This window comes from Streptomyces sp. WAC 06738, assembly GCF_003945505.1.
GTDB lineage: Bacteria > Actinomycetota > Actinomycetes > Streptomycetales > Streptomycetaceae > Streptomyces.
The window spans coordinates 3536080-3593122 of sequence record NZ_CP029618.1 but is presented as its reverse complement, the minus strand read 5'-3'; the positions used below and the strand labels follow the sequence as shown (position 1 = coordinate 3593122).

The following is a 57043-nucleotide window of genomic DNA, read 5'->3' as shown; positions in this document are numbered from 1 at the left end:
TCGATGGACCTCGTCGCGACCCGCGCGCGGTGCAGCAAGGCGACCCTGTACCGGCAGTGGCACAGCAAGGCGGAGATGGTCGTCGCCGCGATGATCGCCAACCGGCCCGTGGACCCCGGCGCCGTCGACACCGGCTCGCTGCGCGGTGATCTGATCAGCCTCGTCGAAGAGTTGTCCACCACCGCGGAGAAGGACACGGCGCTGATCGCGGCGATACACCACGCCGCGCTCACCGACGGGGACCTGGCCGCGACGCTGCACGCCTCCCTCGCGGACTACGAGTTGACGCACCTGAGCGGCCTGCTCGACCGCGCGGTGGCGCGCGGCGAACTGCCCGGGCAGCCGGGCGCGGCCGAGTTCCTGCCGCAGTTGCTCTTCGGCGCGGTCGTCATACGCCCGCTGATCGACGGGGCGTTCGCCGATTCCGCGTATCTCGCGCGCTTCGTCGACCTCGTGGTGCTGCCGGCGCTGCGTCACTCCTGAGCCGTACGCCCTTCACCACCCCTCGCCGGTCACTCCGGTCCCTCCGGCCGCCGTACGCCCGCCTCGCGGGCCCGACGCCGCCGGGCAGGGCTCCGTACCGCGACGGCCACATACCCCTACGCCGTACCCGTACGAGCCCAGTCCGGTCCTCCGAGTACCCGATCCCCCCCACACGGAGCCTGCCATGTCCCCTACCGACGCCGTAGCCGGCAGCGGTCCCGCCGGCGAAACCGGCCCGCCCGCCGTCGCCGTCATGCCCCAAGACGACCGCGCCCACCGCCATCGGTGGCTGATCCTCGGCGTCCTCGGCCTGGCCCAGTTGATGGTCGTCCTCGACGTGACCATCGTGAACATCGCCCTGCCGTCCGCCCAGTCCGACCTCGGCTTCACCAACGGCGACCGGCAGTGGGTCGTCACCGCGTACTCGCTGGCCTTCGGCAGCCTCCTGCTCCTCGGCGGCCGCATCGCCGACCTTGTCGGCCGCAAGGTCACCTTCCTCGTCGGTCTCGTCGGCTTCGCCGCCGCGTCCGCCGTGGCGGGCGCCGCCGTCAGCTTCGACATGCTCATCCTCGCCCGCGCCTTCCAGGGCGCCTCCGGCGCGCTCCTCGCCCCGTCCGCGCTGTCGCTGCTGACGACGACGTTCACCGACCCGGGCGAGCGGGCGAAGGCGTTCAGCGTCTACGGCGCGGTGTCCGGCGCGGGCGGCGCCATCGGCCTGCTGCTCGGCGGGGTGCTCACCGAGTACCTGGACTGGCGCTGGACGCTGTACGTGAACGTGGCCCTCGCCGTCGTCGCCTTCGGCTTCGCCTCCGCGCTGCTGACCCGTACGGCACGGGACCGGAGCGTCACGCTCGACGTGCCCGGCACGGCCCTGGTCACCGCCGGCCTCTTCTGCGTCGTCTACGGCTTCTCCAACGCCGAGCACCAGGACTGGGGCGCGCCGGCCACCTGGGGGCTGCTGATCGCCGGCGGCGTGCTGCTCACGGCGTTCGCCTGGTGGTCGACCCGGAGCCAGCACCCCCTGCTGCCCACGCGCATCGTCACCGACCGGAACCGCGGCGCGTCCTACCTCGGCATGCTGATCTCCGCGGGCGGGATGTTCGGCGTCTTCCTCTTCCTCACGTACTTCCTGCAGACGGGCCTCGACTACACGCCGATCGACTCCGGCGTCGCCTTTCTGCCGATGGTCGGCGGCCTGGTGATCGCCGCGACGCTCGCCACCAACGTCCTCGTACCGCGCATCGGGCCGCGGCTGGTGGTGCCCTCGGGCATGGCGATCGCGGCGGCCGGCCTGGTGTGGATGACGAGCCTGGACCTGAACAGTTCGTACGCGGCGGACATCCTGCCGATGACCGTGATCGTGGGCTTCGGCCTCGGGCTGATCGTGGCGACGGCGATGAGCCTGGGCACGCTGGGCGTCTCCGTCCACGACGCGGGCGTGGCCTCCGCGACGGTCAACGCCATGCAGCAGGTCGGCGGCTCCATCGGCATCGCCCTGCTCAACACCGTCTCCGCCAGCGCCGCCACGAACTACCTCTCGGGGCGCGATCCCAGGGACCCGGCCGTGAAGGCGCAGGCGGCGCTGGAGAGTTACCACACCGCGTTCTGGTGGTCGGCGGGTTTCTTCGCCGCCGGCGCCCTGGTGACCCTGTTCCTGTACCGGCGGGGCGCACCGAAGGAGCTGAAGGGCGGGGCACCCACGATCCACATGTGAAGCCCCGCCCGCGCCCTCACACGACGAGCAGCGACTTGCCCACCGTCGCCCGCCGGGCGAGCGAGTCGTGCGCGTCCCGGGCGCGCGCCAGCGGGTAGGTCGCGCCGATCACCGGCCTGATGCGGCCCGCGGCGGCGAGGTCCAGGGCCTCGACGAGGGCGGCCTGCGAGACGGCGGCGGGCGGCGGGCCGCCCTCCAGGAGGTTGGTCACCCGTACGTCCCGCTCCGCGGCCGTGCGCGGGTCGATCTCGGCGAAGGTCCCGCCCGACGTCCCGTACGTCACGAACCTGCCGCCCCGCGCCACCGCACGGAACGCCGCCCGGCCCAGCTCGCCCCCGGCGCCGTCGAAGGCCAGGTCGACGCCGTCCCCGCCGGCGGCGTCGCGGACCCGGTCCTGCCAGCCGTCCTCGGAGTAGTCGACGGTGTGCTCCGCGCCCAGCTCGCGGGCGAGCGCGAGCTTGCGCTCGCCGCGCGCCGCCGCGATGACGCGCGCCCCCGCGTCGCGCGCCAGTTGCAGCACCAGCGATCCCGCCCCGCCGGCCGCCGCCGCCACGAGCACCGTCTCGCCCTCGCGGACCTTCCCCGCGCGGGCGAGGAGCACCGCGGTGGTGCCGTCGTGCAGCAGGGCCCCCGCTTCTGCCAGGCCGAGCCCGTCGGGGACGGGAGCGATCTCCGCCACCTCGGCGACGACCTGCTCCGCGTACCCGGCGGACGCCGGGGCGGCCACGCGCCGCCCGGCCCACGCCGCGTCGACCCCTTCCCCGACGGCCAGCACGGTCCCCGCGCCGCCCTGGCCCGGCACGTACGGCGGCCGCACCGGGAAGATGTCGCCGCCCCAGCCGGCCCGCAGCAGGGTGTCCAGGTAGATGACGTCGGCCACCTCCAGCCCCACGACGACCTGCCCGGCCCCGGCCACCGGCTCGGGCACCTCCGCCGGCACCAGCACCTCGGGCCCGCCGAACTCCCGCACCTCGATCGCACGCACCGCGACCACGCTCCCGTCCTGATCGACTCGACGGGGCCAAACGTAGAAGTTCAACGATGGTTCAGGTCAAGCGACACCCGCCGCGGGGACCAGCACACCCCGCTGTCGGGCGGCGGCCGGCCTCTCCCGGCCGTACGGGATGCCCGCCGGCGGGGGAGAGGGCCGGGAAGGCCGGATCGATGTGCGCTAGTCGTTCAGCCGTTCGCTCTCGGGGGACCGGGGCTGGGGCATGGTGGTCCTGACCGAGTCCAGGATGGCCAGTCCCTGGCCGACCAGCCCCGCCGTGAGTTCGCCGAGCCCGTCGGCCCCGTTGAGCACGTTGATGTTCGCGCCCTGGAGGCCGGCCGCGGCCCGTTCGACGATCTTCGGGAGCTGGTCGATCAACTGCTGGTCCAGCGCCACCCTGTCGTACGAGGACGCCGCCTCGGCCTGGATCTTCATCCGCTCCGCCTCGGCGAGGGCCAGCACCCGCACCCGCTCGGCCTCCGCCTCGGCCGGCTTGACCACCTCCGCCTGCAACTCCTGCTGGCGGAGCCGGGCCGCGCGCTCGGCCAGCTCGGTCTGGGCGGCGAGCACGTCCTGCTGCGCGTGCGCCTGCGCCAGCGGCCCGGCCTGCGCCGCCTCCGCCTCGACCCGGCTGACCTCGGCCTTGTACTGCGCCCGCACCATGGCGGTCTCCCTGGCGTACTCGGCCTGCTTCCGGGCGGACTCCTGTTCCGCCTCGGACGCCTTCTGCGCCGCCTGCGCCTCGGCGATCTTCGCCTCGCGCTGGATGGCCGCCTGATGGGGCGCCGACATCGCCTTGATGTAGCCGGTGTCGCCGTCGTCGATCGACTGGATCTGGAACGAGTCGACGATCAGACCGATCCGGCCCATCTCGCTCTTGGAGGTCTCCACCACCTCCGAGGCGAGCTTCTGCCGCTCGGTGACGATCTCCTCGACCGTCATCGAGCCGATGATGGCGCGCAGGTGGCCGGCGAAGATCCGGCCGGTCAGCACCGACATCTCCTTCTGCTCGGAGAGGAAGCGCTGCCCGGCGTTGACGATGCTCTCGATGTCGTTGCCGACCTTGAAGGCGATCACGGACCGTACGGTGAGCGGGATCCCCTGCCTGGTCACGCAGTACTCGGCGACCTCGGACTCGTGCATCGCCAGCGACAGGAAGCGGGTCTTGCGGAAGATCGGTAACACGAACCCGCCGTGCCCGACGACGACGCGGAACGGTGCGCCGTCCCGCCGGCGCCTGCCGCCCGACACGAGCATGGCCTGGTCGGGGGCCGGAACGCGATAGCCGAACATGCTTACCTCCTCACTCCACGGGCCCGATGCCGCCGGTCAGCTCGTCCAGCGGATCGGCCCACGCGATCACGGTGACCTGGCGACCGCCGCAGTACTCGGTGACGAGCACCTCCGCCCCTTGCGGCAACGGCTCGGCGGACCAGGCGAGAAAGGTCTCGGTGCCACCCCTCACCCGCACCAGCACCTCGCCGGGGCCCGCGGACCCGCGGGTGGGGATGACGAGAACGCCCAGACAGCCGATCACGGCGTCGTCAGGCACCATCGATGGATTCCCCTCCATCACCCTGCTCGCGACGTTCATGCGTACCCTACTCACGACGACGGCCGCTCAATCTTGGTTTCGCCTCCCCGGGAGGGGCCCCCGCGGTTTCACGCTTCGGTGTCAGCCGGGGCCCGTAGGCTGGCCCCATGGCGAAGAGTGGCAAGGCGGCATCGGCGGCGGGGGGCCGCGCGGTGGTGCGCAAGGCGAAACCGGCCCCGACGCGGACGGGGCTGGTGCGGCAGGCCCGGCGGATCTACCGCGAGCTGGCCGAGGTGTATCCGTACGCGCACCCGGAGCTGGACTTCGAGAACCCGTATCAGTTGCTCATCGCCACGGTGCTCTCCGCGCAGACCACCGACCTGCGGGTGAACCAGACGACGCCGGCGCTCTTCGCGAAGTACCCGACGCCGGAGGACTTGGCCGCGGCCAACCCCGAGGAGGTCGAGGAGCTCATCCGGCCCACCGGGTTCTTCCGCGCCAAGACCAAGTCGATCATGGGGCTGTCGCAGGCCCTGCGGGACGACTTCGGCGGCGAGGTCCCGGGGAACCTGAAGGACCTGGTGAAGCTGCCCGGCGTGGGCCGCAAGACGGCGTTCGTCGTGCTCGGCAACGCTTTCGGGGTCCCCGGCATCACGGTCGACACGCACTTCGCGCGGCTCGTGCGGCGCTGGAAGTGGACCGAGCAGACCGACCCCGAGAAGATCGAGCAGGAGGTCGGGTCCCTCTTTCCGAAGAAGGACTGGACGATGCTCTCGCACTACGTGATATTCCACGGCCGGCGCATCTGCCACGCCCGCAAGCCCGCCTGCGGCGCCTGCCCCATCGCCCCGCTCTGCCCGGCGTACGGTGAGGGGGAGACGGACCCGGAGAAGGCGCAGAAGCTGCTGAAGTACGAGAAGGGCGGCATGCCCGGGCAGCGCCTCAAGCCCCCGCCGGACTACCCCGGGAAGCCCGCGCCCCCGCTGGGAGCCGCATGACGCCCTCTCTCGGGACGCCCGGCGGGCCGGGCGGCGGTGCGGCGCGCGGCACGGCGGACGAGGCGGCGCCCGGTGCTTCGGCGCGGGCGGCGGCGGGTGAGGCGCGCGGTGAAGCGGACGGGGGCGCGCACGGCGCCGCGAGCGCCGCGGACGGGCCCGCCGACGGCGCGGATTCCGCTCGTACGCCCGTGGGTCGAACGCCCGTGTCCCAGGCGCCCGGGTCCGCCACGCCGGGGTCGGGTACGCCCGGAGCCCGTACGCACGCGTCCCGTACGCCCGGATCCTCTGCGTCAGCGACGCGCCAGTCGCGTGCGTCCGGCTCTGCCGCGCCCGCGGGCCGGCCGCCCGTGGCCGTCAGCGACGCCGGGCTGCCCGGCTGGCTGGCGCCGGTCGCCGAAGCGGCCCGTACCGTACGGCCGGAAGAGCTGAGCCGCTTCCTCCCACCCGACGGCGACGGCGGCCGGCCCGCCGCCGTGCTCGTCCTCTTCGGCGACGGCGACGACGGCCCCGAGCTGCTGCTCACCGAGCGCGCCAGCTCTCTCCGCTCGCACGCCGGCCAGCCCTCCTTCCCCGGCGGCTCCCTCGACCCGGAGGACGGCGACCCCGAGGGCGAAGGGCCGCTGCGCGCCGCGCTGCGCGAGGCGCAGGAGGAGACGGGGCTCGACCCCGCGGGCGTGCAGGTGTTCTCCGTGCTGCCGCGGCTCTACATCCCCGTCAGCGGCTTCGTCGTCTCGCCCGTGCTCGGCTGGTGGCGCGAGCGCAGCCCCGTCGGCGTCGTCGATCCGGCCGAGACCGCGCGGGTGTTCAGCGTCCCCGTGGCGGATCTCACCGACCCGGCGAACCGCGCCATGGCCGTCCATCCGCGCGGCCACCTCGGGCCCGCGTTCCTCGTCTGCTCCGCGCTGGTCTGGGGTTTCACCGCGGGCGTCATCGACCGCATCCTGCACCTGGCCGGGTGGGAGCGCCCGTGGGATCGCGACCGCCGGGTGCCGCTGGACTGGCACGCATGAGACGGTGACCGGGTGAACGTGCTGGACATCCTGCTGGTGGCGGCCGCCGTGTGGTTCGCCGTGGTCGGCTACCGCCAGGGCTTCGTGGTCGGTGTCCTGTCCGTGTGCGGCTTCGTGGGCGGCGGGCTGCTCGCCATCTATCTGCTGCCCGTCATCTGGGACTTGGTGACCGACGGCGCCGCCCTCGGCCCGACGGCCGCGTTCGGCGCCATCGTCCTCGTCCTCATAGCGGCCTCGGTGGGCCAGGGCCTCACCACCCACCTCGGCAACCAACTGCGGCAGTACATCACCTGGTCGCCCGCCCGCTCCCTGGACGCCACCGGCGGTGCGCTGGTCAACGTCGTGGCGCTGCTGCTCGTCGCGTGGCTCCTCGGCACGGCGCTGGCGTCGACGACGCTGCCGACCGTCGCCCGCGAGGTGCGCGCGTCGAAGGTGCTCAACGGCGTGGCCGAGGTGATGCCGAAGAGCGCCGACACCTGGTTCGGCGAGTTCAGTTCCGTGCTGTCGGAGAACCGCTTCCCGCAGGTCTTCGCGCCGTTCCAGAGCGAGCAGATCACCAACGTGCCGGCGCCCGACCCCGCGCTGGTCGGCAGCCCGGTGGTCGAGCAGGCCCGGAAGAGCATCGTCAAGGTCGTCGGCACGGCGCAGTCGTGCGGCAAGGTGCTGGAGGGCACCGGGTTCGTCTTCGCGCCGCAGCGCGTGATGACCAACGCCCACGTCGTCGGCGGCGTCGACGAGCCCACCGTGCAGATCGGCGGCGAGGGCAGGCTCTACGACGGCGAGGTCGTGCTCTACGACTGGGAGCGGGACATCGCCGTGCTGGAGGTCCCCGGGCTGGACGCCCCCGCGCTGCCGTTCGACCAGAACGACGCGAGCCGCGGCGACGACGCCATCGTCGCCGGCTTCCCGGAGAACGGCGGCTTCGACGTACGGGCGGCGCGCGTGCGCGACCGCATAACGGCCAACGGCCCGGACATCTACCGCCGCGGCACCGTCAACCGCGACGTGCTCTCCCTCTTCACCCTGGTCCGCCAGGGCAACTCGGGCGGCCCGCTGCTCACTCCCGAAGGCGCCGTCGTCGGCGTCATCTTCGCCAGGTCCATGGACGACAAGGACACCGGCTACGCGCTGACGGTCGACGAGGTCCGCGACGACATCGAGCGCGGGCGCACGGCGTCGCAGCCCGTGGACAGCGACAGTTGCGCCATGTGAGCCGCGGAGGAGCCGGGGGGGCACGGCCCCCGGAATCCACGTCGGGACGGGTCGCGGGCGGGCCGCTCAGTGCACGCGCCGCAACCGGGCGCTCATCCAGCGGGCCCGGCGGCGGAGAATGTGCGGGATCCCCAGACGGAGGTCCACTTCGCGATGCGCCGAGGCGCCCCGGAGCGGTCTGGCGTCCGGGGTGGTGGCGCGGTGGGTTCCTACGTCGTTGTAGTCATGCGTCCAACCCATACCCCGGATCCTCCCCCCGCAAGGCGGCCGGTAATCGCCCTTTCCCGGGCCCATCGGCCTATGCAGGGTGCAATTGACGTGTCCAGTTCCAGCGGCGGCGGCGCCGGGTACCGGCCGCGGTGGTGGCGGAGGATGCCGTACGGGCCGTGGACCGGACGGTGAGCTGCGCGGCGTCAGCGGTCGGGCTCGGAATCCCGTAGCCAGTTGACGAGTTCGGTCGTGAACGCGACCGGGTCCTCCTCGTGCGGGAAGTGCCCGAGACCGTCGAAAAGGCGCCACCGGTACGGCGCTTCCACGTACGCGACGGATCCCGCCGCGCTGCGCGTGCGCATCACCGGATCGAGGGATCCGTGCAGGTGCAGCACCGGCACCCGCACCGGCAGCTTCATGCGGCGGTAGAACTGTATGCCGTCGGGCCGCCCCAGCGACCGTACGAGCCAGCGGTACGGCTCCACCGAGCAGTGCGCCGTCGAGGGCACGGTCATGGCGCGCCGGTAGACCTCCAGCGCCTTGTCGTCCGGCTGCCGCGGCCCCGACCAGCCGCGGATCAGCCGGCCGACCAACGCGGCGTCGTCGGCGACGAGTTGCCGCTCGGGCAGCCAGGGGCGCTGGGCGCTCCAGACGAAGGAGCCCGCGGCGCTCTGCCGCGGGTCGGTGAGCATCGCGGAGCGCCAGCGGCGCGGGTGCGGCATCGAGGCGACGGTCAGCCGGCGGATCAGCTTGGGCCGCATCACCGCCGCGGTCCAGGCGAGATAGCCGCCGAGGTCGTGGCCGACGAGCGCGGCGTCGGGCTCGCCGAGCGAGCGGATCACGCCGGTGACGTCGAGGGCGAGGTTCGCCGGGTCGTAGCCGCGGGGCGTACGGTCGCTGCCGCCGACGCCGCGCAGGTCCATCGCCACCGCGCGGTAGCCGGCCTCGGCGAGCGCGGGCAGTTGGTGCCGCCAGGTCCACCAGAACTGCGGAAATCCGTGCAGCAGCAGCACCAGCGGCCCTTCGCCCATCTCCACGATGTGGAAGCGGGCGCCGTTCGCCGCGACGTCCCTGTGGGTCCAGGGCCCCTCGAGGTGGACTGCCGGGTCGACTGGCGACGGTGCCGTCATGACTCCGAGCGTGCCACGCCCGCGGCCGGCTTGCGTCGGTCCGCCGGATGACCTCGGCCGCGCAGGGAGTCGGAGATGACGGTGGCGGTCTCCTTGGTGGAGTTCATCGCGCGCTCGGGCTTGCGCATCTGGCGCATCTTGGCGATGCCCCAGAGGGCGGCGAGCGCGCCGAGGACCAGGTGGACGCCGAAGACGATGAGGAACGACCAGGCGAGGTGGAGACCCAGGGCGTGGAGCCCGTACGCGGCGGCGAAGCTGAGCACCGGGATGCCGAAGAGGACGAGGACCGCGGCGACGCCGAGGGCGGCGCCGCCCGCGCCCGCGCGCTTGATGTCCTCCCGGGTCTCGGCCTTGAGCAGGGCGATCTCGTCGTGGAGCAGCGCGCTCAGATTCGTGGTGGCGGTCGAGACGAGCTGCCCCAGGCTCTGCTGCGTGTCGAGGTGCGCGTCGGAGCCGGGCTCCGGGCCCGCGCCGTCCTGCGCCGTTCCGCCCTTCGCCGTCGTGACCTTCGCCGTGGTGCTCGCCTCCGCGGCCGTCCGGCTACCCGCCGCACCGTTGCCGGCTGCGCTCATCGTCCGTCCCTTCGCCGCCTGAAGTCACATCATGCCCGACGGTCACCCTGCTCGCCGGGCGGGTGCCGCATTTCGGCACGCCTCCGGTGTTCCGCGGCCTTTGCCTCGTGGATCGCGGCCATCCGGAGGTGGTACTCCGGATCGTCCTGCTGGTATATGTCCGCAATGCCGTCCATGTCCTCGTCGCGCTCGTCCTCCTCGGCGATCGCCTTGTAGCGATTGTCGCGGATCTTGAGCATCACGCACGCGAGCACGGCGGCTATGAACGAGCCGGTGAGCACCGCGGCCTTGGCCTCCTCGGCGAGGCCGGGGTCGTCGGTGAAGGCCAGCTCGCTGATGAGGAGCGAGACGGTGAAGCCGATGCCGGCCAGTGTCGCCACGGCGAACACGTCGGGCCATCTCAGCGCCGGGTTCAGCTCCGCCCGGGTGAAGCGGGCGGCGAGCCAGGAGCCGAGGGAGATGCCGAGGACCTTGCCGAGAACGAGGCCGAGCACGACGCCGAGGGGCTCGGGGTCGGTGAACACGCCGCCCAGCGAGTCGGCGTTCACGGCCACGCCCGCGGCGAAGAAGGCGAAGACGGGCACGGCGAGCCCGGCGGAGAGCGGCCGCATCTGGTGCTCGATGCGCTCTCCGGGCGAGACCTCTTCGCCCGGTCGGGTGGTGACGCGCAGCATCAGGCCCATGGCGACGCCCGCGATGGTGGCGTGCACGCCGCTGGCGTGCATGAGGGCCCAGATGACCAGGGCCAGCGGTAGGTACACGTACCAGCCGCGGACGTCCCGGCGCTGGAGGAACCAGAAGAGGACGAGGCCGGCGAGGGCGGAGCCGAGGGCGACGAGGTTGATGCCGGAGGTGTAGAAGATCGCGATGATCAGGATCGCGAAGAGGTCGTCCACGACGGCCAGCGTCAGCAGGAAGGCCCGGAGCGCGGAGGGGAGGTTGCTGCCGATGACCGCGAGCACGGCGAGGGCGAACGCGATGTCGGTGGCGGTGGGGATGGCCCAGCCGCCGAGGTCCCCGCGGCCGGCGTTGACGGCGACGTAGAAGAGGGCGGGGGTGGCCATGCCGCAGAGCGCGGCGACGATCGGCAGCGCGGCGGCCCGCGGGTCCTTCAGCTCGCCGTCGACCAGCTCGCGCTTCAGCTCGACGCCGACGACGAAGAAGAAGATCGTCAGCAGCCCGTCCTTGGCCCAGTGGGCGAGGTCGAGGCGGAGGTCGAGCGCGGAGGGGCCGAAGGTGAAGCCCTTGATGTCCTCGTAGGTGCCGCTCAGCGCGCTGTTCGCGAAGACGAGGGCGATGACGGCCGCGGCCAGCAGGATCAGTCCGCCGACGGTCTCCGTACGCAGGGCCTCGGTGAGGAACTTGCTCTCTTTGAGGGACGGTCTGCGCAGGAACTGGGACTGCTGCGGGCGCTGGGGCGCGGTCACGACGGGGCCTCCCGGGCGGTGGACGGCAGATACACGAGTGCTCTGTGCCGACCAGACTTCCCGGCGCGCCTCAGGGTTTTATCGCTCTCTTCACGTGTCTCCGCCACCCTACAGGGCGGCACCGGCCGATCAACCGGGGTCAGATGACGGGTCAAAAGGGATGTATGGCGCGGCGGGGCCGCCGGCGGCGGGGTGTCCCCCGCCGCCGGCACCGCTCACCGGGGCCCGGTCTCAGTCCTCCGAGGCCGCGCTCGGCAGCTTCGCCTGGATGAGGTCCATGACCGTGCTGTCCGTCAGCGTGGTGACGTCGCCCATCTCGCGGTTCTCCGCGACGTCCCGCAGCAGCCGGCGCATGATCTTGCCGGAGCGGGTCTTGGGCAGCTCCGCGACCGGCAGGATCCGCTTGGGCTTGGCGATCGGGCCCAGGGCCTTCGCCACGTGCGCCCGCAGCTCCTCCACCAGCCCTTCGGCCTCTTCCGCGCCGCCGCGCAGGATCACGAAGGCGACGATGGCCTGCGTGGTCTGCGGGTCGGTGGAGCCGACGACTGCGGCCTCGGCGACCTTGGGGTGCGAGACGAGGGCGGACTCCACCTCGGTGGTGGAGATGTTGTGCCCGGAGACGAGCATGACGTCGTCGACGCGGCCCAGCAGCCAGATGTCGCCGTCGTCGTCCTTCTTCGCACCGTCACCGGCGAAGTACCGGCCCTCGAAGCGGGACCAGTACGTGTCCTTGTAGCGCTGGTCGTCGCCCCAGATGGTGCGGAGCATCGACGGCCACGGCTCCGTGAGCACCAGATAGCCGCCGGAGCCGTCCGGCACCTCGCGCGCCTCGTCGTCCACGACGGTGGCCGCGATGCCGGGGAGCGGCACCTGCGCCGAGCCGGGCTTGGTGCTCGTCACCCCGGGCAGCGGGCTGATCATGATGCCGCCCGTCTCGGTCTGCCACCAGGTGTCCACGACCGGCGTGCGGCCGGCGCCGATGTGGTCCCGGTACCAGATCCACGCCTCGGGGTTGATCGGCTCGCCGACCGAGCCGAGCAGCCGCAGGCTGCTCAGGTCGAACTTCGCCGGGATGGCGTCGCCCCACTTCATGCAGGCGCGGATCGCGGTGGGCGCGGTGTAGAAGATCGAGACCTTGTACTTCTGGATGACCTCCCACCAGCGGCCCTGGTGCGGGGTGTCGGGCGTGCCCTCGTAGAGCACCTGGGTGGCGCCGTTGGAGAGCGGCCCGTACACGATGTACGAGTGGCCGGTGACCCAGCCGACGTCGGCCGTGCACCAGAACACGTCCGTCTCGGGCTTGAGGTCGAAGACGGCGTGGTGGGTGTAGGACACCTGGGTGAGATAGCCGCCGGTGGTGTGCAGGATGCCCTTGGGCTTACCCGTCGTGCCCGAGGTGTAGAGGATGAAGAGCGGGTGCTCCGCGGGGAACGCCTCGGGCGTGTGCGTCTCCTCCTGCCGGTCCACGACGTCGTGCCACCACACGTCGCGGCCCTCGGTCCAGGCCACGTCCTGGCCCGTACGGCGGACCACGAGGACGTTGCGCACCCGGTCCGTGCGTCCCACCGCGTCGTCCACCGCGGGCTTGAGGGCGGACGGCTTGCCGCGCCGGTACCCGCCGTCGGCGGTGATGACCACGCGCGCGTCCGCGTCGGCGATCCGGGTGGCGAGCGCGTCGGCGGAGAAGCCCCCGAAGACCACCGAGTGGGGCGCGCCGATGCGGGCACAGGCCAGCATGGCGACGACGGTCTCCGGAATCATCGGCATGTAGATGGCGACCCGGTCGCCGGTCTGCACCCCCAGCTCCGTCAGCGCGTTGGCCGCCTTGGCGACGTCCCGCTGCAGCTCGGCGTAGGTGATCGAGCGGGAGTCACCCGGCTCGCCCTCGAAGTGGATCGCGACGCGGTCGCCGAGGCCGGCCTCGACGTGCCGGTCCACGCAGTTGTACGCCACATTGAGCGAGCCGTCCTCGAACCACTTCGCGAACGGCGGGTTCGACCAGTCGAGCGTCTTCGTGGGCTCGGTGGCCCAGCTGAGCCTCCGGGCCTGCTCCGCCCAGAAGCCCAGCCGGTCCGCACGTGCCTGCTCGTACGCCTCCGCCGTGACGTTCGCGTGCGCGGCCAGCTCGGCTGGCGGCTCGAACCGGCGCTCCTCCTTGAGCAGGTTGGCCAGGCTTTCGTTGCTCACGACATCTCCCTTTCCAGGATGTCCGCCTCAGTCCCGGGCCTAGCTCATCAGTCGTGGGGAGGGCGTGACAAGGGCCTGGGGATAAATTGGTTTAGACCTGTGGGTACCCGCAGGCGCCGTGTGCTACCGGACATCGGCCGCGGCACGCTCCGCCGGCCGGGCGGGTCCGGGGCGTACGGCCGTGAAGTCGCCCTGCTCTCCCAGGACATAAGCCTGGGCCTCGCCGACGTGGAAATACATGCCGTGCAGGCTCAACGAACCGTCAGCCAGCCGGCGGCGTACACACGGGTGCCGGCGCAGATGGTCCAACTGCTGCGCCACGTTGGCCAGGCTCACCCGCTCGGTGTCGTCCGCGAACGGCCGGGAGACGATCCGGGGCCCGTCGGCCCTGGCCCGCGCCAAGCTGGGCAGCCCGTGCCGCAGCCAGCGCCGCAGCGGCGTGGGCGGTACGCCGGCGGCGGGGTCCGCGGCGCCGCCGTGGGCGGCCTCCTCGTCGAGCAGCGCCTGCACCGCGCCGCAGCCGGAGTGCCCGCACACGGTGATCGACTCGACCCGCAGCACCTCGACCGCGAACTCGATCGCCGCCGCGACGGAGTCGTCTTGCAGGGCGGCGTCTGCGGCGTCCCGGCGGGTGCCGGGCGTGGCCGTCCCGCCGTCCGCGTCGCTCGCGGAGCCCGCGCCGTTTCCGGGCTCGTCCGGCAGCGGCACCAGGTTCCCCACGTTCCGTACCGTGAACAGATCGCCCGGCCCGCTCGACGTGATCATGCTGGTGACCACCCGGGAGTCCGCGCACGTGAGAAAGAGCTGGGTGGGCCGCTGCCCCTCGCGCGCGAGCCGCGCCAGCTCCTCGCGCACCCGCGGCGCGGTGTTGCGCTGGAAGTTGCTGATCCCGCTGAGCAGCCGGTGCGCCGGGGCGGGCTGCTCCGGTGACGTGACGCAGCAGTGGTTGCGCCACGGCGTCCAGGGATGGCAGTGGTGCGCCGTGGCCGGCTCGGCGATGCGCCGGCCGGTGGCGGAGACCAGCTCCGCGGCGCCGCCGTGGGCGATGTGCGCCTGCCGCCACTCCTGCAGCGTCTCGTACGCGGCGTGGTCCATGAACGAGCCGGTGAGCTCCACCTCCACGGTCGCGCCCGGCGGTACCTGCGCGAGCCCCCGGCTCAGCCGCGGGACGGCGAGGAAGGTGAGCTGCCCGCGCACCCGCACGAGGTACGCCTCCTCCCGGCTGCCCTCGCCTGCCGCCCCCGGCGCTCCGTCCCCGCCGCGCCGCTCCAGCGTCACCCGCGTACGGGACAGCCGGTGCAGCGACATCGCCACCGCCACCGCGATCCCCACCGCGACGCCCTCCAGCACGCCCAGCATCACGACGCCGGCCACGGTCGCCGCGTAGACGAGCACCTCCCGGTGCCGCCGTACCGACCGCACATGACTGATCTTCACCATCTGGATGCCGACGACCATCACCAGCGCACCCAGCGCCGCCAGCGGGATCAGCTCCAGCATCCCCACCAGCAGCAGCGACGCCAGCACCACCCACACACCGTGGAGCACCGCCGAGCGGCGACCGACCGCCCCCGCCGCCACGTTCGCGGAACTGCGCACCGCGACCCCCGTGATGGGCAGCCCGCCGAGCAGCCCCGCGAAGAGGTTGCCGGCCCCCTGGGCGCGCAGTTCCCGGTCGAGGTCGGCGCGTGCCACGGGGTGCCGGTCGCCCCGTGCCACCGCCAGCTTGTCGACGGCCACCGCGGACAGCAGCGACTCCACGCTGGCCACGACCGTGATCGTCAGCACCGCGGCCACCAGCCCCAGCACCGGCCCGTCGGGCACGCCCGCGAGCGCGTGGCTGCTCCACGACGGCAGGTCGACCCGCGGCAGCCGCAGCCCGGTGAGCGAGGCGAAGCCGGTCGCGAGCACGATGGCGGCCAGCGCACCGGGTACGTACCGCAGGGGACCCGTGCCCCGCCCGCGCAGCCAGGGCCAGCCCAGCAGCACGACGATGACGACGGCGCTCACCGACACGGCGGCCGGGTCCAGGTCGGCGAGCTGGCCGGGCAGCGCCAGGGTGTTGTCGACGGGCGAGCTCTGCGGGCTGCCGCCGAGGACGATGTGCAACTGGGCCAGCGCGATGGTCGCGCCGATGCCCGCGAGCATGCCGTGCACGATCGCCGGGCTGACCGCCAGCGCCGCACGGGCCACCCTGAGCGAGCCGAGCGCGAGCTGCGCGAGCCCCGCGAAGGCGGTGATGGCGCAGGTGGCGCGCCAGCCGTACTGCTGGATGAGGTCGGCCGTGACCACCGTCAGCCCGGCGGCGGGCCCGCTGACCTGGAGTGGCGCCCCGCCGATCAGGCCGACGACGATGCCGCCCACGGCGGCGGACAGCAGCCCCGCCTGCAGCGGGGCGCCGGTCGCGAGCGCGATGCCCAGCGAGAGCGGAAGCGCGATCAGGAAGACGGTCACGGAGGCGGAGAGGTCCGCGACGAAGGGCCGCCGGGGGGCGGTGTCTTCGGGGGGACCGGCGGGTCCGGGCACCGCGGCGTGCCCGGCGGTCTTCGCGGGTGCGGGGTCTGCCGTGTGTTCCGGGTCGGCGGCCGGGTCGTGTTCCGGTTCGTGTTCCGGATCCTTCGCGCGCTCGGCGGAAGGGCTTCCCAGGGGCGTCGGGCGTCCTGCGGGCATGTGGCGTCTCCTCGAGGTGGAGGGGGCGTCGTGCAGCACGGGCACACGGGTTACGTCACTCAGTGTGACGGTTCGGTGACCCTCAAGGGCGAGTAAATGAATCGTAATGCCACGTAAAGAGTCCGCGAAGCGTTTTGCGCCGGTCGGACCACTTCTCCCATCCATCGAGTGAATACAGAGAGATAATCTGAATTCCCGGTTATCCCTCTTTCCGAGCGTGCGCCGAGGAATCGCGCGTGCATTCGGCCATTCGAGTCAGCGCGTCCCTGGCGACGCCGGGAAGAGGTGGGAGCTTTGTTCGGAACATGGCGGGCGACCGTGGGAATCTGCTGTGTCCTGGCACTGGGCGGAGTGGCGGTCGCGAGCTGTTCTCCCGGGGCCGGACCGGACGGCGATCCGCAGCGCCCGGGGAGCGGCGGCGCGACGGACGATGCACGCGGCAAGGGCCGGCCGATGAAGCTCATCGGCGACGGCTCCACGGCCTACACCGGCAGCCAGCCCAACCAGCCCGAGATCAGCCGGATGTCGGCCGGCGCCAAGCCGCCGCAGTTCGTCGTCTTCTCCTGGGACGGCGCCGGCGAGGACGGCCAGCGGCTCTTCTCCCACTTCCGCAAGGTGGCGCGGGAGAACGACGCGGCCATGACGTACTTCCTCAGCGGCGTCTACGTCCTGCCCCGGGACAAGCGCATGGAGTACCAGCCCCCCGGCCACGCCCGCGGTGCCTCCGACATCGGCTACCTGGACGAGGAGGAGGTCGCCGCCACCCTGGAGCAGGTACGCGGCGCCTGGCTGGAGGGCAGCGAGATCGGCACCCACTTCAACGGCCACTTCTGCGGCCGTACGGGCGTCGCGAGCTGGTCGAAGGAGGACTGGAAGAGCGAGATCGCGCAGGCCAAGCAGTTCGTGCAGCGCTGGAAGACGAACACCGGCCGGAAGAAGGCGGATCCCCTTCCCTTCGACTACGACAAGGAGCTGGTCGGCGGTCGCGCCCCCTGCCTGGAGGGCCAGAAGAACCTCATGAAGGCGTCGAAGGAGATGGGTTTCCGCTATGACACCAGCGGTGTCGGCAGCCAGGTGTGGCCCAGGAAGAAGGAGGGCATCTGGGACCTGTCGTTGCAGGAGGTCCCCTTCCCCGGCCGCGCCTTCGAAGTCGTGAGCATGGACTACAACTTCATGGCCAACCAGTCGGGCACCGCCTATGCGCCCGCCGCCCAGCACGCCGCCTTCGAACGGCAGATGCGCGAGGGGCTACTGGCCGGTTTCGAGCGGGCGTACACGACCAACCGCGCGCCTCTCGTCATCGGAAACCACTTCGAGAGCTGGAACGGCGGCGCGTACATGCGTGCCGTAGAGGACACCATCAAGACCGTCTGCCCCAAGAAGGACGTGCACTGCGTCTCCTTCCGGCAGTTGGTGGACTGGCTGGACGCGCAGGACCCGGCGGCGCTCGCCAGGCTGCGCACGCTGGACGTGGGCGAGCAGCCGGCGAAGGGCTGGGAGAAGTTCCTGGCGAAGGACGCGAAGGACACCAAGAACGCCAAGAAGGGGAGCGCGCAGCGTGCCGAGCCGGCGGGGTCCCGGGAGAAGGACCACGCCGGCGCCGCGGACGCCAAGGAGGGTCAGGCGGGCTGAGGGGCCGCGGCCGCGTCCCGTACGGCCGGCAGGGGCTCCGGGGGCGTCGTCTCGCCCAGGACGAAGCCGGGGTCGATCTGGTCCCTCAGGTCGGCCCCGGTCTTCGCGTTGCCCCAGCTCTCCGCGTTCCTGCGGTGGAAGTGCACCATCTGGTCGGTGTACCGGGCCCAGTCGCGGCGCTCGTACGACGCGTCCACGGCCCCGTACAGCTCCCGCAGCACCTGCGCCGCCGGCTCCTCCAGCGTCGCGAACGCCGGGGGGCGGCCCTTCTCCATCGACCGCACCCAGTCGGAGTGCGGGAAGGCGGCCAGCAGGTCGGCGCCCACCTCCGCGCGCAGGAACTCCAGATCCTCCGGGCCCTGCACCTTGTTGCCGACGACGCGCAGCGCGACGTCGAAGTCGCGCGCGTATTCCTTGTACTGGCGGTAGACGGAGACGCCCTTGCGGGTCGGCTCGGCGACGAGGAACGTCATGTCGAAACGCGTGAACATACCGGAGGCGAAGGAGTCGCTGCCCGCCGTCATGTCGACGACGACGTACTCCTCGCGCCCGTCGACCAGGTGGTTGAGGCACATCTCCACCGCACCGGTCTTGGAGTGGTAGCAGGCGACGCCGAGGTCGGCCTCGGTGAACGGGCCGGTGACCATGAGGCGCACGGAGCCGTTGTCCAACCGCACGGGGCGCGCGCACGCGGCGTACACCGGATTGTCGCCGGTGACCGTGAGCAGGCGGGAACCCGTGCCGGGGGGTGTGGTCTTGATCATGCCGGCGGCGTCCGCGATCCGCGGGTTGTCGCCGCGCAGGTGCTCCTTGATGAGCGGGAGGTGCGCGCCGAGCGCGGGCAGCCGGGCGGCCTCCTCCTCGTCGAGCCCGAGGGCGGCGCCCAGGTGCTGGTTGATGTCGGCGTCGACGGCGAGCACGGGGCGGCCGGTGCCGGCGAGATGCCGGACGAAGAGGGACGACAGGGTGGTCTTGCCGCTGCCGCCCTTTCCCACGAAAGCGATCTTCATGTTCAGAAACGGTAGCGGGATCTTGCCCCGCGGTCAGGGAAAGGGCCCGACAAGTCCACCCCATCGGGTTGCGTAGTCTCGTACGCATGACGAGCGTGACCGACCCGCTGGCGGCCCTGAGCACCCTCCCGGGAGTCGAGGAGGCGGTGTCCTCCGTCAGGAGGGCGGTCGATCGCGTCTACGGGCACCGGGTCATGCGGCGGCGCAGCAACGAGGTGTCGGCGGAGGCGGCGCTGCGCGGGGCGCGGGCCTCGGCGGCGCTGTCGGGGGCGGACTGGGCGCTGGAGGAGGTACGGCGGCGCAGCGATTTCTCCGGCGCGGGGGAGCCGCGGACGGTCGGCGGGGCGCTGCGGGCGAACGCGGAGGCGGGGCAACTGCTGAGCACCTGGCGGCAGTCGCCGATGCAGGTCCTCGCGCGGCTGCACGTGGTGGCGTCGGCGGGTACCGGGGACTCCACGGCGGGGGATGCCGGCGAGGCGGTGGGCCGGCCGCGGCTGGCGGGCGAGGGCGTCACGGAGCCGGGTGCGGTGCTGCCGTCGCCGCTGCCGGACGCCGAGGAGGCGGCGGCGCGGCTGGACGCGCTGGCGGCCCTGGTCGTCGCGGGCTCGTCCGCTCCCGCGCTGGTCATGGCTGCGGTGGTGCACGGGGAGTTGCTGACGCTGCGCCCGTTCCGTACCGGCAACGGGCTGGTCGCCCGGGCCGCCGAGCGGATCGTGCTCGTCGGCAGCGGGCTGGACCCGAAGGGGGTCTGCCCGGCGGAGGTGGGCCACGCCGAGCAGGGGCGCGGTCCGTACGAGACGGCGCTCGCGGGCTACGCGAGCGGGACGCCGGAGGGCGTCGGGGGGTGGATCGCGCACTGCGGCCGGGCCGTCGAGCTGGGGGCGCGGGAGAGCACGGCGGTCTGCGAGGCGCTGCAGCGGGGCGCGGCGTAACCGTGGCGCCCGGGGGTTCCGCGGGCCCGTAGCCGCAGAGTTGCGGCGGCACCCTGGGGCACCGCCGCTGTCTCATGTCGGCCGGGCTACCAGTGCGTGCAGAGTTCTTTGCCCATCAGGCCCGGCACCCGTCCGTTGCCTGGTGTGGCGGTCCCTATTCGAGGGATCGGCGTCGCGTGGGTTCCCGACTTCCATGTGCGGTCCGCGGAGCCGTTGTTGCTGGGGATCCTCCTCGGATGCCCTGGCTTCGCGGGCCGTAATTCCTTTGTACTCCTGTCCACGGGGAGAGGGAAGCCCAGCGCGCAGATATTTACTTTCGCCTGCAAATATTGGCAAAGGTTAATTATCGGGCGAAGCGGATATGTGCAGGCCGGAGCGGGTTTCCGGCGGTTCAGGCGGCCTGGAGGCGGCGGCGGTACGCGTACCAGACGACCCCGGCCGCGGTCGCCGCCGCCAGCCCCGCGGCGGCCGCGGCGAGCACGGGCCGGGAGGGCAGCGAGAACTGCGGCAGCCGCTGCTTCAGCCGTACGGGACGGGCGAACGACAGCACCGGCCAGTCGCGCTGCTCCGCCTCGCGGCGCAGCGCCCGGTCGGGGTTGACGGCGTAGGGGTGGCCGACGGTCTCCAGGAGGGGGACGTCCGTGATCGAGTCGCTGTAGGCGTACGAGCGCGCGAGGTCGTAGCCCTCGGCGTCGGCCAGCTCCCGTACGGCCTCCGCCTTGGCGGGCCCGTAGGCGTAGTAGTCGATCTCGCCGGTGTAGCGGCCGTCCTCGACGACCATGCGGGTGGCGATCGTGCGGTCCGCGCCGAGCAGCTCGCCGATGGGCTCGACGACCTCGGCGCCCGAGCTGCTGACGATGACGACGTCGCGGCCGGCGAGGTGGTGGTCCTCGATGAGGGAGGCGGCCTCGTCGTAGATGATCGGGTCGATGAGGTCGTGGAGGGTCTCGGCCACGATGTCGCTCACCTGGGCCACGTTCCAGCCGCGGCAGAGGTTGGAGAGGTAGGCGCGCATGCGCTCGGTCTGCTCGTGGTCGGCGCCGCCCAGGAGGTAGATGAACTGCGAGTAGGCGGACCGGAGCACAGCCCTCCGATTCATCAGCCCACCGTGGTAGAACGACCGGCTGAAGGTCAGGGTGCTCGACTTCGCAATGACCGTCTTGTCCAGATCGAAGAAGGCGGCCGTCCTGGGCAACGAGTGGTTTTCCACGAGTGCGAGCATAGGCGCCCACCATTCGGCGTAAGGTGTGGCGCGTGGGTTTGCCTGAGAAGGCTCTCGGGTACACCATGGAAGTCACGGATCGTTCGCGACCGTGCTAACCCGGACCGGCTCCTCCCCCCCGAGTCGGCCGTGGGGACGACCCCCGCTCTCCCCCCCGGCGGGGGTCGTCGCATGTCCGGACTCCGGTCTTTTCGAATTTTTCTCCGACCGCGTCGGATCTTCTTCCGCTCTTCCCGGTCGCTCCTTGCTTCGGGCGGTCCCTCGGGCTGTCTTCATCCTCGTCGTGGAACTAGACGCATCACCGTGGGTAACCGTTGCCCCGGATCGGCACGCTCCCCCGATCGAGTGACGGAGTTGTCCACAACTGGCGGGTTATCCCCAGATCCTGACCAAGATCCACAAGGGGTGGGGCGCCGGGGGCACGGTGGGGTCGGAAGCGGGCCGGGTGCCGTCGCGGAGGGCGGCGGCGCGGGCCTGGACGGACGGCGTGCCGGGTGGTGCGGCGGGTGAAGCGGGGGAGGCGGCGAGATGAGCCGGGTGTGGAGCGGTGCGCTGCGGGACGGCGGGCTGCGGTTGCGGGGCGGCTTGGCGGGGCCGGGCGGCGGGCTCGCGGGGGCCGGGGTCGCGGGGGCCGGAGTCGCGGGGCCGGTGGGCGCGGCTCGCGGGGTTTCCGTACGCCGTGCGTCGGCGCGCGGAGCCGGGGCGGGGGTGGCCTGGGGGCGCCGGGCCGGTGGGTCCGGGCCCGGGGCCGGAGGGCGGACGGGCGGACCCGGCGGCGGGCCCGGGGGTGAGGGGAGCGCGTCCCCCGGTGCCGGCGACGGTGCCGCGGGGCGGCCGCTGGTCGTCACGGAGGACGAGGACCTTCTCGACGATCTGCTGCGCCTCTGCGCCGCGGCGGGCACGCAGGCGGAGGTCTCGCACGCGCCGGGCCGGCAGGACTGGGGCGCGGCACCGCTGGTGCTGGTCGGGGACGACTGTGCCGGGCGGCCGGCGGCGGGGCGGGCCCGGCGGGACGGGGTGGTGCTCGTCGGCCGGGATCAGGACGACCCGGGGGTGTGGGAGCGGGCGGTCGCGGTCGGGGCGGAGCAGGTGGTCGTGCTGCCGGACGGCGAGACGGCGCTGGTGGACCGGATCGCCGACGCCGCGGAGGGAGCCGGCGCGCAGGCCCGCACGGTCGGGGTCGTCGGCGGCCGGGGCGGTGCGGGGGCGTCCACGCTGGCCTGCGCGCTCGCGGTGACGGCGGCGCGGGCCGGGCGGCGCACGGTGCTGGTCGACGCGGATCCGCTGGGCGGCGGGCTCGACGTGCTGCTCGGCGGCGAGGAGGCGGAGGGGCTGCGCTGGCCGGCCTTCGCATCGTCGCGGGGGCGGATCGGCGGGGCGGCGCTGGAGGAGTCGCTGCCGCGGCTGCACGGCCTGCGGCTGCTGAGCTGGGACCGGGGCGGCGGCGAGGCGGGGGCCGTGGCGCCGGAGGCGATGCGCTCGGTGCTGGCGGCTGCCCGCAGGCGGGGCGGGGTGGTCGTGGTCGACCTGCCGCGACGGGTGGACGAGCCGGTGGCCGAGGCGCTGGCCCAGGTGGACGTGGGGCTGCTGGTGGTGCCGGCGGAGCTGCGTGCGGTCGCGGCGGCGCACCGGGTGGCGGACGCGGTGCGGATGGTGCTGGGCGATCTGCGGGTGGTGGTGCGGGGCCCGACGCGGGGCGGTTTGCCGGCCGAGGACGTCGCCGAGCTGCTGCGCCTTCCGCTGGCCGGTGAACTCCCGGCGGAGCCGGGCCTGCGGCAGGCAGCCGAGACCGGCGCCGCGCCGCCGGGCAGCCGCCCCCGTACGCCGCTGTCCCGGTTCTGCACGGACTTCTGGGCACGGGCCCTGCCGGGTACGAGCACGGAGGGGGCGCCGGTATGAGGCACACGGAACAGGCCGCGGAGGAGCGGGTCACGGTGTCGGGGTGGACCCTGTCGCCGTACGGCCGGGGCGGTGCGGACGAGCCGGCAGCCGCCGCGGTTCGTACGGCCCGCGGGGACGACGCCGAGCCGGAGCCGGACGTGGCGGAGTGCGGTCCGGACGCCCCGTGGGCGGCCGGTGCGGCTGCCGCGGCGCCGGGGCGCTTGGTGCGGCCGGGCGCGCTGCCGGCGGTGTCCGGCTCGGGTGGTGGACCGGCGGCGACTCTCCCGGCTCGTACGGCTGGTGAGAACGAGGCGCCGCGGGGACCGACCCGGTGGGGCTACAGCTCCGGGGGAGACGACCGGCCGGGCCGGTGCCCGGGCTCCGCGTCCGCCGCTGCCGGGACGGCCGCCTCGGTGGGCGTCGGCGAGACGGAACTCCCCGGTTCCGTGCCCGGCTACGGCCGCTCGCCCCGGCGCTCCGACGGTGGTGACGGGCAGATTCCCGCCGTGTCGGGGCAGTTGGTCGGGGCGGTGCGGCGGCGGTTGGCGGAGAGCGGCGGCGAGCCGACGCCCGCCGGGGTGGCCGCCGCGCTGCGGCGGGAGGGGCGGCTGCTCGGTGACACCGAGGTGCTGGCGATCGTGGGCGCGCTGCGTTCGGAGATGGTCGGCAGCGGGCCGCTGGAGCCGTTGCTGGCCGAGCCGGACGTGACCGACGTGCTGGTCACCGCGCCGGACGAGGTGTGGGTGGACCGGGGCTGCGGCCTGGAGCGGGTCGACGTGCGGTTCGCGGACGCCGATGCCGTACGGCGTCTGGCGCAGCGCTTGGCCGCCGTCGCCGGGCGGCGGCTCGACGACGCCCGGCCCTGGGTCGACGCCCGGTTGCCCGACGGCACGCGGCTGCACGCGGTCCTGCCGCCGGTTGCGGTGGGGTCGGCCTGCCTGTCGCTGCGGGTGGTGCGGCGCCGGGCGTTCAGCCTCGCGGAGCTGGCCGCCGCGGGCACGGTGCCACCCGGCGGTGAGGGCCTGCTGCGCGGACTCCTCGACGCCCGGCTGTCGTTCCTGGTGAGCGGCGGCACGGGCAGCGGCAAGACGACGCTGCTGAGTGCGCTGCTGTCGCTCGTGCGGCGGGACGAGCGGATCGTGCTGGCGGAGGAGTCGGCCGAGTTGCGACCGGATCACCCCCATGTCGTCCGTCTCGAAGCCCGCCCCGCGAACCAGGAGGGTGCCGGCGAGGTGACGCTGCAGGACCTCGTGCGGCAGGCGCTGCGGATGCGGCCCGACCGGCTGGTCGTGGGCGAGGTGCGGGGGCGCGAGGTCGTCGACCTCCTGGCCGCGCTGAACACCGGCCACGAGGGCGGCTCGGGCACCGTCCACGCGAACGCGGCGGGCGACGTGCCCGCGCGGCTCGAGGCGCTGGGCGCGGTCGCCGGACTCGACCGGCCCGCTCTGCACAGTCAGTTGGCCGCGGGGGTGTCGGTGCTGCTGCACCTGGTGCGCGACCGGCGGGGGCGCCGGCGGATCGCGGAGATGCACGTGCTGGAGCGGGACGCGGCGGGGCTGGTGGCGGCGGTGCCCGCCGCGGTCTGGGCGGCCGGCGGGTTCGCCCGCAGGGCCGGGTGGCCGCGGCTGGAGCGGCTGCTGGCGCGGGGCGGGGGTGCCGCGTGAGCGGGGAGGTCACGGCGGTCGCGGCGGTCGCGCCGGTGTGCGGGGCGGCGTTCTGCGCGGGGGCGGCCGTGGTGCTGGCCGGCGGGCGGAGACCCGCGGTGCGGAGGGCCAGGGCGCTGCTGGGGCCGCCGGGGAGTGCGGTGCGCGTGGGGCGGCGGTGGCGGGCGGCCGCGGTGTTCCGGACGTGGGGTGGGCGTCGCGAGTTGTGGTGCCTGCCGGCCGGGTGCGTGGTGGGGCTGCTGGGCGCGTCGTGGCTGCCGCTGCTGGCGGGGGTGGTGGCGGTGCCGCTCGTCGGGCGGCGGCTGCGCGGCCGTGAGCGGCGTGGTGCGGAGGTGCGCCGGGCGGCGGCCGTGATCGAGCTGTGCGCGGCGGTCGCGGGCGGGCTGCGGGCCGGGCGGCAGCCGGCCGGGGCACTGCTCGCCGCGGCGCCCGGCGGACCCGCGGGGGGTCCGGAGGTGCTGGCCGCCGCGCGGTTCGGCGGGGATGTGCCGGGCGCGCTGCGGTCGGCGGCCGGTGCGCCCGGTGCGCAGGGGCTGGCGGGCGTCGCCGCGTGCTGGCAGGTGGCCGCGGGCGGCGGTGCGGGACTTGCGGACGGGCTGGACCGGGTGGCGGCGGCGCTGCGCGCGGAGCGGGACGAACGGGACGAGGTGCAGGCCCAGTTGGCGGGCCCGCGGGCGACGGCACTGCTGCTGGCCCTGCTGCCCTGCTTCGGGCTGCTGATGGGCTCGGCGCTCGGCGCCGCGCCGCTGCGGGTGCTGCTGCACACGCCGGCGGGGCTGGTCTGCCTGGTGGCGGGCGGTCTGCTGGAGTGGGCGGGGCTGGCCTGGGTGGGCCGGATCGTGCGAGGTGCGCATGCGCGCTGAGTTCATCCACAGCCTGTGGACAGTGTTTTCCGTGCCGGCCGCCGCGTACTGCGCGGCGGACGCGGCCCTCGCGTCCTGGCGGGCACGCGCCTGGCGGCGCCGGCTCCCGGCCGTGCTGGGCCCCGTGGCGCCGCCCGTACGCCCGGAGCCGGCCGGGGCGCCCGGCGGCGGGCGGGAGCCGGCCGTGGTGCGGCTCCGGGCGGCGGCGTTGCGGTGGGGTCCCGGACTGCTCGCGGGGGCCGCGGTGCTCATCTTCGTCGGCGGGGCGGTCGGCGCGGTGGCGGGACTCGCCGCCGCGTACGGCATACGGCGGTGGCAGCGCCGCACGGCCACCGTCGCACGCCGCGACGCCGGCATACGGACGGGCCCCGACCTCGCGCTGGCCGCCGACCTCCTCGCCGCCTGCCTCGCGGCCGGCGCGGGGCCGCGGGAGGCCGCCGCCGAGGTGGGCCGCTCGCTGGGCGGACCGGTCGGGACACGGCTGGCGCAGGGCGCGGCGGAACTGCGCCTCGGCGCCGCCCCGCACGCGGCCTGGGCGCCCCTCGCGGAGCTGCCGGGCGCGGCGCGGCTGGCCGGCTGGCTGGAGCAGGCGGACCACACGGGCGTTCCGGTGGTCGACGCGGTCTCCCGGCTGGCCGCCGAGTGCCGGGCGGAGGAGACCCGCGCCGCCGCCGCTCGCGCCCGCCGGGCGGGCGTCAAGGTGGCGGGCCCCCTCGGGCTGTGCTTCCTGCCCGCGTTCCTGGCGGTCGGGGTGGCGCCGGTGGTGATGGGCCTGGCGGCGCAGTTGCTGGGCGGGAGTCGATGAATGACACATGGATTCGGGTACGGAGACACGGGGGTTGAGATGGCCGGCAGGTTCGTCCGGAGGGTGCGCGCGTGCGTGCGGAGGCTCGGCGGGGACGCGGGGATGACGACGTCCGAGTACGCGGTGGGCACGATCGCGGCGGTCGCGTTCGCGGCGATCTTGTACAAGGTGGTGACGAGCGATGCGGTCGGCGGTGCGCTGCAGGCGGTGGTGGAACGCGCGCTGGACGTCCCGTTCTGACCCGGGCCGCGCCGGAGCGCGGGCGGACGCGGGCGTCGTCACCGCGGAAGCGGCGGTGGCCGTTCCGGCTCTCGTGTTCCTCGCCCTCGGGCTGGTCTGGGCGCTGATGGCCGCCGCCGCGCAGATCCAGTGCGTGGACGCCGCCCGCGCGGGCGCGCGGGCCGCGGCCCGGGGCGAGCCGGCGGACGACGTACGCGGGGCGGCGCTGGCGGCGGCTCCGCGCGGGGCGGACGTGGCGGTGGCGCGGGAGGGCGATCTGGTGCGGGTACGGGTGCGGGGGGCGGCCCCCGGCCCGGGGTCGCTCTCCCTCGACCTCGGAGGGGAGGCGGTCGCCCTTGCGGAAGAGACCGTTCGATGACCGGGGCGGGGCGACGGTGTGGTCGGCGCTGGCGTGCTTCGCGCTGTGCGCGGTGTTCGCCGCCGCGCTGGCCCTGGGGCAGGCGGTGCACTCCCGCCACCGCGCCGGCGGTGCCGCCGACCTGGCGGCGCTGGCGGCGGCGGACCGGGCGCTGCTCGGCGAGGCCGCGGCGTGCGCCGCCGCCCGCCGGGTGGCGGCGGCGCAGGGGGCCCGGCTGCTGCGGTGCGCCGTGGCCGGGGAGGTCGCGGACGTCGTGGCGTCGGCCCGTACCGGCCGCTTCACCGCCGAAGTCCGCTCCCGCGCGGGGCCGCCGGCCCCGGCCGGTCTCGCGTCCGGCCTGCGTCCGGTCCCGCGGCCGGGCTTGCGGTAGAGCGTGCTCCAGCGTTCAGACTCCCGCTTGGGCAGACACACGAAAGGACTCCGCATGAAGTACCGCACGATCGGTGCCGACCCGCAGAACCGGCGCGAGGTCAGCGTGCTCAGCCTCGGGGCCATGCTCTTCGGGTCCAGGACCGACGAGGAGACCTCGTTCGCGATCCTCGACCGCTACGTGGCGGCCGGCGGCACGTTCGTCGACACGTCCGACAACTACGCGTTCTGGGTGGACGGTTCGCAGGGCGGGCAGAGCGAGAGCCTGCTCGGCCGGTGGCGGCGCAGCCGGGGCATCGGGGACGAGGTGGTCATCGCGACCAAGCTCGGTGCCCGGCCGCTCGCTCCCGGCACCTCGTACGTCGACAACCCCGAGGGCCTGTCGGCGAAGGTGATCCGGCAGTCCGCGGAGGAGAGCAGGCGGCGGCTCGGGGTGGAGAAGCTGGACATCCTGTACGCGCACATCGACGACATGACCGTCCCGCAGGAGGAGACCGTCGAAGCGTTCGGCGCGCTCGTGGCGGAGGGCTCCGTCGGGCTGCTGGGAGTCAGCAACCAGTGGGTCTGGCGGGTGGAGCGGGCCCGTGCCCACGCGGCGGCCTCCGGTCTCGCCGGGTACGAGCTGCTGCAGTACCACCACACCTACCTGCGCCGGCGCACCGACCGCCCCAGCGAGCTCGACCCGGACGGGTCCCCGGGCGGCGTGGACGGCGCGATGCTCAGCTACCTGCGGCACAACCCCGGGCTCACGCTCGTCGCGTACTCGCCGCTGCTCGCCGGGGGCTACGTCCGCGCGGACAAGCCGCTCGGGGACGAGCTGGACCACCCGGGGACGCCGGCGCGGCTGGAGGCCCTGCGGGCGGTGGCGAAGGACGCCGGGGCGACGGTCAACCAGGTGGTGCTCTCCTGGCTCATCGGCGGGGAGGTGCCGGTGATACCGCTGGTCGGCGCCTCGTCCGTGGCGCAACTGGACGAGAGCCTGGCCGCGGTGGACCTGGAGCTGACGGAGGACCAGCGGGCCCGTCTCGACGCCGCCGGCTGAGCGCCGGCGGGAGGGCGGGGCGCGGCCGCGCGGGAGCCGGGCGGAGGGTCCGGTTCGGCCGGTTCCAGCCGGTTCGGTCCACCCGGTCCACCCGGTCTACCCGGTTCAGTCCGGTCCGCCGGAGTCCGTCAGCTCTCGTCCGCCGCCTCCGTCTGCGCCGCCCGGGCCGCCGCGGGCTGCGCTCCCTGCCCCGCCTCCCGCAGCAGCGTCGTCAGCAGGCGTACCGCCGCCGCCTTGTCCAGCGGGTCGTTCCCGTTGCCGCACTTCGGGGACTGCACGCAGGACGGGCAGCCGGACTCGCACTCGCAGGCGGCGATCGCGGCGCGGGTCGCGCCGAGCCAGTCGCGGGCGACGCCGAAGGCGCGTTCGGCGAAGCCCGCGCCGCCCGGGTGGCCGTCGTAGACGAAGACGGTCGGCAGCAGCGTGTCGCCGTGCAGGGGGACGGAGACGCCGCCGACGTCCCAGCGGTCGCATGTGGCGAAGAGCGGCAGCATGCCGATGGCGGCGTGCTCCGCCGCGTGCAGGGCGCCGCCCAACTGCTCCTGGGCGATGTCCGCCGCGTCCAACTGGTCGTCGGTGACTGTCCACCAGACGGCGCGGGTGCGCAGCGTCCGCGGCGGGAGGTCGAGCTTCGTCTCGCCCATGATCTCGCCGGTGATCAGCCGGCGGCGCAGGAAGGAGACCACGTGGTTGGTGACTTCCACCGACCCGAAGCACAGCCGGGCGTCGCCCCACGGGATCTCGCGCTCGGTCTCCAGCACGGAGACGGAGGTGGTGTCGCGGGCGACGGTGGTGTACGGGGGGTCGGCGCGCTCCACCAGCGCCACGTTGTCCTCCAGGTCCAGGGTGCGGACCACGTAGGTGAGGCCCTGGTGGAGGTGGACGGCGCCCTCGTGGACGGTGGTGTGGGAGGCCGCGGCGTCGACGGTGCCGAGGAGCCGGCCGGTGCCGTCCTCGACGACGTCGACGGGGCGGCCGCCCCCGCCGCGGATGTCGGTGAGGTCGCAGGCGCGTTCGCGCCGGGTCCAGTGCCAGGCGGCGCCGGGCCCGGTGCCCCGGCGGCGCAGCAGCCCGCGGTCGGCGAGCTGCGGCAGCAGCCCGGTGGCCCCAGCGCCGAAGCACGCCGAGTCGCCGGTGAAGTCGGCGTCGGTCAGCGGCAGTTCGGCGGCGGCGGCGCACAGGTGCGGTGCGAGCACGTACGGGTTGTCCGGGTCCAGCACCGTGGACTCCACCGGGCGGCGGAAGAGCGCCTCCGGGTGGTGCACCAGGTACGTGTCCAGTGGGTCGTCGCGCGCGACCAGCACCGCCAGCGCCCCCTGCCCCGACCGGCCCGCGCGCCCGGCCTGCTGCCAGAGCGAGGCCCGGGTGCCGGGGTAGCCGGCGATCAGCACGGCGTCCAGGCCCGACACGTCCACGCCCAGCTCCAGCGCGGACGTCGCGGCCAGCCCCAGCAGCTCGCCGGACTGCAGCGCCGCCTCCAGGGCCCGCCGCTCGTCCGCCAGATAGCCGCCGCGGTAGGCGGCGACCCGGTCGGCCAGCGCCCGGTCGACGGCCGCCAGCCGGTCCTGGGCGATCATCGCGACCAGCTCCGCGCCGCGCCGGGAGCGGACGAAGGCGACGGTCCTCACGTCCGCGACCGCCAGGTCCGTCAGCAGCTCCGCGCACTCCGCCGTGGCCGTGCGCCGCACCGGCGCGCCCCGCTCGCCGTGCAGCTCCGTCAGCGGCGGCTCCCAGAGGGCGAACGCGACCTCCCCCCGCGGCGACGCGTCGTCCGTGACCTCCGCCACGGCCCGCCCGGTCAGCCGCTCCGCCGACCGCCCCGGCTCGGCCGCCGTGGCGGAGGCGAGGAGGAACACCGGGTCCGCGCCGTAGCGGGCGCAGAGCCGGCGCAGCCGCCGTACGACCTGGGCGACGTGGGAGCCGAAGACGCCGCGGTAGGTGTGGCACTCGTCGATGACGACGTAGCGCAGGGCGCGCAGGAAGGACGACCAGCGGGAGTGGGCCGGGAGTATGCCGCGGTGCAGCATGTCGGGGTTGGTGAGGACGAGGTTGGCGTAGAGGCGCACCCATTCGCGTTCCTCGGCGGGCGTGTCACCGTCGTAGACGGCCGGGCGCACGGCCTTGCCGAGCGGGGCGGCCAGCGCCTTGACCGCGCGTAGCTGGTCGGCGGCCAGCGCCTTCGTCGGCGCCACGTACAGGGCCGTCGCGCCCCGCCCGTTGGGGGCCTCGGAGCCGTCGAGCGCCGCGCTGAGCACGGGCGCCAGATACGCCAGGGACTTGCCCGACGCGGTGCCCGTGGCGGCGATCACCGACTCGCCCGCGAGCGCGTGCGCGGCCATCCGCGCCTGGTGTGCCCACGGCCGCCGGATCCCGGCGGCCTCGATGGCGCCGACCACCTCGGGCCGGATGCCCGCAGGCCAGTCGGCATGGCGCCCGCCGCGCGGGGGCAGGTGCTCCGTATGAGTGATGCGAGCGGCGCGGTCCTCCCGGGCGGCGAGCCGGCGCAGCGCGGTGCGCGGGGTGACATGCGCGGGACCGGCCGCGGCGCCGTCCGCCGCCGTGCGGTCCGGCGCGCCGGGCGGTGCGCCGTCGGGCGGTCCTGCCGGTGTGACGTGCGGTGCGCCGGAGCGCGCGCCGGGTACGCGCCCCGGCCGGATGCCGGCGGCCGCGGGGGCTGTCCCCGGCTCGTTCGCGTCCCTCCACTCGTTCGCGTCCATCGGCACGAGTGTGTCACCGATGCGACGGACAATGACCCCAAGGCGTCGTGCACGCCCGGGGGTAAGTGATTGAATGCCATGGCGGATGCCGATCCGTCTCCGGCCGGACGGCGGGGGACGCCCGGGGCAGCCGCTCGCTGAAAGGTGCTGGAGGATCCGTGGACCTGTCCCTGTCGACTCGTACCGTGGGCGACCGCACGGTCGTCGAAGTCGGTGGCGAGATTGATGTGTATACCGCCCCCAAGCTGCGCGAGCAGTTGGTCGAGCTGGTCAACGACGGCAGCTACCACCTGGTCGTCGACATGGAGCGGGTCGACTTCCTCGACTCCACCGGTCTCGGCGTCCTCGTCGGCGGACTGAAGCGGGTCCGGGCCCACGAGGGCTCGCTGCGTCTGGTCTGCAACCAGGAGCGCATTCTGAAGATCTTCCGTATCACGGGCCTGACCAAGGTGTTCCCCATCCACACCTCGGTCGACGAAGCCGTCGCCGCGAAGGACTGACACAGGACGCCACACAGGCGGAGGGACCGGGCCGCGCGCCGGGTCCCTCTGCGGTTGGCTCCGGTACGGATGCATCCCGTGGACCGCGGGATGGCGTGGGATGACGTGAAGGGGATGGCATGCCCACCGTTGAATTGCGCTTCAGTGCTCTTCCCGAGCACGTCCGCACGGCACGCCTGGTGGCGGCCGCGGTCGCGCGCCGGGCGGGTGTGGACGAGGCGGTGCTCGACGAGGTGCGCCTCGCCGTGGGCGAGGCATGCCTGCGCGCCGTCGGGCTGCACCAGCACAACGGGCTGTCGGGTCCGGTGCGGGTGGTGCTCACCGAGGAGGAGAAGAAGTTCTCCATCGAGGTCGGCGACGACGCGCCGACGGTCCCCGGCCACGTGCCCGCAGCCCGCAGCACCGCCGAGACCCACCCCGACCCGGACGGCGACGGGAACGCGAGCGGCCCGGGCGGCGACGGGTCGGGCATAGACGACGAGATGGGTCTCGCGGTCATCAGCGGTCTGGTCGACGACGTCGAGGTCACCGCGGGCGAGTCCGGCGGCACGATCCGGATGAGCTGGCCGGCCGCCCCCGCGGCAGCGGGCTCCTGAACGGGCGTACGGCCCCTCTGCGGGCCGTACGGCGGCTCCCACGCATCTACCCGGCCTGATACTCGTACGGCCGCCCTGAGGCGCGTACGGCGCGCTGAGGCCCGTATGCCGGCCCGCGGCCCGCACGGGCGCCCGAGGCCCGCACGGCCCTCCGAGGCGGGTACGGCAGGCCGGCCCGCCCGCGCCCGGCACGACGGCCCGTACGCCCGCCCAGAGGCACCGGCACCCGGCCTCCGGGCTTCCCCCTGACACGTACGGCAATCCCCTGTCACCCTGCGGCTTCCCCCGCCCGGCGCCGATCGGCTCCGGGCGACCGCCGATCCGCCCGCCCCCTGCCGCTCCCGGCCCTCCCGCGACCCACCCCTTGACCCGCGCATTTCAAGATCAAGGCGCTTCTGATCAGCGCTTTCTCCGGCTCCCGAGATCATTTTCCCGGCATTGTCCCGCCGTTCCCGCATCCCTCTTTCGAGCGAATTGACAGACGCCCGTCACCGCATTGATCGTCGTCGGAGCCGAATTCCCCCGGGGACGCTCTGTTTTGATCTAGTTCCGCTCCCTACAATCCGTCCACAACTTGCAGCTCAGGACGCCTGAGCGCTGCGGCCGCCCAAACCCCGACCGCCCATACCCGCAGTCGGGGCTGCCGCGCGCCCATGTGCCGTACGTCAAGGAGGACGAATGGCGGGGCATTTCACCCCACTACAGCAGGACCACCTACTGGCCGTGGAACTCACCAGCGGCAACCGGGCCATCGTGGCGATCATCGCCGTGGTCGCGCTTGCCGCACTCGCGGTCGCCGTGGTGCTGCTCCGTCAGGTACTCGCCGCAGGCGAGGGCACGGACAATATGAAGAAGATCGCGGCGGCGGTACAGGAAGGTGCGAACGCCTATCTGGCCCGCCAGTTGCGCACCATCGGCATCTTCGCGGTCGTGGTCTTCTTCCTGCTCTTCCTCTTGCCCGCGGACGACTGGTCGGAGCGGGCGGGACGCTCGATCTTCTTCCTGGTCGGCGCCGCGTTCTCGGCCGCGACCGGATACATCGGCATGTGGCTCGCGGTCCGCAGCAACGTGCGCGTGGCAGCCGCCGCGCGCGCCGCCACCCCGCGCGAGGGCGAGCCCGCCAAGGACCTCACCGCGGTGAGCCACGAGGCGACCAAGCTGGCGTTCCGCACCGGCGGCGTCGTCGGCATGTTCACCGTCGGCCTCGGCCTGCTCGGCGCGTGCAGCGTCGTGCTCGTGTACGCGGCCGACGCGCCCAAGGTGCTGGAGGGCTTCGGCCTCGGCGCCGCGCTGATCGCGATGTTCATGCGTGTCGGCGGCGGCATCTTCACCAAGGCCGCGGACGTCGGCGCCGACCTCGTCGGCAAGGTCGAGCAGGGCATCCCCGAGGACGACCCGCGCAACGCCGCCACCATCGCCGACAACGTCGGCGACAACGTCGGCGACTGCGCCGGCATGGCGGCCGACCTCTTCGAGTCGTACGCCGTCACCCTCGTCGCCGCGCTCATCCTGGGCAAGGTCGCCCTGGGCGACGCCGGTCTCGCCTTCCCGCTGATCGTCCCCGCGATCGGCGTGGTCACCGCCATGATCGGCGTCTTCGTCGTGGCGCCCAAGGCCAGCGACCGCAGCGGCATGACCGCCATCAACCGCGGCTTCTTCATCTCCGCGGTGATCTCCCTGGTGATGGTGGCCATCGCCGTCTTCGCGTACCTCCCCTCGTCGTACGCGGACCTCGACGGCGTCGGCGCCGGCATCGGCGAGCACGACGGCAACCCGCAGGTGCTCGCGCTCGTCGCGGTCGCCATCGGCATCGTGCTCGCGGCGGTCATCCAGCAGCTCACCGGCTACTTCACCGAGACCAACCGCCGTCCCGTACGGGACATCGGCAAGACCTCGCTCACCGGCCCGGCCACGGTGGTGCTCTCCGGCATCTCCATCGGCCTGGAGTCCGCCGTCTACACCGCGGTCCTCATCGGCCTCAGCGTCTACGGCGCGTTCCTCCTCGGCGGTACGTCCATCATGCTGGCGCTCTTCGCGGTCGCCCTGGCCGGCACCGGCCTGCTGACCACCGTCGGCGTCATCGTCGCGATGGACACCTTCGGCCCGGTCTCCGACAACGCCCAGGGCATCGCCGAGATGTCCGGCGACGTCGAGGGCGACGGCGCCCAGGTCCTCACCAACCTGGACGCGGTCGGCAACACCACCAAGGCCATCACCAAGGGAATCGCCATCGCCACCGCGGTCCTCGCGGCGGCGGCGCTCTTCGGCTCGTACCGCGACGCGGTCAACGAGGCGGTGGCGGAGGCGACGAACGTCGGCAACCCGCTGGCCCTCAGCCTGGACATCGGGCAGCCGAACAACCTCGTCGGCCTCATCCTCGGCGCCGCGGTCGTCTTCCTCTTCTCCGGTCTGGCCATCAACGCCGTCTCCCGCTCCGCGGGCGCGGTGGTCTTCGAGGTGCGCCGGCAGTTCCGCGAGCGCCCGGGGATCATGGACTACTCGGAGGAGCCGGAGTACGGCAAGGTCGTCGACATCTGCACCCGGGACGCGCTGCGCGAGCTGCGTACGCCCGGTCTGCTCGCCGTCATGGCGCCGATCGCGGTCGGCTTCACCCTCGGCGTCGGCGCGCTGGCCTCGTTCCTCGCCGGTGCCATCGGCGCGGGCGTGCTCATGGCGGTCTTCCTGGCCAACTCGGGCGGCGCCTGGGACAACGCCAAGAAGCTCGTCGAGGACGGGAACCACGGCGGCAAGGGCAGCGAGGCCCACGCCGCCACGGTGATCGGCGACACGGTCGGCGACCCGTTCAAGGACACCGCGGGCCCGGCGATCAACCCGCTGCTCAAGGTGATGAACCTGGTGGCGCTCCTCATCGCGCCGGCGGTGGTGAAGTTCTCGTACGGCGACGACGCCAACCCCGCGGTACGGGCCGTCATCGCGGTCGCGGCCATCGGGATCATCGCCGGTGCCGTGTACATCTCCAAGCGCCGCGGCATCGCGGTCGGTGACGAGGAGTCGGAGACCACGGCGCCCACGGGCCCGCCGCCGACGTCACAGACCGACCCGGCGGTGGTCAACGGCTGAGACCGGGCCACGGCACCACACCCCGCCGGCCGGGAGGCGAGACCGCTCCCGGCCGGCGGGGTGTGGTGGTTTTCGGCGGGAGCGCTGTTACTGCTGTGACTGATGTGATCTGCCGTGGCAGTTGTGGCAAATGGTGCACGACGCGGCGTGCGGCCCCGGCGATTCGTCGTACCGGCGGGGTGCCGGTGTATGTTCCGGGTGTCTCAGTCTCGAAGGGATGATCCGGTGAACAAGAAGCTTGCCGCCGCCCTGGCCGGTGCCGCCGTCACGCTGCTCGCGGCGACCGGCTGCAGCGATGACAACGGGGCGGAGGTCCAGAAGTGGGCGGGCTCCCTCTGCGACCGGATCCAGCCGGAGTTGCAGAAGCGGGACCAGGCCAACCTCGCCATCGGCGAGGCGACGACCGAGAAGGACCCGCGGAAGGTGCAGGAGGCGGACGCCCAGGCGTTCGGCGAGATCTCCGAGGCGTACACCGCGATGAGCAAGGCCGTGAGCAAGGTGGGCGCGCCGCCGGTCGACGACGGCAAGAACACCCACGGCGGTGCCGTGACCGAGCTGCAGCAGGTGGCGGCGGCGTACGCGGACCTGCAGAAGCAGGTCGAGGACCTGGACGTCAAGGACCAGGCGGCGTTCGCGGAGGGCCTGCGCGAGCTGGCGGGCGAGGCCGACAAGATCAGCAAGAGCGGCGACGAGGCGCTGAACAAGCTGCAGGCGGGTGAGGTCGGCGAGGCGCTGGCCGAGCAGGAGGGCTGCCAGAAGTCGAAGGCCAAGCCGTCGCAAGCAGCCTAGGCCCTGCTTAGCCGCGCCCGGCGGGCTGGTCGGCGGCGCGGCCGCGGCGGCAGCACAATGGTGCCCGTGAGCGCGACCGACGATCTTTCCCTCCCCGGCCCTCCCCTCCCGGACGTCCCCTTCCCCGACAGCGCCGCCGAGCTGCGCGCGGCGCTGCTCGCGGCGGGCTTCACCGCCGACGGCCTGCTGGACCTCCTGGGCGCCCCCGCGTACGCGGCCCTCGCCCGCAGCGAGACCGTCCCCGCCGAGCGGGCGACCCGGTGGCCGCCCGGCCGGACGCCGCCGGCGCTCGCCACCCTGACCCGGCTCTTCCTCCTCCAGCACGCCGTCCCCCGGGAGCACGCCGAGGCGGTACGGGCCGTGGTCGACGTCCGGCCGTACAGCGGCCCCGAGGGGCAGGACTGGTGGATCGTCTCGGATCTGGGCTGCGCGGTGGGGGGTGCGGCCGGGGCCCGGCGGGCCGGAGCGTACGGAACCGGGGCACCCGGTTCGTCCGGCGCGGACCTCGTCCTCGGCGTCGGCGGCGCCTCCACGACGCTCGCCGGGCTCACCGTGCCGCTCGACGGCGGGCGCGTGCTCGACGTCGGCACCGGCTCGGGGATCCAGGCGCTGCACGCCGGCGCCCGCGCCGGCGCCGTCACGGCCACCGACGTCAACCCCCGCGCCCTCGACTGCGCCCGGCTCACGCTCGCCCTCTCCGGCGCACCCGCCGCGGACCTGCGGGCCGGGTCGCTCTTCGAGCCGGTGGCCGGCGAGCGGTACGACCTGATCGTCTCCAACCCGCCGTTCGTCATCTCGCCCGCCGCCCGGCTCAGCTACCGCGACGGCGGCATGGCGGGCGACGAGCTGTGCCGCACGCTGGTCGCCGGGGCCGCGGAACACCTCGCCGAGGGCGGCTACTGCCAGCTCCTCGCCAACTGGCAGCACGTCGAGGACGAGGACTGGCGCGAGCGCGTCGCCGGCTGGGTGCCGCCCGGCTGCGACGCGTGGATCGTGCAGCGGGAGGTGCAGGACGTCACGCAGTACGCGGAGCTGTGGCTGCGCGACGCGGGTGACCACGCCGACCCCGCGGCCTACGCCGCCCGCTACGACGACTGGCTCGACGCCTTCGCCGCCAGCCGCACCCGGGCGGTCGGCTTCGGCTGGATCACCCTGCGCCGTACGGACGCGGCGGACCCCGCGGTCACCGTCGAGGACTGGCCGCACGCCGTCGAACAGCCGCTCGGCGCGGCCGTGGTGGAGCACTTCGCGCGGCAGGACTTCCTGCGCCGTACGGACGACGAGGCGCTGCTCGCGACGGTGTTCCGGCTCGCGGACGACGTGGTGCAGGAGCAGGTGGGCCGGCCGGGTGAGGAGGACCCGGAGCACGTGGTGCTCCGCCGGCAACTGGGGATGCGGCGGGCGACGCGGGTGGACACGGTCTCCGCGGGCTTCGCCGGCGCATGCGACGGGACGCTGCCCGCGGGGGTCATCCTGGACGCCATCGCGCAGGTACTGGCGGCGGACCCGGCGGCGCTGCGGGAGCGCACGCCGGAGATGATCAGGCTGCTGGTGGAACAGGGGTTCCTGGCCCCCGCGGACTGAGTCCCCGCGGGCCCGGCCCGCGCCGGGGGCGGGGTCACGCCACGTTCCGCACCACCGCCCACACCACCGCCACGCCCAGCACCGCCGCCGTGCCGAGCCGCCCGAAGGACGGCCGCCAGCGGCGCCCGCGCAGGCCCTCGTACAGCCAGCGGCCGTAGAGCACCGCCGCGAACGGGAGGCCGAGCAGCAGCATCAGGGCGTTGCTGTGGAAGGCGGAGCCGAGGTCGCCGTGGAGGAGGTCGTACGCCATGCGGGTAGCGCCGCAGGCGGGACAGTCCAGGCCGGTGGCCCAGTTGAACGGGCAGCGGGGCAGCCAGTGCCCCGGCTCGTGGGGATTCGTGCCGTAGAGGTACGCCGCACCCGCGGCCCCCGCCGCCGCCAGTGCGAGCGGCGCGGTGGCCGGCCGGCGCAGCAGGCGCCGAACGCGCGCCGCGCCCCTGCGCCGTACGCCCTCCGCCTGCCGCGGGCGCGCGATACCCGCCGTCTCCGGTCGCGGGGAAACGGGAGGCGGCGGGTCCGGGTGCCCGGTGGGCGCCGGAGGGCCGACGGCGTCAGGAGCGGAGGACGCGGCCCTTGGCATCGGTCTTGTCGTCGCTGACGAGGATCATGATGCCGTCGATGAGGGCCCAGATGCCCACGCCGCCGCAGGTGAGGAGCTGGGCGATGGCCATGCCGGTGTGCCCGGTGTAGAAGCGGCCGATGCCCAGCGTGCCGATGAAGAGCTGCAGCACACCCGCGACGATCTTGGACTTGTCCGAGTACGGGCGACCGTGCGGGTCGTAGCCGTACGGTGCGTTCGGGTCGTAGCCCGCCGCCGCGGCCGGGGCCTGCGGGAGACCGCCCGGCTGACCACCCGGGTAGCCGTATCCCGGCTGCTGGCCGGGCTGCGCGTACGGGTTCTGGTTCGGGTCCTGCTGGCCGTACTGCGGATAGCCGTATCCCGGCTGGGGCTGCTGGCCCGGCTGCCCGGGCTGGCCCGGCTGTCCGGGCTGCTGGCCATAAGGATTCTGATACGGATCGGACACTGGTACGTCCCCCCGGTCGGATGTCTGAAGTGGTGGGCTCCGAACGGGCCTCGCGGCGCGGTCGGACGCCCATACTCCCATCCGTAGTACTGGCTGCTGTCAAGGGGCTGTGCGATACAGGCCACCACGACCGGAATGTGCCCTGTGCGGGAGCTAGGCGGCTTGTCGGGTTACCGTTCGAGTGGCGCCCCGGGTTTTAGCCGCTTGACACGGGGGCGGGTTGTACCGTCACACTCCGCAGCAACGCCCAGCACAGCGACGTACGACCCGCACGGCCGTCCACAAGAGGTCCCACAAGGCCCACCGATAACGACCACCGGCAAGATCGCCGCGAATCCCCCCACCAGATCGCTGCCAGCTTCCGACCGGAGAAGAGAGAGCCGAAGTTGTCCGCCACCAGCAAGACCCGCCGACTCGTCATCGTGGAGTCGCCTGCCAAGGCGAAGACGATCAAGGGCTATCTGGGCCCCGGCTACGAGGTCGAGTCGAGCGTCGGGCACATCCGCGATCTCCCGAACGGAGCCGCCGAGGTGCCGGCGAAATACAAGGGGGAGTCCTGGGCCCGGCTCGGGGTGAACGTCGATCATGACTTCGAGCCGCTGTATGTGGTGAACAGCGATAAAAAGCAACAGGTCAGCAAGTTGAAGAAACTGCTGGCCGAGTCGGACGAGCTGTATCTCGCGACGGATGAGGACCGCGAGGGCGAGGCCATCGCCTGGCACCTGCTGGAGGTGCTGAAGCCCAAGGTCCCGGTGCACCGGATGGTCTTCCACGAGATCACCAAGGACGCGATCCGCCAGGCCGTCGCCAATCCGCGCCAGCTCAACCAGAAACTCGTCGACGCCCAGGAGACCCGCCGCATCCTCGACCGGCTGTACGGGTACGAGGTCTCGCCGGTGCTGTGGAAGAAGGTCATGCCCCGGCTCTCCGCCGGCCGGGTCCAGTCCGTCGCCACCCGCCTCGTCGTCGAGCGGGAGCGCGAGCGCATCGCCTTCCGCTCCGCCGAGTACTGGGACCTGGCCGGCGTCTTCGCCACCGGCCGCGCCGGCGACGCCACCGACCCGCGCAGCTTCGGCGCCAAGCTCTCCGCGGTCGACGGCCGCCGGATCGCCCAGGGCCGCGACTTCGGTCAGGACGGGCAGCTCAAGAGCGGTTCCTCCGCCGACGTGCTGCACCTGAGCGAGGAGAGCGCCCGCGCGCTGGCCGCCGCTCTCCAGGACACGGCGTTCGCCGTACGCAGCGTCGAGGCGAAGCCGTACCGCCGCTCGCCCTCGGCCCCGTTCCGTACGACCACGCTCCAGCAGGAGGCGTCGCGCAAGCTGGGGCTCGGCGCCAAGGCCACCATGCAGGTGGCCCAGCGGCTGTACGAGAACGGCTTCATCACCTATATGCGCACCGACTCCACGACACTGTCGGAGACCGCGGTCGCCGCCGCGCGGGCGCAGGTCACGCAGTTGTACGGGCGCGACTACCTGCCGGACCGGCCGCGGAACTACGCCGGCAAGGTGAAGAACGCGCAGGAGGCGCACGAGGCGATCCGGCCCTCCGGCGACCGCTTCCGCACGCCGGCGGACACGGGGCTGTCCGGCACGGAGTTCCGGCTGTACGAGCTGATCTGGATGCGTACGGTCGCGTCGCAGATGAAGGACGCCACCGGGCAGTCCGTGACGGTGAAGCTGGGCGGCACGGCGGCGGACGGGCGGGACGCCGAGTTCTCCGCGTCCGGCCGGGTCATCACGTTCCACGGCTTCATGAAGGCGTACGTCGAGGGCTCCGACGACCCCTCCGCCGACCTCGACAACCGCGACCGGCCGCTGCCGCAGCTCGCCGAGGGCGACCGGCTGAGCGCCGAGGAGATCACCGCGGACGGGCACGCCACCAAGCCGCCCGCCCGCTACACCGAGGCGACGCTGGTCAAGGAGCTGGAAGAGCGGGAGATCGGCCGCCCGTCCACGTACGCCTCGATCATCGGCACGATCCTGGACCGCGGCTACGTCTTCAAGAAGGGCACGGCCCTGGTGCCGTCGTTCCTCTCCTTCGCCGTCGTCGGGCTGATGGAGAAGCACTTCGGCCGCTACATCGACTACGACTTCACCGCCAAGATGGAGGACGACCTCGACCGCATCGCGCGCGGCGAGGCCGAGGCGGTGCCGTGGCTGCGGCGCTTCTACTTCGGTACGGACGACGTCGCCACCCCCGCCGAGGAGCGGGCCGGCGCCGACACCGCCGATCATCTGGCCGGGCTGAAGGAGCTGGTCACGGACCTGGGCGCGATCGACGCCCGGGAGGTCTCCACGTTCCCGGTGGGCGACGGGATCGTGCTGCGCGTCGGGCGCTACGGGCCGTACGTCGAGCGCGGCGAGCGGGACACCGAGGAGCACCGGCGCGCGGACGTGCCGGACGAACTGCCGCCGGACGAGCTGACCGTGGAGCTGGCCGAGGAACTGCTCGACAAGCCCAGCGGGGCGTACGAGCTGGGCACCGACCCGGAGAGCGGGCGCGAGATCGTCGCCAAGGACGGGCGCTACGGGCCGTACGTGACCGAGGTGCTGCCCGAGGGCACGCCGCAGTCCGGCAAGAACGCGGTGAAGCCGCGGACGGCCTCGCTGTTCCAGTCGATGTCGCTGGACACGGTGACGCTGGCGGACGCGCTGAAGCTGCTGTCGCTGCCGCGGGTCGTGGGCACCGACCCGGAGAGCGGCACGGAGATCACCGCGCAGAACGGGCGGTTCGGCCCGTACCTGAAGAAGGGCACCGACTCGCGTTCGCTGCAGAGCGAGGAGCAGCTCTTCACGGTCACGCTGGAAGAGGCGCTCGCCCTCTACGCCCAGCCCAAGCAGCGCGGGCGGGCCGCGGCGAAGCCGCCGCTGAAGGAGCTGGGCGAGGACCCGGCGAGCGGGAAGCCGGTGGTGGTGAAGGACGGGCGCTTCGGGCCGTACGTGACGGACGGCGAGACGAACGCGACGCTGCGGCGCGGGGACGAGCCGGAGTCGATCACGCCGGAGCGCGGGTTCGAGCTGCTGGCGGAGAAGCGGGCGAAGGGGCCGGCGAAGAAGACCGCCAAGAAGGCGGCGAAGAAGGCGCCCGCGAAGAAGGCGCCGGCCAAGAAGGCGGCGGCGAAGAAGACCGCCGCGAAGAAGACGGCGACGAAGACCGCGGCGAAGAAGGCGACCGGGACGAAGACGGCGGCGGCGAAGAAGGCGACGACGAAGAAGACGGTGTCGGCGAAGGCGGACGTGCGGGACGAGGAGCGGTAGCGCCCGGCGGAGGCGGAGGCCGCGGATTGTCCACAACCGGCCGGTAATCCACAGAACCGGGCAAGTGTTCGTGCGGAGCTCGCCGGTCCGGTCCGTCCCGCTAGGCTGGCCGCATGCGAGCCGACCAGCCGACGACAGCGCCGGACCCCACCGAGAGCCTTGTCGCGGACTCGCGCGAGCGCGCCGTGCGGGCGCTGCTGCGCGTGCCGTCACTGAGGCGGTTGTGGGGCGCCCATCTCACGAGTGCCACCGCGGACGCGCTGGCGATGCTCGTCCTCGTGCTGCTCGCGCTCCAGGCGGGGCTCGCGGCCGATTCGTTCGGCGGCGGCTATCGCGGCGCGGCGGTCACGGTCAGCGTGGTCTTCGCGGTCCGGCTGCTGTCGACGGTCGTCTTCGGCGCCGTGCTGCTCGGCCCCGTCGGGTCGCTGCTGTCCGGGTCGGGGAAGCTGGACCGGCGCTGGACGATGGTCGGCGCGGACGTGGTGCGCGCGGGGCTGCTCATCGTCGCCCCGCTGTGGATCGACTGGACCCAGGACTCGGCGCTCACCTGGATCCTCGTCACCGTCTTCGTCGCCGGCGCGGCGGAGCGGGTGTGGGTCGTCGCCAAGGACAGCGTCGCCCCCGCGCTGCTGCCCGCGCCGCCGCCCGAGGGCGCGGCGATAAGGCCGCTGCCCGACCACGGCGCCGCGCTGCGCCGGCTGTCGCTGCGCACGGGGTACGGGGCGCTGCCGCTCGGTGCCGCCGCGCTGCTGGTGACGGCGTGGATCGGCCGGCTGCTGGGCTCCGGGTTCGACTGGTTCGACGGGCACCCGGGCGCGCTCGGCTCGTATCTCGCCGCCGGGCTCTTCGCGGCGTCGGTCTCGGTGCTCTTCTTCATGGAACTGCCCGACGGCGGGGCGCGGGCGCGCTCCCCGCTGGAGGGGCTGCGCCGCCCGCGCACCGCGGACGGCGGTCCCGAGCGGGGGCGTACGGGCGCGGTGCCGCTGCTCGTCGCCGCCTGCGCGGCGGCGGCCGCCGCGCTCGCCGCGTCGGTGGCGCTCGCCGTCCTGCAGGCGCAGGAGGCGTACGACATCAACGGCACCATCGCGTACGCGCTGCTGGCGCTCGCCGCCACCGCCGGTCCCGTGCTCGGGGTGCGGACGGCGCCGCGGGTGCTGCCGGGGCTGTCGCGGCGCCGGCTGCTGGCGCTGGCCGTCGGCGTCGCCGGGCTCAGCCTGCTGCTCGTGGGCCTGGTGGCCGACGCGGCGACCGGGGTGCTGTGCGCGCTGCTTGCCGGGACGGCCGCGGGCGTCGCCGCCGCCACCGGGCACGTGCTGCTGGAGCAGGAGACCGAGGAGGCCCGCAGGCCCCGGCTCATCGACCACCTGCACGCCGTCTCGCGGGTCGCCGTCGCGCTCGCGCTGATCGGCGCGCCGCTGCTGGCCGCCGCCATCGGCCGGCACCGCCTGGAGGCGGGCGACCTGGTCTTCGCGCACGGCGGCGCGGCGTTCACGTACATGCTGGCAGGGGCGCTGCTGCTGCCGGTGGCGGTGCTGGTGCTGGTGCGCACCGACGACCGGCAGGGGGTGCCGTTCCGCGTCGACCTTCGCGAGGCGCTGCGCGGCGCGGACCCGGAGGAGGGGCTGGCGGAGAGCGGGTTCTTCATCGCCGTCGAGGGCGGTGACGGGGCCGGGAAGTCCACGCAGGTCGAGGCGCTGGCGCAGTGGATCAGGGACAAGGGGCACGAGGTCGTCGTCACCCGCGAGCCGGGTGCCACGTCCATCGGGCAGCGGCTGCGCTCCATCCTGCTGGACGTCTCCACCGCCGGGATCTCGCACCGCGCGGAGGCCCTGCTCTACGCGGCGGACCGCGCGGAGCACGTGGACGGCCTCGTCCGGCCCGCGCTGGAGCGCGGCGCGGTGGTCATCACCGACCGGTACATCGACTCCTCCGTCGCGTACCAGGGCGGCGGGCGCGAGCTGTCGCCGACCGAGGTGGCGCGGATCAACCGCTGGGCCACCGGCGGGCTCGTGCCGCATCTGACGGTGCTGCTGGACATCGCGCCGGAGACGGCACGGGAGCGGTTCACCGAGGCGCCGGACCGGCTGGAGTCGGAGCCGCCGGAGTTCCACGAGCGGGTGCGCGCGGGGTTCCTGGCGCTGGCCGCCGCGGACCCGGGGCGCTATCTGGTCGTCGACGCCGGCCAGGACCCGGGGGTCGTCACCACCGCCGTACGGCACCGCCTGGACCAGATCCTGCCGCTGTCGGAGCAGGAGGTGCGCGCCCGGGAGGAGGCCCGCCGCAAGGCCGAGGAGGAGCGCAGGCGCCGAGAGGCCGAGGAGGCCGCGCGCCGCGCCGAGGAAGAGCGGCTGGAACGGGAGCGGCAGGAGCAGTTGGAGCGGCTGCGCCGGGAGGAAGAGGAGCGCAAGCGGCGCGAGATCGAGGAGGCCAAGCGGCTGGAGGCCGAGCGCGAGGCCGAGTTGGCCCGGCAGCGCGCCGAGGAGGCCCGCCGCCAGGCGGAGGAGGAGCGCAGGCGCCGGGAGGCCGAGGAGGCCGCGCGCAAGGCCGAGGAAGAGCGGATCCGGCGGCAGGCCGAGGAGGAGGCGCGGCTGCGCCGCGAGGCGGAGGAGCGCCGCAAGGAGAAGCAGCGCAAGGCGGAGGAGGCGCTGCTCCGCGCGGAGCAGGAGCGGCTGGCGGCGGAGGCCGCGGCTTCGGCCGCGGGGGGCGCCTCGGCGAACGACACCACGCAGCCGCTGCCGGTGACCGGTGACCCGGACGTGCAGGAGACGTCCCGGCTGCCGCGGACGCGCACGGACGACGCCCGCGACGCGGAGGAGACCCGCGTCCTGCCGCAGGTGCCGGACCCGGACGCGGAGGAGACGCTCCAGGTGCCCCAGGTCCCGGAGCCGGAGGAGCAGGACCGCCGCCGGCCCCGTCCGGACTGGGCGGAGGAGACCCCGCTGGACGACCTCCCCACCCTGGCGGACGAACTCCTGGGCCCGCGCGCCGAAGAAGACCGCGAGGACCGCCGCCGCTGAACCCCTGCGGGGGCGCCGCCGTGGGGCCGTGCCGCCGCGGGGCCGCTGCCGCGTAGAGCCGGGCCGATCGCGGCGCCGGCGTATGACGATCCCCGGGTACGCAGGTGCGGGCTGCGGTCGGCGTGTGCGCGTGGGGCGGGTCGCCGGTAGGGAACCTCGCGGGGCGGGCGGCGCAGGGGTACGCGGACGCGGCCGTGTGTGCCGGCTACGGGGTGCTCGTCTCCGCGGCGTACGTGCCGCTACGGCCGTGTCCGCGTCCGCCGCGCATGCTGCTCGACGGTGCTCGCGCCGGCGACGTACGCGGCACCCGCGGCCGCGGCGTACCCGCGCCCGCCGCCTGCCCGCCCGAGCTCGTCCCGCGTTGCCCGCAGGGCGTCAGCGGATGAACTGGTCCACGTAGTCCGCGCCCAGGCCGTTGGCCGCGTAGTGGGCGCGCGCCATGTCGATCTTGGTGAACACGTCCTCGTAGCCCGTGTTCCGGTTCTCCTCGTCCAGGTAGATCATCGCGCCGCTGATGTTGAAGAACGTGATCATCTCCGCGCAGTCCTCCGGCACCGCCAGCGTGTGGATCTCGCCCGGCGGCTCGTAGACGAAGTGGCCCTGCTCGGCCACCCACGGGTGCTCGTAGTAGTGCCACTTGCCCTTGATCACGTACCCGAAGACCGCGCCCGGGTGCCGGTGCCGGGAGACGATGCCGGCGGCGGTGACCTTCAACAGGTTGCACCACTGGCCCGTCACCGTATTGAAGAGCAGCGGCCGGAACCACACATTGGGCGCCTGCGGCACCCATACGCGCTCGTCCTCGGGACGGCGGCGACGGCGAGTTCGGGCGGCAGGGACGTGGTCGCCGCGATGACGGCGGGGGCTACTTCATTGGCCATCCCCCACGAAGCCAGTTGTCCGAATGCTGGTCAAGGGCCGACTTTCGAATGGCGGCATTCGCCGGGCGGATATGGCTGTCACGAGCATTACGCCGTGCACGACTGTTGCCCCCCGCAACTACGCAACTTAGCCTGAGGGACGGCTGTTGATCACTGGTGCCGTTGTGCTGATCGGGCTGGGTCGGGCTGGTTTGGGCGGGAAGACGCGCTGCTTCGGTGCGGAGTGAGGGCAAGATGTTGAACCCGGATGTCAGGCTGGAATGGTTCGTCTCCTTCCTCGCGGTCATCGAAACGGGGAGCTTCGTCGCCGCGGCCGAGTCCACCAAGCGGTCGCAGCCCCGCGTCAGCATGCACGTCGCCGCGCTGGAGCGCGAGATCGGCCTGCCCCTCTTCGACCGCCGCAAGCGCCCGGTGGAGCTCACCGAGGCCGGCGTCGTCCTCGCCGACCACGCCCACGAGATACTGCGCGCGCTGGAGTCCGCGGAGGCCGCGATGGCCCCGTGGCGCAGCGGCGCCCGCGGCGTGGTGACGCTCGGTTCGTACCCGAGCGCGAGCGCCGCGTTCGTGCCCGCCCTCCTGCAGGGGCTGGCGCGGACGAGCCCCGAGGTGCGGGTGGTGCTGGTGGAGCGGTCGACGCTGGAGCTGGACGACGCCCTCACCTCCGGCGCCGTCGACGTGTACCTGCGCCCGATGTCGCCCCCGCCGTCCTCCGCCTCGGTGCGCAGCCGGCTGCTGTGGGGCGAGTCGCTGGTCGCCATCCACCCCAGCGAGCACCCGCTGTCCGAGGTGCCGGACCCGCTCTCCGTCGACGCCGTCGCCGAGCACCCGATCGTCTCGATCGGCCGTCTCGACGCCCCGGAGACGCCCGACTTCGAGACGTACCGGACCTTCCGCGACAACGGTCACGAGATCGAGCCCGTGCAGGCCACCAACCAGCCGCAGACGCTGGTCTCGATGGTCCGCCAGGGCATCGGCGTCGGCGTGACCAACTCGCTGGCCGCCCAGGTCGCCGAGGTCGACGGCGTCCGCGTACGGCGGCTGAAGGGCGCCCCGGAGCGGCGCGTGGCGGTCTGCTGGGACTCCTCGCGCCCGCTCACGCCCTCGGCCCGTACGCTGCTGCGCGCCATCGTCCGGGCCCGGATCCCGGCCGGCACCCACGCGGTGCCCGCCGCGGCGTGACCGGGCGTGCGTACGTATCCGACCGGTGCGGTCCGGCACATCAGCTTTGCGAATACTGTCATTCGCAATTCAGTCTTAACGCCCTGGCAGTCCGCTTCTAATGTTTCCGTAGCCGGAACCATGCACGGCTGGGACCGAATGAAGGGAGAGGGGCGTTGACGGAGGAGTCTGATTCCCAGACCGGGGATCTGCACGGCCGTCGTGCGCTCATTACGGGAGCGGGCAGCGGAATCGGGCGTGCAGTCGCGCTCGGACTCGCGGCCGTCGGCGCCGACTTGGTATTGCTGTCGGAGCGCGACAATCTCGACCCGGTGGCCAAAGAGGCCGCTGAATGGGGAGTTTCCGTCACTCGCGTGCACGTCGACCTCACCGATGCCCTGGCCCGCAGAGGTGAGATCAGTCAACTCGTCGAGAGATTCGACCTGGACATTCTGGTCAACAATTCGGGACTCATTCGCAGAGCCCCGGCCGCGGAATTCGGGGACGCCGACTGGTACGACGTCGTGGAGTTGAACCTGCACGCCGCATTCGAGCTCACCCGGGCCATCGGCGCGGGCATGCTGGAGCGCGGTTACGGCAAGATCATCAACATCGCGTCGGTGCTCAGCTTCCAGGGCGGGATGTACGTCCCGTCGTATACGTCGAGCAAGCACGCCCTCGTCGGGCTCACCCGCGCGCTGGCCAACGAGTGGGCAGGACGCGGGGTCAACGTCAACGCCGTGGCCCCCGGCTACATCGACACCGCCGTGACCTCGGAGCTGCGCGCCGACGGCGTCCGCAGCAGCGAGATCCTCGCCCGCATCCCCGCGGGACGGTGGGGCCGCCCCGCCGACATCGCCGGACCCGTGGTCTTCCTCGCCTCGCCCGCCGCCGACTACGTCCACGGCCACGTCCTGGCCGTCGACGGCGGCTGGCTGTCGCGCTGAGCCCCCACCCGCCGCGATCAAGCACGCACGTACGAGATCGGAGCCAACACGAGATGACGACGACCATCCCGCCGGAGACCATCGCGGCCTTCCACGGCATAGCCACCGCGTCGGTGGCCGACGCCGTGGAGCAGAAGGGCGTACGGGGCTACCTCACCGGAAGCATCAAAGCGGTGCTGCCGGGCAAGTTGGTGGGCCCCGCGGTGACGGTGCAGGAGGTGCCCTCCCACGTGTCGGAGCCCCCCACGCACGCGCTGCGTGCCATCGACGAGTCGGCGCCGGGCAGCGTCATCTGCATCGCCGCGGGCGGCGCCGACGTCGCGGTGTGGGGCGGCCTGATGGCCGCGGGCGCCGTCACCAACCAGATCGCGGGCGCCGTGCTCGACGCCGGGGTACGGGACGTGGAGGAGATCCGCCGCGACTACCCCGAACTCCCCATCTACGCCCGCGGCGCCGTCCCGGCCACCACCGTCGGCCGCTACCGGACCGTCTCGCTCAACGAGCCCGTCGAGGTCGGCGGCGTGTCCGTACGCCCCGGCGACATGATCGTCGCCGACAGCGACGGCGTCGTGTGCGTGCCGGTCGAACTGGTCGCCGAGGTGCTGGCGCTGGCCACGGACATCGAGGAGCGCGAGCGCGAGCAGACCCGGCTCATCCGCGAGTCCGGCTCGCTGCGCGGCGGCCTCGAGAAGTACCAGCGGATCTGACGGCGGCGGACATGGACAACGACATCCTCGCGATCGGCGAGCCCCTGCTGGAGTTCAACGCCCGCGCCGAGGGCCGTGAGCCCGTCGGACTGGGCGGGCCGGACGACGAATACTCCGTCGGCTACGGCGGCGACTCGTCGAACTTCGCGGTGGCCGCGCAGCGCTCCGGTGCGCGCACCGGCTACGTCACCCGCATCGGCGACGACGACTTCGGCGACGCCCTGCTGCGGCTCTGGCAGCGCGAGGGTGTCGGCACCGAGCACGTCGTCCGGGAGGCGGGCGGGCGTACCGGGATCTACTTCATCTCCCGTACGCCCGCGGCCAGCAGGTTCACCTACTACCGCGCGGACTCGCCGGCCAGCCGGCTCACCCCGGCCGACGTGCCGGCCGAGGCGATCGCGCGGGCACGCATGCTGCACGTCACCGGGATCACCCAGGCCATCAGCCCGTCCGCCTGCGACGCGGCCTTCCACGCCATGGAACTGGCCCGCGGCAGCGGCACGCTGATCGGCTACGACCCCAACTACCGCCCCGCGCTCTGGCCCGTCGAACGGGCCCGCGCGGTGGTCATGCGCAGCGTCGAGCTGTGCGATGTGGCACTGCCGAACCTGGAGGAGGGCAGGCTGCTCACCGGCCTGCACGAGCCCGAGGAGGTCCTCGGCGCCTTCGTGCGCCGCGGCCCCGGCATCGTCGTGCTCAAGATGGGCGACCAGGGCGCCCTGCTGGCCCACGAGGGCACCGTGACCCGCATTCCGCCCCACCCGGTGCGGGCCGTCGACCCCTCGGGGGCCGGCGACACCTTCGACGGCGCGTTCGCGGCCCGGCTCCTGGAGGGCGCCGTACCGCTGGAGGCGGCCCGCTACGCGGCCGTCGCCGCCGCGCTCACCACCACCGGACCGGGAGCGGTCCTGCCGATTCCGCACCGGGCCGCGGTGGACGCGCTGCTCCCCGGCGCTCCCACACCAGCCCCGTAGCCGTACGGATCAGGAGAGACTCATGTTTCGCGCAACACGTCACATAGCAGTGGCGGCGGCTTGTTCGGGAGCCCTGCTGCTGGCCGCCTGCGGCAGCGACTCGACCGTGGACGACGACGTCGACGGTGGCGCGGGCGGCACCGAGCCGACCAAGCTGTCCGCCGGGTACGTCTCCGCCATCGACCAGATCGGCCTGCCGGCCGGCGTCGAGGCGGGCTACTTCGACGAGCAGAACCTCAACGTGAAGCTGAAGGAGCCCTACCCGACCGGCGTCGACGCGCTCAACGCGCTGCAGGCCGGCGAGGTCGACGTGGTCCAGGTCGGCACCCCGGCCATCGCCGCCGCCCAGCAGGGCATCGACCTGGTGCTCGTCGGCAACTACACCGGATCGTCCTCGCAGCTCAGCATCGACGAGACGATGGCCGTGGTGGCCGGCGGCGACTCCGGCATCGACGGCAAGGACCTCTCGACGCTGCGCGGCAAGCGCATCGGCGTCTCCGAGGGCTCCATCAACCACCTCTATCTGCTCGGCCTGCTGGACGACGCGGGGCTGAAGGCCGGCGACATCGAGATCGTCAACACCGAGCCGCCGGACATGGCGGTCGCGCTGGAGACCGGCGGCATCGACGCGGGCATCGTCTGGGACCCGTGGCCGATCACGATGACCGGGCAGGTCGACGGCGCGAAGGAAGTGCTGCGCGGCGGCGGCTACATCCCGTTCATCGGCTACCTGGTCACCACGCGCGACTACGCCGAGAAGAACCCCGCGGTCATCGAGCAGTTCCTCACCGCCCGCGCGCAGACCGACCAGTGGATGCGCGAGAACCCCGACGACGCCGCCGACTCGGCGACACGCTGGCTGCCGGGCACCGAGAAGGCCGTCGCGCAGGAGGCGATGAAGCACAACGTCAAGCAGCTCGACGGCCGCTTCTCCGCCTGCAACTACCTCGCGCTCGACACGCTCGCGGGGCTGCTGGCCGAGCAGGGCAACGTCGAGAAGGGCTTCGACGTCAACAAGTACTTCCAGCCCGAGCCGATCCTCAAGGTCATGAAGGACAACCCCGACCTCTTCGCCGACCTGCCGCCCGTCCCGGACGCGGCGGCGATCGAGGGCGGGTACACCTTCGACCGCGACACGGCCGCCGAGGCCTGCCCGTCGTGACCACGCCCCGTACCGAGAAACAGGCCACGGCCGCGGCCGCCCCCGGCGCGGGGCGGCCGCGGCCGGGCGGCCGGCCGCCGGGGCAGCAGCGCAAGCGCAAGCAGGGCGGGTCCAACACCCCGGCCGCGCGCGCGATCTCCGCGCTCTGGTTCCTCACCCCGCTCGCGCTGCTCGTCGTGGTGTGGCTCGTGGCCGTCGCGGTCACCGATCCGCCGCTGCGGGTCTTCCCCCAGGTCGGCGACGTGCTCTCGGCGCTGGGCGACATGTGGTCCAGCGGCGAGCTCTTCGACCACCTCGGCGCGAGCCTGCGGCGCATGGGCATCGGGGCCGCGATCGCCATCCTCACCGCCCTGCCCTTCGGCATCGCGCTGGGCTCCAGCGCCGCGCTGTCGGCGTTCTTCTCCCCGCTGCTGCGGTTCTCCGTGGCGCTCGCGGGCATCGCCTGGATCCCCGTCGCCACGCTCTGGTTCGGCTACGGCGACAAGGCAGTGATCTTCATCGTGTGGAACGCGATGTTCTTCGCGATCACGTACAACGCGATGCTCGGCGTCCGGCAGATCCCGACCCAGCTGCTGCGCGCCGCGCGCAGCATGGGCACCGGCCGGCTGCGGATGTTCTGGGAAGTGCTGCTGCCCGGCGCGCTGCCGAGCGTGGTCACCGGCCTGCGGGTCGGCCTCGGCTACGGCTGGCGCGGGCTGGTCGCCGCCGAGATCATCGCGAGCAACGCGGGCCTCGGCTACGCCCTGTTCCAGGCGCAGAAGTACTTCCAGACCGACGTGATCATCGCCTCGATGGTCATCATCGGCGTGCTCTGGCTGCTGATGGACCGGCTGATGCTGGCCCCGCTGGAGAAGCGCACGGTGGAGCGCTGGGGCATGACCCAAGGGAGGGGCTGATGGCGTCGGACACGGCTAAGCCCGTACGGCGCGCGCCCGCCGGGCGTACGCCGCGCAAGAGCGGCGCGAGCCCGGGGGTGGTACGCGCCCGGAAGATCTGGCTCTGGCTCACCCGCCGCGCCGCGTTCCGCACCCTCGGCCCGTTCGTGCCGGTCATCGCGCTGTGGTGGCTGGTCGCGGAGATGGGCGTCTTCGACGAGGCGTTCTTCGTCGGCCCGCCGCGGGTGGTGGAGGAGTTCGCCGACCTGATGGAGAAGGGCATCCTGCCCGGCTACCTGACGGACTCGCTGACCAGGCTGGCGTACGGCGTCGGCTTCGGCCTGGCCATCGGGCTGCCGATGGGCTTCGTGGTGGCGATGTTCGCCAAGGTCCGCCGGTTCTTCTGGCCGATCCTCCTCTTCTTCCAGGCGGTCGCCGACATCGCCTGGCTGCCGATCGTGATCGTCTGGTTCGGCTTCAGCCTCACCGCGGTCACCTTCGTGATCGTCTACACGATCGTCTTCCCGCTGATGCTGAGCGTCGTCGCGGGTGTGGAGCAGGTGCCGCGCGAACTGCTGCGCGCGGCGCGCAGCCTCGGCGCGAGCAGGACGCGGGTCTTCTTCGAGGTCATCCTCCCGGGCGCGCTGCCGTCCGTGGCGGGCGGCGTCCGCACCGGGCTCGGCTACGGCTGGCGCGCCCTGGTCGCCGCCGAGATCATCGTCGGCACCAGCGGGGTCGGCTTCATGATGTTCGACGCCCGCCGGGTGGGCGACATCAGCCAGGTGTTCCTGGGCATGGCAGTTCTGGGAATCCTGTGGTACGCGCTCGACGCCATGGTCCTGGCGCCGTTCGAGCGAGCCACCGTCGAACGGTGGGGCATGGTACGGAGTTTGGAGGCCGACGGATGACGGCGCTGGAGATCACTGGACTGCAGAAGAACTACGTCGACTCGTACAGCGGCGAGGAGGTCACCGCCATCGGCGACGTCTCGTTCAGCGTGGACGAGGGCGAGTTCGTCTCCGTGCTCGGCCCGAGCGGCTGCGGGAAGACGACCGTGCTGAACATCGTCGCCGGCTTCGTGAACCTCACGGAGGGCTCGGTCGTCGTCGACGGCCAGGAGGTCGGCGGCCCGGGGCCCGACCGCGGCGTGGTGTTCCAGAGCCACGCGCTCTTCCCCTGGAAGACGGTGCTGGGCAACGTGGTCTTCGGGCTGCGGATGAAGGGCGTGCCGCGCGCCGAACGGGACGCCAGGGGGAAGGAGTTCCTGGAGCTGGTCGGGCTCGGCGGCTTCGAGCACAAGTACCCGCACGAGCTGTCCGGCGGCATGCAGCAGCGCCTGGGCGTGGCCCGCGTGCTGGCCAACGAGCCGGCCGTGATGCTGATGGACGAGCCGTTCGCCAGCATCGACGCCCAGACGCGGCGCAAGCTGCAGGAGGACCTGACCCGCATCTTCGAGAAGCGGCACCCGACGGTCTTCTTCGTCACGCACGACGTGGACGAGGCGGTGTTCCTCTCCGACCGGATCGTGGTGCTGTCCAAGCGGCCGAGCCGGGTGCGGGAGATCGTCACCGTCGACCTGCCGCGGCCGCGGGAGTGGCGGACGGCGCTGGAGATGCCGGAGTTCCGGGAGATCGCGAACCGGGTCAACGAGCTGCTCGTCGACGACGAGGGCGCGGCGGCCGGCGGCGCGACGGACGACACGGGAGGTGCGACCGATGCCGACGGAACGGCAGTCGCTGGCGTTTAGGGCGATCCGCAGCCCCACGATCCGCCGGCTGCTCATCCTGGTGCTGCTCATCGTCGCGTACCAGGTCTGGCTCACCGTCCAGGCGGGCGGCAAGGTCGACCCGGCGGTCGGCGACGAGCGCGACATGCGCGGCCGCTTCTCCGCCGACGTCGAGCTGGGCTTCCCGCCGGAGAGGTACCACATCCTGCGGATGCAGAAGCACGGCCGGATCGCCGGTACGGACGGCAACGTCGTGCATCTGCGCGGCGTGGCGCCCGCGGGCGTGGACGCGCTGGCGCGGGAGTACTGGATCAAGCGCATCGTGCCGCCGGAGGACGAGACCCCGGCGGCGCGGTGAGCGCGCGCCCCGCGCGCTGAAGCCGGGAGCCCGTACGCACCACCCTGGTCGGGTGCGTACGGGCTCCTTGCCGTCCGGGCCCTTGCCGTCCGGCGCCTTTCCGGCCGGCTCCTTGCCGTGCGGGCCGGTCCCGGCTCAGCTCCAGGTGCGGTCCCAGGCCGGGTTGTCGTTCCACTCCTTCGTCGGCGCGAAGAGCTTCTCGCCCTCGGCCAGGTGCTTGGCCATCTCCTTCTCGTCCAGCTCCACGCCCAGGCCCGGGGCGTCGGTCACGTGGTAGAAGCCGTCCTTGAGCAGCGGCTCGCCGCCCGCGATGAGGTCGTTCCAGAACTTCACGTCGCTGGCGTGGTACTCCAGGCAGACGAAGTTCTCGGTGGCGGCGGCGATGTGCGCGCTGGCCATCGCGCCGATGGGCGAGCCCGCGTAGTGCAGCGGCATCGCCATGCCGTGCTCGCGCGCGTAGTCGCCGATGCGCTTGGTCTCCAGGATGCCGCCGGCGGTCGCCGGGTCGGGCTGGACCAGGTCGACGGCGCCCTCGTCGACGAGGGTGCGGAACGACTCCAGGCCGTACATGTCCTCACCGGTCATGGTCGGGACGTTGACGGCCTTCGTGATCTCCTTCCAGTCGTCGGTGCGGAACCACGGCACCAGGTCCTCCAGCCAGGCGAGGTTGTAGCGCTCGAAGCGGTTCGCCAGCCGGATCGCGGTGTTGACGTCGAAGTGGCCGAAGTGGTCCATGCCCATGGGGATGTCGTAGCCGACGGCGTCCCGCACCGCCTCCACGTACTCCGCCATGGCGTCCAGGCCCTTGTCGGTGATCTGCACCATGGTGAGGCCGTGCTCGGTCATGCCGTAGCCGCCGGGCGTGCCGTCGTACTGCTGGAGGTTGCCGTCGTAGAGGCTCTTGCCGACGACCGCGCCCGGCAGGTCCTGCACGATTTCCAGGCCGAGGTCCATCTTGAGGAAGGTGAAGCCCATCTCGACGCGCTCTTTCATGCGCTGCGCGTAGACCTTCGGGTCCTCGGACTCGGTGGTGTCGGTGTAGAGGCGTATCTTTCTGCGGTACGCGCCGCCGAGCATCTGGAAGACCGGCACGCCGTACGCCTTGCCCGCCAGATCCCACAGCGCCATCTCGACACCCGAGACGCCGCCGCCGCGGCGGCCGTGGTTGCCGAACTGCTTGAGGCGTGTGAAGAGCATCTCGACGTTGCACGGATTCTCGCCGAGAAGCCGGCTCTTCAGCTCCAGCGCGTAGCGCTTGTCGGCGTCGTCGCGCACCTCGCCCCAGCCGGAGATGCCCTGGTTGGTCTCGATGCGGACGATCGGGCTGGTGAAGGGCACGCCCTCCAGCACCGCCACCCGCAGGTCCGTGATCTTCAACTTGCTCGGCTTCGACGCCCTGCTGACTTTCTGGGTGAGGAACTCGACCTGTTCTTCCGCCGGTCGGAATGCGAGTGCGCCGAGCCCGAGGCCGCCCGCGGCGGCGGCTGCGCCGAGTCCCAGTACGGTGCGCCTGGAACGCGTGCCGGTGCCGTTCTCGGATTCCTGCATGTGGGGGTCCTCCGTAAGGATTCCGGGAATTCTGCGGCTCACCATAGGTGCGGGTCCCGGGATATGGGAGCGATCCCGCAGCGTTAGTTTCCGTATGCATTCATCAGGAAAGCGAATGCGTGCAGGGAAGCCCGCTCGATTCGGTTCGCGAATGGCGCCATCCGCAACTCGCCCTTAACGGCGATGGATCCGGTACGTACGCTGCGCGCATCCCCCTGTGCGGCCGCGTACCCTGTACGGCGCACTAGCTGTACGCACCACGTACTACGCACCCCGCACGACGCACTACCGCAGCATCAGGCAGCCGGCAGAGCACAGAAAGCGAAGGTGACGTATGGAATCCCCCGCGCACGACGGCAGTTCGCGCAGATCGTTCCTGAAACGCGGCTCCACCGCCGCCGCGGCCGCGGCGATCGGCGCCTCGGCGGGCGGCGCGGGCGCCGCGTTCGCCGCGCCCGGCCCGGGCGGCGGCGGCAGCGGCCCGGGCGGCGGCCCCGGCGGCAACGCCCCGTTCCCGCAGTTGAACTGGCCCGACGACGTCCGTGAAGGACCCGACACCCCCAAGCTCTGCCAGTGGATGTCCCGCAACCCCAGCGAGGCCACCGTGCGCCGCTGGCGGCAGGCCGGCATCACCGGCGCGCTCGTCACCGACGTGCCCCCCGTCCCCTGGGACGCCGCCGAACTGCGCGCCGACCGCGAGCGCGTCGAGGACATGGGCATGCACGTCACGGCGTACCTCATCAGCGCCCCGGACGCGGTGGTACGCGGCGAGGACGGCCGGGACCAGGCCATCGAGGACATGAAGACCTCGCTGCGGGCCGCGGGCGAGGCGGGCATCGGCGTCGTCGAATACAACTGGTACGTCCACCGGTTGAAGGAGGGCTACTACGAGGAGATCGACGAGACCGACCGCATCGGCGCCGGCTACACCGCCTTCGACCTCGACCACGAGGTGGACGGCGTCAAGGTCCGCGACCTCCCGCGCCCCGACGGCGTGCCCGCGTTCACCCGCGACGAACTCTGGGAGCACTACGAGCACTTCCTGCGCGAGGTCATGCCCGTCGCCGAGGAGGCGGGCGTGCGCATGGCCGTGCACCCCAACGACCCGCCCGCCGCGATCAGCCGGGGCAACCCGCAGATCATGGGCTCGGTCGCGGACTGGAAGCGGATGGTCGAGACCGTCGACAGCCCGTCGAACGGCATGACCGTGCACGCGGGCGTGACCGCGGAGGTCGGCTTCGACTCCGTCGACTTCCTCCGCTGGATGAGCCGGAAGGACCGGGTCAACCACATCCACTACCGCAACGTGCGCGTGGACGAGCCGCAGGTGAAGTACGCCGAGGTGTTCCCGGACAACGGCGAGACCGACATGTTCGGCTTCATGCGCCAGCTCGTCCGCGCCGGCTACCCGCGCGGCATCCTCGCCGAGCACCCGCGCGCGAACGACTTCGACCGGGAGAACGGTTCCGACCAGAGCAACCAGTACAAGGACGTGGGCGGCGGCGGCCACGGCATGGAGCTGTACGACACCGGCTACGCGCGGGCGATGATGCAGGCCGCGCTCATCATGGAGCGGGGCCGGTTCGGTAGCGGGGACGACGACGAGCAGTGAGCGGACTGCTCTTCGAGGACGCGGCGCGGGCCGCGCTGCGCCGCGGCGTCGCCGCGGTGGCGGACGCGGCCCGGGTCACGCTGGGGCCGCGGGGGCGGCTGGTGGTGCTCGGCGGTACGGGGCCGGGGTCGGCCGGCTCCCGTAGTGGCCGCTACGGGGCCGGCGCTTCCGGTTCCGGATCCCGGGCCGGTGCCGAGGGCGCCGGCTCCGGGTCCGGGTCCGGCCGCGGGGCCGGGGGCACGGGAGCCGGCGGCGGGGCCGGCGCCGCCTCCGGTCCCGTGGCCACCCGCGACGGCGCCACCGTCGCCGACGCCGTCCGGCTCTCCGACCCGTACGCGAACCTCGGCGCCTCCCTCGTCCGCCAGGCCGCCAC

At 73.2% G+C, this 57043-nt stretch carries 48 protein-coding genes (2 of these 48 running past the window's edge); 33 read left to right on the top strand and 15 right to left on the bottom strand.

What is annotated here, in order from left to right; all coding sequences use genetic code 11:
- On the top strand, positions 1-483 hold the 3' portion of the coding sequence (locus DMB38_RS15390; protein WP_125935677.1) for a TetR/AcrR family transcriptional regulator. 141 nt of this gene lie to the left of the window's left edge; the window shows 483 of its 624 coding nt (coding positions 142-624); its start codon lies off the left edge, out of view; its stop codon occupies positions 481-483.
- Positions 484-667: 184 nt separating this feature from the next.
- Positions 668-2197: an MFS transporter gene (locus DMB38_RS15385; protein WP_125935676.1), complete on the top strand. Its 1530-nt coding sequence runs from the start codon at positions 668-670 to the stop codon at positions 2195-2197.
- Positions 2198-2213: 16 nt separating this feature from the next.
- On the opposite strand, the gene DMB38_RS15380 is transcribed toward DMB38_RS15385, so the two are convergent.
- The 3 genes from DMB38_RS15380 to DMB38_RS15370 all read right to left on the bottom strand — a co-directional run bounded on the left by DMB38_RS15380 (position 2214) and on the right by DMB38_RS15370 (position 4743).
- Positions 2214-3191 (bottom strand): zinc-binding dehydrogenase, encoded by a 978-nt coding sequence (locus tag DMB38_RS15380; RefSeq protein ID WP_125935675.1) that lies wholly within the window; start codon positions 3189-3191, stop codon positions 2214-2216.
- A gap of 177 nt (positions 3192-3368) precedes the next feature.
- Positions 3369-4481, bottom strand: a complete 1113-nt coding sequence (locus tag DMB38_RS15375) for a flotillin family protein (RefSeq protein WP_125935674.1) — start codon at positions 4479-4481, stop codon at positions 3369-3371.
- A gap of 10 nt (positions 4482-4491) precedes the next feature.
- Positions 4492-4743 (bottom strand): hypothetical protein, encoded by a 252-nt coding sequence (locus DMB38_RS15370; protein WP_018835851.1) that lies wholly within the window; start codon positions 4741-4743, stop codon positions 4492-4494.
- A 146-nt stretch (positions 4744-4889) separates the two neighbouring features.
- Between DMB38_RS15370 and nth the strand changes: the two genes are divergently transcribed.
- The 3 genes from nth (at position 4890) to DMB38_RS15355 (ending at position 7942) form a co-directional block, all read left to right on the top strand.
- Complete coding sequence (gene nth, locus DMB38_RS15365; protein WP_125935673.1) at positions 4890-5720, top strand: endonuclease III; 831 nt, start codon at positions 4890-4892, stop codon at positions 5718-5720.
- Between the two features lie 347 nt (positions 5721-6067).
- On the top strand, positions 6068-6730 hold the full coding sequence (locus DMB38_RS15360) for a CoA pyrophosphatase (RefSeq protein WP_125935672.1): 663 nt from the start codon (positions 6068-6070) through the stop codon (positions 6728-6730).
- Between the two features lie 12 nt (positions 6731-6742).
- Positions 6743-7942, top strand: a complete 1200-nt coding sequence (locus tag DMB38_RS15355; protein WP_125935671.1) for a MarP family serine protease — start codon at positions 6743-6745, stop codon at positions 7940-7942.
- 413 nt (positions 7943-8355) lie between these two features.
- Here DMB38_RS15355 and DMB38_RS15350 read toward each other — a convergent pair whose 3' ends face one another.
- The 5 genes from DMB38_RS15350 to DMB38_RS15330 form a co-directional block, all read right to left on the bottom strand.
- Positions 8356-9282 carry an alpha/beta hydrolase gene (locus DMB38_RS15350; RefSeq protein ID WP_125935670.1) on the bottom strand — a complete coding sequence of 309 codons (927 nt, stop codon included), beginning with the start codon at positions 9280-9282 and terminating at the stop codon, positions 8356-8358.
- A complete protein-coding gene (locus DMB38_RS15345; protein ID WP_346429507.1) occupies positions 9279-9854 on the bottom strand; it encodes a phage holin family protein in 576 nt (191 codons plus the stop codon). The genes DMB38_RS15350 and DMB38_RS15345 overlap by 4 nt, the downstream gene beginning before the upstream one ends.
- Positions 9855-9883: 29 nt before the next feature.
- Positions 9884-11281, bottom strand: coding sequence for a Na+/H+ antiporter NhaA (gene nhaA / locus DMB38_RS15340; RefSeq protein ID WP_125935669.1), 1398 nt, complete (start codon positions 11279-11281; stop codon positions 9884-9886).
- A 231-nt stretch (positions 11282-11512) separates the two neighbouring features.
- Positions 11513-13468 carry an acetate--CoA ligase gene (gene acs / locus DMB38_RS15335; protein ID WP_125935668.1) on the bottom strand — a complete coding sequence of 652 codons (1956 nt, stop codon included), beginning with the start codon at positions 13466-13468 and terminating at the stop codon, positions 11513-11515.
- Positions 13469-13591: 123 nt separating this feature from the next.
- Positions 13592-16138, bottom strand: a complete 2547-nt coding sequence (locus DMB38_RS15330) for a SulP family inorganic anion transporter (RefSeq protein WP_125935667.1) — start codon at positions 16136-16138, stop codon at positions 13592-13594.
- A 453-nt stretch (positions 16139-16591) separates the two neighbouring features.
- Here DMB38_RS15330 and DMB38_RS15325 point away from each other — a divergent pair, with 453 nt between their 5' ends.
- Positions 16592-17770 (top strand): hypothetical protein, encoded by a 1179-nt coding sequence (locus DMB38_RS15325; protein ID WP_125935666.1) that lies wholly within the window; start codon positions 16592-16594, stop codon positions 17768-17770.
- Here the strand turns inward: DMB38_RS15325 and DMB38_RS15320 are convergent.
- Positions 17758-18780: an ATP-binding protein gene (locus tag DMB38_RS15320; RefSeq protein WP_125935665.1), complete on the bottom strand. Its 1023-nt coding sequence runs from the start codon at positions 18778-18780 to the stop codon at positions 17758-17760. The genes DMB38_RS15325 and DMB38_RS15320 overlap by 13 nt on opposite strands.
- An 86-nt stretch (positions 18781-18866) precedes the next feature.
- Between DMB38_RS15320 and DMB38_RS15315 the strand changes: the two genes are divergently transcribed.
- Positions 18867-19712: a Fic family protein gene (locus DMB38_RS15315; protein WP_125935664.1), complete on the top strand. Its 846-nt coding sequence runs from the start codon at positions 18867-18869 to the stop codon at positions 19710-19712.
- 391 nt (positions 19713-20103) lie between these two features.
- Here the strand turns inward: DMB38_RS15315 and DMB38_RS15310 are convergent, their stop codons facing one another.
- Positions 20104-20934 (bottom strand): HAD family hydrolase, encoded by an 831-nt coding sequence (locus tag DMB38_RS15310; RefSeq protein ID WP_125935663.1) that lies wholly within the window; start codon positions 20932-20934, stop codon positions 20104-20106.
- Between the two features lie 537 nt (positions 20935-21471).
- Here DMB38_RS15310 and ssd point away from each other — a divergent pair.
- The 8 genes from ssd (at position 21472) to DMB38_RS15270 (ending at position 28156) form a co-directional block, all read left to right on the top strand.
- Positions 21472-22833: a septum site-determining protein Ssd gene (gene ssd, locus DMB38_RS15305; RefSeq protein WP_206337819.1), complete on the top strand. Its 1362-nt coding sequence runs from the start codon at positions 21472-21474 to the stop codon at positions 22831-22833.
- A 500-nt stretch (positions 22834-23333) separates the two neighbouring features.
- Complete coding sequence (locus DMB38_RS15300; RefSeq protein ID WP_125939052.1) at positions 23334-24479, top strand: TadA family conjugal transfer-associated ATPase; 1146 nt, start codon at positions 23334-23336, stop codon at positions 24477-24479.
- Positions 24476-25342 (top strand): type II secretion system F family protein, encoded by an 867-nt coding sequence (locus tag DMB38_RS15295; RefSeq protein WP_125935662.1) that lies wholly within the window; start codon positions 24476-24478, stop codon positions 25340-25342. The genes DMB38_RS15300 and DMB38_RS15295 overlap by 4 nt, the downstream gene beginning before the upstream one ends.
- Positions 25326-26147 carry a type II secretion system F family protein gene (locus tag DMB38_RS15290; protein ID WP_125935661.1) on the top strand — a complete coding sequence of 274 codons (822 nt, stop codon included), beginning with the start codon at positions 25326-25328 and terminating at the stop codon, positions 26145-26147. Before DMB38_RS15295 ends, DMB38_RS15290 begins: the two co-directional genes overlap by 17 nt.
- Before the next feature lie 102 nt (positions 26148-26249).
- Positions 26250-26387: a DUF4244 domain-containing protein gene (locus DMB38_RS36890; protein WP_234380345.1), complete on the top strand. Its 138-nt coding sequence runs from the start codon at positions 26250-26252 to the stop codon at positions 26385-26387.
- Complete coding sequence (locus tag DMB38_RS15280) at positions 26329-26745, top strand: TadE family type IV pilus minor pilin (protein ID WP_240662257.1); 417 nt, start codon at positions 26329-26331, stop codon at positions 26743-26745. The genes DMB38_RS36890 and DMB38_RS15280 overlap by 59 nt, the downstream gene beginning before the upstream one ends.
- Positions 26723-27115, top strand: coding sequence for an Rv3654c family TadE-like protein (locus DMB38_RS15275; protein ID WP_125935658.1), 393 nt, complete (start codon positions 26723-26725; stop codon positions 27113-27115). The genes DMB38_RS15280 and DMB38_RS15275 overlap by 23 nt, the downstream gene beginning before the upstream one ends.
- Before the next feature lie 54 nt (positions 27116-27169).
- The gene (locus tag DMB38_RS15270; protein ID WP_125935657.1) at positions 27170-28156 is read left to right on the top strand and encodes an aldo/keto reductase; all 987 of its coding nucleotides are present in this window, start codon (positions 27170-27172) and stop codon (positions 28154-28156) included.
- A gap of 128 nt (positions 28157-28284) precedes the next feature.
- Here DMB38_RS15270 and DMB38_RS15265 read toward each other — a convergent pair whose 3' ends face one another.
- Complete coding sequence (locus DMB38_RS15265) at positions 28285-30873, bottom strand: DEAD/DEAH box helicase (RefSeq protein ID WP_125935656.1); 2589 nt, start codon at positions 30871-30873, stop codon at positions 28285-28287.
- 158 nt (positions 30874-31031) lie between these two features.
- On the opposite strand from DMB38_RS15265, the gene bldG reads away from it, so the two are divergent.
- The 5 genes from bldG (at position 31032) to DMB38_RS15240 (ending at position 37423) form a co-directional block, all read left to right on the top strand.
- Positions 31032-31373: an anti-sigma factor antagonist BldG gene (gene bldG, locus DMB38_RS15260; RefSeq protein ID WP_018835875.1), complete on the top strand. Its 342-nt coding sequence runs from the start codon at positions 31032-31034 to the stop codon at positions 31371-31373.
- A 119-nt stretch (positions 31374-31492) separates the two neighbouring features.
- Entirely contained in the window at positions 31493-31969 is a 477-nt protein-coding gene (locus DMB38_RS15255; protein WP_047016528.1) for an ATP-binding protein, read from the top strand.
- Between the two features lie 678 nt (positions 31970-32647).
- Positions 32648-35050 carry a sodium-translocating pyrophosphatase gene (locus tag DMB38_RS15250; RefSeq protein WP_125935655.1) on the top strand — a complete coding sequence of 801 codons (2403 nt, stop codon included), beginning with the start codon at positions 32648-32650 and terminating at the stop codon, positions 35048-35050.
- 225 nt (positions 35051-35275) lie between these two features.
- Positions 35276-35839, top strand: a complete 564-nt coding sequence (locus DMB38_RS15245) for a small secreted protein (RefSeq protein ID WP_125935654.1) — start codon at positions 35276-35278, stop codon at positions 35837-35839.
- Positions 35840-35896: 57 nt separating this feature from the next.
- Positions 35897-37423 (top strand): methyltransferase, encoded by a 1527-nt coding sequence (locus DMB38_RS15240; RefSeq protein ID WP_125935653.1) that lies wholly within the window; start codon positions 35897-35899, stop codon positions 37421-37423.
- Positions 37424-37457: 34 nt separating this feature from the next.
- On the opposite strand, the gene DMB38_RS15235 is transcribed toward DMB38_RS15240, so the two are convergent.
- Positions 37458-37898 (bottom strand): DUF2752 domain-containing protein, encoded by a 441-nt coding sequence (locus DMB38_RS15235; protein ID WP_346429538.1) that lies wholly within the window; start codon positions 37896-37898, stop codon positions 37458-37460.
- A 76-nt stretch (positions 37899-37974) separates the two neighbouring features.
- A complete protein-coding gene (locus tag DMB38_RS15230; protein ID WP_047016524.1) occupies positions 37975-38448 on the bottom strand; it encodes a TM2 domain-containing protein in 474 nt (157 codons plus the stop codon).
- Positions 38449-38834: 386 nt separating this feature from the next.
- On the opposite strand from DMB38_RS15230, the gene topA reads away from it, so the two are divergent.
- The gene (gene topA / locus DMB38_RS15225; protein WP_125935651.1) at positions 38835-41705 is read left to right on the top strand and encodes a type I DNA topoisomerase; all 2871 of its coding nucleotides are present in this window, start codon (positions 38835-38837) and stop codon (positions 41703-41705) included.
- 113 nt (positions 41706-41818) lie between these two features.
- A complete protein-coding gene (tmk, locus tag DMB38_RS15220) occupies positions 41819-44722 on the top strand; it encodes a dTMP kinase (protein ID WP_240662255.1) in 2904 nt (967 codons plus the stop codon).
- Between the two features lie 375 nt (positions 44723-45097).
- On the opposite strand, the gene DMB38_RS15215 is transcribed toward tmk, so the two are convergent.
- On the bottom strand, positions 45098-45508 hold the full coding sequence (locus DMB38_RS15215) for a 2,4'-dihydroxyacetophenone dioxygenase family protein (RefSeq protein WP_240662253.1): 411 nt from the start codon (positions 45506-45508) through the stop codon (positions 45098-45100).
- A gap of 329 nt (positions 45509-45837) precedes the next feature.
- Here DMB38_RS15215 and DMB38_RS15210 point away from each other — a divergent pair, with 329 nt between their 5' ends.
- The 9 genes from DMB38_RS15210 (at position 45838) to DMB38_RS15170 (ending at position 53510) form a co-directional block, all read left to right on the top strand.
- Entirely contained in the window at positions 45838-46782 is a 945-nt protein-coding gene (locus tag DMB38_RS15210; RefSeq protein WP_125935650.1) for a LysR family transcriptional regulator, read from the top strand.
- 155 nt (positions 46783-46937) lie between these two features.
- On the top strand, positions 46938-47708 hold the full coding sequence (locus tag DMB38_RS15205; protein WP_125935649.1) for an SDR family oxidoreductase: 771 nt from the start codon (positions 46938-46940) through the stop codon (positions 47706-47708).
- Positions 47709-47761: 53 nt separating this feature from the next.
- On the top strand, positions 47762-48415 hold the full coding sequence (locus DMB38_RS15200) for an RraA family protein (protein WP_125935648.1): 654 nt from the start codon (positions 47762-47764) through the stop codon (positions 48413-48415).
- Between the two features lie 11 nt (positions 48416-48426).
- On the top strand, positions 48427-49389 hold the full coding sequence (locus tag DMB38_RS15195; protein WP_125935647.1) for a sugar kinase: 963 nt from the start codon (positions 48427-48429) through the stop codon (positions 49387-49389).
- A 22-nt stretch (positions 49390-49411) separates the two neighbouring features.
- A complete protein-coding gene (locus DMB38_RS15190) occupies positions 49412-50551 on the top strand; it encodes an ABC transporter substrate-binding protein (protein WP_240662251.1) in 1140 nt (379 codons plus the stop codon).
- Positions 50548-51447 (top strand): ABC transporter permease, encoded by a 900-nt coding sequence (locus DMB38_RS15185; protein WP_125935646.1) that lies wholly within the window; start codon positions 50548-50550, stop codon positions 51445-51447. The genes DMB38_RS15190 and DMB38_RS15185 overlap by 4 nt, the downstream gene beginning before the upstream one ends.
- Complete coding sequence (locus DMB38_RS15180) at positions 51447-52334, top strand: ABC transporter permease (RefSeq protein ID WP_240662249.1); 888 nt, start codon at positions 51447-51449, stop codon at positions 52332-52334. The genes DMB38_RS15185 and DMB38_RS15180 overlap by 1 nt, the downstream gene beginning before the upstream one ends.
- Entirely contained in the window at positions 52331-53173 is an 843-nt protein-coding gene (locus DMB38_RS15175) for an ABC transporter ATP-binding protein (protein WP_125935645.1), read from the top strand. The genes DMB38_RS15180 and DMB38_RS15175 overlap by 4 nt, the downstream gene beginning before the upstream one ends.
- Entirely contained in the window at positions 53142-53510 is a 369-nt protein-coding gene (locus DMB38_RS15170; protein ID WP_125935644.1) for a hypothetical protein, read from the top strand. Before DMB38_RS15175 ends, DMB38_RS15170 begins: the two co-directional genes overlap by 32 nt.
- Positions 53511-53645: 135 nt before the next feature.
- Here DMB38_RS15170 and DMB38_RS15165 read toward each other — a convergent pair whose 3' ends face one another.
- A complete protein-coding gene (locus DMB38_RS15165; protein WP_125935643.1) occupies positions 53646-55058 on the bottom strand; it encodes a mandelate racemase/muconate lactonizing enzyme family protein in 1413 nt (470 codons plus the stop codon).
- A 334-nt stretch (positions 55059-55392) separates the two neighbouring features.
- Here DMB38_RS15165 and DMB38_RS15160 point away from each other — a divergent pair, with 334 nt between their 5' ends.
- Together DMB38_RS15160 and groEL are read left to right on the top strand one after the other, a co-directional pair.
- Positions 55393-56670: a mannonate dehydratase gene (locus tag DMB38_RS15160; protein WP_125935642.1), complete on the top strand. Its 1278-nt coding sequence runs from the start codon at positions 55393-55395 to the stop codon at positions 56668-56670.
- Positions 56667-57043: the beginning of a chaperonin GroEL gene (gene groEL / locus DMB38_RS15155; RefSeq protein WP_125935641.1), read on the top strand. Its footprint extends 1543 nt past the window's final position; only the first 377 of its 1920 coding nucleotides appear in the window; it begins with the start codon at positions 56667-56669; the stop codon falls past the right edge of the window. Before DMB38_RS15160 ends, groEL begins: the two co-directional genes overlap by 4 nt.

What these genes read in the sequence shown, in the direction of transcription:
- DMB38_RS15385 (WP_125935676.1), top strand. Translation starts at nt 668, where the DNA reads ATGTCCCCTACCGACGCCGTAGCCGGCAGCGGTCCCGCCGGCGAAACC.
- DMB38_RS15375 (WP_125935674.1), bottom strand. Translation starts at nt 4,481, where the DNA reads ATGTTCGGCTATCGCGTTCCGGCCCCCGACCAGGCCATGCTCGTGTCG.
- DMB38_RS15370 (WP_018835851.1), bottom strand. Translation starts at nt 4,743, where the DNA reads ATGGTGCCTGACGACGCCGTGATCGGCTGTCTGGGCGTTCTCGTCATC.
- nth (WP_125935673.1), top strand. Translation starts at nt 4,890, where the DNA reads ATGGCGAAGAGTGGCAAGGCGGCATCGGCGGCGGGGGGCCGCGCGGTG.
- DMB38_RS15350 (WP_125935670.1), bottom strand. Translation starts at nt 9,282, where the DNA reads ATGACGGCACCGTCGCCAGTCGACCCGGCAGTCCACCTCGAGGGGCCC.
- DMB38_RS15345 (WP_346429507.1), bottom strand. Translation starts at nt 9,854, where the DNA reads ATGAGCGCAGCCGGCAACGGTGCGGCGGGTAGCCGGACGGCCGCGGAG.
- DMB38_RS15330 (WP_125935667.1), bottom strand. Translation starts at nt 16,138, where the DNA reads ATGCCCGCAGGACGCCCGACGCCCCTGGGAAGCCCTTCCGCCGAGCGC.
- DMB38_RS15325 (WP_125935666.1), top strand. Translation starts at nt 16,592, where the DNA reads ATGAAGCTCATCGGCGACGGCTCCACGGCCTACACCGGCAGCCAGCCC.
- DMB38_RS15320 (WP_125935665.1), bottom strand. Translation starts at nt 18,780, where the DNA reads ATGAAGATCGCTTTCGTGGGAAAGGGCGGCAGCGGCAAGACCACCCTG.
- DMB38_RS15315 (WP_125935664.1), top strand. Translation starts at nt 18,867, where the DNA reads ATGACGAGCGTGACCGACCCGCTGGCGGCCCTGAGCACCCTCCCGGGA.
- DMB38_RS15310 (WP_125935663.1), bottom strand. Translation starts at nt 20,934, where the DNA reads ATGCTCGCACTCGTGGAAAACCACTCGTTGCCCAGGACGGCCGCCTTC.
- DMB38_RS36890 (WP_234380345.1), top strand. Translation starts at nt 26,250, where the DNA reads ATGACGACGTCCGAGTACGCGGTGGGCACGATCGCGGCGGTCGCGTTC.
- DMB38_RS15280 (WP_240662257.1), top strand. Translation starts at nt 26,329, where the DNA reads ATGCGGTCGGCGGTGCGCTGCAGGCGGTGGTGGAACGCGCGCTGGACG.
- DMB38_RS15270 (WP_125935657.1), top strand. Translation starts at nt 27,170, where the DNA reads ATGAAGTACCGCACGATCGGTGCCGACCCGCAGAACCGGCGCGAGGTC.
- DMB38_RS15265 (WP_125935656.1), bottom strand. Translation starts at nt 30,873, where the DNA reads ATGGACGCGAACGAGTGGAGGGACGCGAACGAGCCGGGGACAGCCCCC.
- DMB38_RS15255 (WP_047016528.1), top strand. Translation starts at nt 31,493, where the DNA reads ATGCCCACCGTTGAATTGCGCTTCAGTGCTCTTCCCGAGCACGTCCGC.
- DMB38_RS15250 (WP_125935655.1), top strand. Translation starts at nt 32,648, where the DNA reads ATGGCGGGGCATTTCACCCCACTACAGCAGGACCACCTACTGGCCGTG.
- DMB38_RS15240 (WP_125935653.1), top strand. Translation starts at nt 35,897, where the DNA reads ATGGTGCCCGTGAGCGCGACCGACGATCTTTCCCTCCCCGGCCCTCCC.
- tmk (WP_240662255.1), top strand. Translation starts at nt 41,819, where the DNA reads ATGCGAGCCGACCAGCCGACGACAGCGCCGGACCCCACCGAGAGCCTT.
- DMB38_RS15210 (WP_125935650.1), top strand. Translation starts at nt 45,838, where the DNA reads ATGTTGAACCCGGATGTCAGGCTGGAATGGTTCGTCTCCTTCCTCGCG.
- DMB38_RS15200 (WP_125935648.1), top strand. Translation starts at nt 47,762, where the DNA reads ATGACGACGACCATCCCGCCGGAGACCATCGCGGCCTTCCACGGCATA.
- DMB38_RS15195 (WP_125935647.1), top strand. Translation starts at nt 48,427, where the DNA reads ATGGACAACGACATCCTCGCGATCGGCGAGCCCCTGCTGGAGTTCAAC.
- DMB38_RS15190 (WP_240662251.1), top strand. Translation starts at nt 49,412, where the DNA reads ATGTTTCGCGCAACACGTCACATAGCAGTGGCGGCGGCTTGTTCGGGA.
- DMB38_RS15180 (WP_240662249.1), top strand. Translation starts at nt 51,447, where the DNA reads ATGGCGTCGGACACGGCTAAGCCCGTACGGCGCGCGCCCGCCGGGCGT.
- DMB38_RS15175 (WP_125935645.1), top strand. Translation starts at nt 52,331, where the DNA reads ATGACGGCGCTGGAGATCACTGGACTGCAGAAGAACTACGTCGACTCG.
- DMB38_RS15170 (WP_125935644.1), top strand. Translation starts at nt 53,142, where the DNA reads ATGCCGACGGAACGGCAGTCGCTGGCGTTTAGGGCGATCCGCAGCCCC.
- DMB38_RS15165 (WP_125935643.1), bottom strand. Translation starts at nt 55,058, where the DNA reads ATGCAGGAATCCGAGAACGGCACCGGCACGCGTTCCAGGCGCACCGTA.
- DMB38_RS15160 (WP_125935642.1), top strand. Translation starts at nt 55,393, where the DNA reads ATGGAATCCCCCGCGCACGACGGCAGTTCGCGCAGATCGTTCCTGAAA.